Genomic DNA, 57671 nt, shown 5'->3' on the forward strand with positions numbered 1-57671 from the left:
GTTGTGTAAAGTAAATCCTACAAAAATCATGTTCATACATGACATAAGTCAATTGACAATATACTGACTCCTTTAATTTTGTTTACATAAAGACACTAGTTAAAATCCTTATATCCAACTAACTAACTTTCTCATGAAAACTACTAATCACATCAAACAAAAATGGATTATCTTATTGTTTGTAATTTCGACTAAATTACTTTTCTCATGTTCAGATCAACACAAAAATCAGCAAGAGATTACCGAATCCTCCGAAATAAAAGTAACAGGCAGGATGGATGCCGAACTCACTTCTCCTCCACTAGTGCCACCACCAGTTGGTGACAGAGATGCAAAATTATTGAAAGTAGAAATGGAAGTTCTGGAGCAGGAAGGTGAATTAGCTCAGGGTGTATCTTATATCTATTGGACTTTTGGTGGCAGTGTACCCGGCAGCTTTATTCGTACCAGAGTTGGTGATGAAGTTGAATTCGTATTAAAAAATCATCCTGACAATAAATTGCCACACAATATTGACTTGCATGCAGTAACCGGTCCTGGAGGAGGAGCATCTTCATCATTTGTTGCTCCGGGCCATGAAACCCAATTTACATTTAAAACATTAAACCCAGGGCTATATGTGTACCACTGCGCTACCGCTCCCGTAGGCATGCACATAGCCAATGGAATGTATGGACTCATCTTAGTAGAACCTGCCGGAGGCTTGCCTGCTGTGGACAAAGAATATTACATCATGCAAGGTGACTTTTATACAAAAGGAGAATATGGAAAACCCGGACTCCAACCTTTTGATATGAATAAAGCTATAGATGAAGATGCTGATTACGTTCTCTTTAATGGAAAAGTTGGTGCTTTGACAGGGGACAATGCCATTACCGCTAATTTAGGAGAAACTGTCCGGTTGTTTGTAGGAAACGGAGGCCCTAATTTGGTCTCTTCATTCCATGTAATTGGTGAAATATTTGACAAAGTGAATGTAGAAGGGGGATCAGTTATCAACGAAAATGTGCAAACAACACTGATCCCTGCAGGTGGCGCAGCAATTGTAGAATTTAAAGTAGAAGTACCAGGTACTTTTATTCTTGTAGATCATTCCATATTCAGAGCATTTAATAAAGGTGCATTAGGAATGCTTAAAGTAACGGGACCAGACAAAATAAGAATTTATTCTGGAACAGAAAAGGAAGGTATATACAACCCTGAAGGTGGCACGGTACAGCAAATGCCCGGAGAGCAAGATAAACCAACTGAAGCTGTAGCACAATCCTTAGACGAACGCATCAAGCTTGGCAAGCAAATCTATTCTACTACGTGCTTTGCTTGTCATCAGGCAGAAGGACAAGGTATCTTGGGTGTATTTCCTCCATTGGCCAAATCAGACTATTTAAACGCTGATGTTGATAGAGCTATTGATATAGTATTGCATGGCAAAACAGGAGAAATAACGGTAAACGGAGAAAAATATAACTCCGTCATGACAGCTCAAACACTCACCGACGAAGAAGTAGCCAATGTACTCACCTATATTTATAGTAACTGGGGAAACAACAAAAAAGAAGTAACACCTACAATGGTTAAAAAAGTTAAAACCAGTAGCCATTAGACCATATCAAAACATGTTGGTTAAATCATTCAAATTGACTTTGTACTTTACATTATTTACTCTATGTAAAGTACAAAGTCAACCTCAAGACATGATGAAAATTGAAAAGGGATTCTTTGTACCACTTTACGGAAATGATTCCTCTGTTGTACATATAGAAAGCTTTTTCATGGATATCTATCCAGTCACCAACAGAGAATTCAAAGAATTTGTTATACAAAATGATCTGTGGGAAAAATCAAAAGTAAAACAATTATTCGCTGATGGAAACTATCTCAACCATTGGGCAGATAATGACGATTACGGTTCCTCAGTCTCTGGTGATGCTCCTGTAACGAATATCTCGTGGTTTGCAGCAAAAAGTTACTGCAACAGTAAAGGTAAAAGATTGCCGACTATTGATGAATGGGAATATGTGGCCATGGCCGACGAAACCAAACCTGATGCTCGAAAAGATGAGGCGTACAATCAAAAAATACTTGACTGGTATGAGTCTTCCAGAACGTTCGGAAAAGAAGTTGGCAGTACTTTTAAAAATTATTGGGGGATTTACGACTTACATGGACTTGTCTGGGAATGGACACAAGATTTCAATTCCGTATTAATATCAGGAGAGTCCAGAAAAGACGTGAATAGTGATAAAAATCTCTTTTGCGGTAGTGCTACTGTGGGTGCCAATGACTTAATGAACTACGCTGCATTTATGCGATTTGCTTTTCGTGGAAGTATAAAAGCTAACTATGCTATTAAAAATTTGGGATTCAGGTGCGCACAGTCTATTCCAAAGGTGGAAAATTAGAATTCTAAAAAACAACAAATCAGATGCAAACACTAACTGTCGCTCATCTTCTGGCATTATTCCTATTCTTCTCATGCTCACCAAAGAAAGAGAATGTCCAGTCTTCTTCTCAATCCTCAGAAGAATTAGACGAAATGTCAATATACCATTTGCCTTCCAAATGGAATACACAAAATGGTGAGCAAATAGAACTTAAAGACTTGCAGGGAAATGTATTGGTAATGGTCATGATATACACTTCTTGTCAAATGGCCTGCCCGAGACTTGTAGCAGACATGAGAAATATAGATACCCAAATCGAAGAAAAATTAAAGAAAAATGTAAAAATGATCCTGGTAAGTATTGATCCTGAAACCGATACACCAGACAGGCTGAAAAAATTTTCCATTGAAAATCAAATGGAAGGCAACCAGTGGTTATTCCTGCAAGGAACACCTGAAAGTGTCAGAGAGTTTGCTAATGTTCTGGCTGTAAAATACAAGAAAATCACACCTATAGACTTCTCTCACTCCAATATCATTAGCGTATTTGATCAACAAGGAGTACTTATACATCAACAAGAAGGATTGGGGGTTGATAACAAATCAACTATCGACGCAATAATCAAACTGAGCAAAAATTAGATCCTTACAAAAAAAAGGTTGTCTCAAAAGTCAAATAATCCCCAGATTCCTGACTGTCGTCAGACAGGTATTCTGGGATCTGTCCTGAAAACAGCTATTGCTGTGTTTCCAAAGGGATGCCGGATAAGTCCGGCAACTGTTTAACCCTTTTGAGACAGCCTCTTTAATTTCTTTAACATCTATCTATTTTTCTTATTTAAAGGGCAATACCGATAAAGGACTTGAAAGCAATTCCCATCAAACCGGTTAACAGCATAGTAATACCAAGCCCCCTTAAACCTCCGGGTACATTAGAGTATTTTAATTTCTCTCTGATTGCAGCCAGTGCTACGATAGCTAAAAACCAACCCACACCTGAACCAAGTCCATAAGATGTAGCCTCTATTATAGTGTAATCCCTTTGTATCATGAAAAGTGATGCTCCCAAGATGGCACAGTTTACAGCTATCAACGGCAAGAAAATCCCCAATGAACCATAAAGAGCAGGAGAAACTTTCTCGATGATCATCTCTACCAATTGCACCATTGAGGCAATTACTGCAATGAACATAATGAATGTCAAAAAGCTTAAATCTATAGTCTCAAAACTTGACCCAAGCCACGCCAATGCTCCTTCTTTCAATACATACTCCTGGAGCAACCAGTTGATCGGAACGGTGATTCCTAATACAAATATTACCGCACCACCCAAGCCAAAAGCTGTAGAAACTTTTTTGGAAACTGCCAAAAACGAACACATACCTAAGAAATAGGCAAAAATCATGTTGTCTATAAAGGCACTTTTTATGAAAATATTAAATGCTTCCATTTTTTATCTTTTTATATCTTTTTATATCTTTTAGTCTAAGACTATTAATGTTCTACGTAACCAGTTTTAGTTCTTTGAACCCATATTAATATACCGAGCACCATAAATGCTCCGATAGAGTCAACCATCAATCCGTTGGTCTGGTAACTTGCCCAGCCTATGGCTTCAAATACCTTGAAATCAAAAATTGAACCTGATCCAAATAACTCTCTAAAGAAAGCAACGGTAAGTATGATCCAGGCATAGCCAAACCCACTTCCAAGGCCATCCAACACAGAATCATACGGTTTATTGGCCATGGCAAAAGCTTCAAGCCTTCCCATCACTATACAGTTGGTAATAATAAGTCCCACAAATGCACCCAATACTTTATACATGTCAAACATGTAAGCTTTTAGTACTTCACTTACCAATGTAACAAGAGTAGCTACAATTGCCAATTGTACAATAATCCTAACCCTGCCTGGGATCAAATCTCTAATCAGGGAAATAATAAGGTTAGAAAACACAATTACAAATACTACAGCAATGGACATTACCAAAGTTGGTTCCATTTTAATAGTAATTGCCAGTGCAGAGCAAATCCCCAATACCTGAACTGTAACAGGGTTGTCTTCATTCAAAGGATCGGTAATAAATTTCTTTCTTCTTTTTGATAATAATGGCTCTGCTGGTTCCTTTACTATCGGTTGCTCAAGAGTTTCAGTACTCATGTTGTATAAATTTTATTTTTTCAATAAAGCCTTTTAAGGCACATTGTTAATTTCAAATTAATTGGCCTGCACCATTGATACCCCACCTTTTTTGGTCTTCTCTATAAAGGTTTTGTAACATTCCAGATAATTCAGCATCATCGAGTTTACGCCTTTACCAGTCAGGGTAGCACCTGACATTCCATCGATATGATGATCATCCAGAGGCAATCCCTTTTCTCCCTTTACCATAGAGACAGAAACTAAACTTCCAGAATCATCAAATATCTTTTTGCCTTTATACCTGTCCTTGATCTGATCAGACGTAATTCTTGCTCCCAATCCCGGAGTTTCAGTTTTATGGTCAAAAGCTACTCCTTTGATGGTGTTCAAGTCACTCTCAATAGCAACAAAACCTGAAATCCAATCCCAAAGCCCTGCTCCCCACATTGGAAAGATGTAAGCTTCAATCTTTGACGGGTCAGATTCGCTTACAAATTGGTAAACCGGATATAACCGCTCGTCTTTAGCTACTTTATAGTTCTTCTGGATGTTTACCTTTTCAGCAATCACAGGATTACCTTTTTTATCCTTTTCTACTATTTTACCATTGATATCTATAACAATAGACGAAAATCTTTTTTCATATAAAGCCAGAATCTCATTAGGATCATTGATAGAAGAAATGTCCATTACGGCACCCAGAATTTTTTTCTTATTATCCAAATCTACCTGCTTGTCTTGCAGAGGTTTCAAAACCACTGAAGTACCAGACAACAGCAATCCCAATATGATTGTTAGGACAGCTGAGAAAACGATGATGTATGTGTTAGACCGTTGCACGTTTTAACCTCCTTTTCTTGTTAGCGCTCACTACGAAATAATCGATAAGTGGAGCAAATACATTCATTAATAATATTGCAAGCATGATTCCTTCCGGATATGCCGGGTTAAATACCCTGATAATAATCGTTAATACACCAATTAGGAATCCATAAACCCATTTCCCCGTTTCGGTTTGAGCAGCAGTTACCGGATCGCTAGCCATGAATACTGCACCAAATGCCAATCCTCCAATCACCAGATGATAATGTGCGGGTAATTCCATATATGGATTTCCACCCAGCATACTTACAAATGATCCCATCACAAATGCTCCGGCAAACACACTTACGATTACCTTCCAGCTTCCCACTCCCGTGAATATTAAAACAGCAGCCCCAATTAAGCACATCAAAGTAGATGTTTCTCCTATACTTCCGGGCATTATACCCATAAACATGTTTCCAAAACTATACATTCCATCTGCCCATCCTGATCCAAAACTACTAAGGGAAGTTACCAGATTGTTTCCGGTGGCTAACGATTCAGCTCCAAGTGCCAAAGGAGTAGCTCCGCTAAATCCGTCAACTGGTGTTTTATCTCCTATAAAAGACCAAACATCACCAGATATTTGAGAAGGATATCCGAAATACAAGAATGCCCTGGCAGTTAATGCCACATTTAGTATATTCATTCCAGTACCTCCGAAAACTTCTTTTCCTATAATAACTGCAAAAGCTGTTGCCAGAGCTACCTGCCACAATGGAATAGTAGCAGGCAATACTAATGGAATAAGCATTCCGGTAACCAAAAAGCCTTCATTTACATCGTGTCTCCTGATGGTAGCAAATGTAAATTCTATCCCCAGACCAACAGTATATGAAACTATGATAATAGGCACAACCAAAGTCGCTCCAATCAACAATTCTCCTACTAAATCAGAAGCTTGCCCTGTAGCCAGATAATGCTGATGTCCGGCATTCCATATTCCAAACAGTAAACATGGCAACATGGCAATGATCACTGTCATCATCATCCGCTTCATATCTACAGCATCTCTAACCTGAACCCCCTTGGGTTTAGTCGTAGTATTCGGTGCAAAAAGCAGGGTTTCATGAGCCTCATATATATAGTAGAATTTCTCCCACTTGCCCCCTTTTTCAAAATGTGGCTTTACTTTGTCTAAAGCGTCTCTTACAAACTTCATTACTAAAAATTAGCTATTCTTAATTAAGGTCAATCCTTCTCTCAATATTGCCTGAACATCGTGCTTTGACACATCCACGAATTCGCAAAGCGCCAGGTCTTCCTCTATTACTTCGTAAATACCAAGTCCTTCCATATCATCATAGTCCTCAGCCATAATAGCCTTTAACAAATAAGTAGGAAGAATGTCCATTGGAGTTACTTTTTCAAATGTGCCGGTTTGCACAAATGCCCTCTCCTGTCCACGGGTATTGGTATCGAGTTTATATTCTTTGTTTGGATTTAAAAATGAAAGCAATCCAAAAGCCCTGTGAAAACTCAGCTTCTTGGTTGTTGGTAGTATCCAGCCAAACATTTCGTAGTAGTCTCCTTCAGGGATCACTGTCAATTGATTGTGATAAAAACCAAGGTAACCATTAGAGTTGATATGTTCTCCAGTCAACACATTACCTGAAATAAACCTCAGATTACCATCATTCACAGTACCGTCCACCAATTTATTGATGGCCGCTCCGGTAAAGGTTTTGTAGTATTGAGGAGTTTTTACTTCTGATCCGGCCAGAGCCACAAGTTTAGAAGCATCATATTTTCCTTCGAGAAATACTTTCCCAATTTGTGCTACACCATAAGGATGAACAGTCCATGCCACTTCGCCTTTGTTCATTGGGCTTAAATGATGGATTTGAACTCCTACATTACCAGCAGGGTGAGGACCGGAAAAATTATTTACAGTAGCATTCTTTGCATTTTTAAACATGTCTGCATTATCTCCACTGCCATCTATGTTTACATGCACGGATGCAAATTTTGAAAGAATATCAATACCTGTCTGAAAATACTTCTCCTGACCACTAAGGATAAATCCCATATCAGGTGCAAGAGGATGTGTATCAAAAGCTGAAACAAAAATAGCTTTTGGAGTATCGGCAGGGTTTGCAACCGTACCATAAGGCCTTTGCAAAATATTTGGCCACACTCCTGATTTACTCATTTGAGAGACAGCATCTTCCTTGCTTATTCCTGCAATGTCAGATTCTGAATACTGAGTAAATTTCTCATAGCTGACCTCTTTGTCAGCAAGAATTCTGATTTCTAATATTTTTCTTTTTGCTCCTCTCACTACCTCTGCCACTTCGCCACTTACCGGAGAAGTATATAATATGTCTTCAAACGCCTTGTCATGCATCAACGGCGAACCTGCTTTCACAGTATCTCCCTCTTTTACATTGAGTTTGGTTTGGACAATACCAACAAAATCTGTAGGCTTTATTGCAAAGGTTTCAGGAAGTGGGAGATCAGCTATTTTCTTTTCAGCTTTTCCCGCGAGATTTATATCAAATCCCTTTTTTAGCTTTATCGTTTCAGACATTTTAAAAGCAACAAGTAATAATTTTTAAAGCATGGCAAAAGTAATAAAAATTTATTCTTTTCACCTTTTCTGAGTAATTATCGCAATAAATCGTGTCGGATATTAAAACTAATTTTTATGTACGGCCTTTTTGTTGAAAAAAATGGCTTTGAAGGGTGAATTTTTTCTATTCAAACAAATCAGAACTCAAATACCGATCCCCACGATCACAAACAATAGTGACTATGACACCACGGTCTAATTCATCAGCAAGTTCCAATGCAGCATGAAGTGCTCCACCGCTGCTCATACCTGCCAGTATTCCTTCTTCCTTACCCATACGACGGGTCATTGCGGTAGCCTCCTCGGCACTTACATCAATAATGCGATCTACACGGCTGGGCTCATATATCTTTGGCAAGAATTCCGGAGACCATCTTCTGATTCCCGGAATACTTGAACCGTCCTTGGGTTGAGTGCCCACTATTTCCACATTGGGATTTTGCTCTTTCAAATATCTGGAAACTCCCATAATGGTACCTGTAGTGCCCATTGCAGAGACAAAATGCGTAACTTTTCCTTCAGTATCATTCCAAATCTCAGGGCCGGTAGTTTGATAATGCATCCCGTAGTTATCAGGATTGGCAAACTGATTGAGCATGTGGTATTTGCCGCTAGCTGCCATTTCCTCCGAGAGCTCTCTCGAATACTCAATGGTTTTTGCAGCTGGAGTCAAAATCACTTCTGCTCCATAGGCTTTCATAGTTACCACCCTTTCCCTTGTAGAGTTATCAGGCATGATAAGGGTCATATGAATTCCCATCGACTGAGCCACCATTGCCAACGCTATCCCGGTATTTCCACTGGTCGCTTCCACCAGTCTATCTCCTTTTTTTATTTCTCCACGATCCAATGCCCCTTTGATCATGCCATAAGCTGCACGGTCTTTCACACTCCCTCCAGGGTTTTGCCCTTCCAGTTTGCAATAAATCTGTACTCCTTTGTTAGTATTCAGATTTTGTATTTTGATCAGGGGAGTGTTTCCAATTAATTCGGCAATGGTCATTTTACTATTGTCTTTAGTCTGATGGTATCGGAGCTTATAGTATCTCCTATTTGTCTTTTATTTTGATAATTGACTTGAGTTAGAGGAGGAACGCTTTTCGTAATCCATACGTTTCCACCTATAATACTGTCATGCCCAACAACCGTTTCGCCACCTAATATAGTAGCATTGGCATAGATAACAACATTATCCTCTATTGTAGGATGGCGCTTGATCTTTGCATCTTCCTTGTTTACACTCAATGCTCCGAGGGTAACACCCTGATAGATTTTAACATAATCTCCTATCACGGTAGTTTCTCCTATTACTATTCCTGTTCCATGGTCAATGCAAAAGCTTTTTCCAATCTTAGCTCCGGGATGAATGTCTATTCCCGTTCTGCTGTGTGCCTGTTCGGTAATCATTCGTGGGATGATCTGTACTCCCCGGTTATACAAAAAATGCGCAAACCTGTAAGATGCAATGGCATAAAATCCGGGATAAGTACGAATCACTTCACTTTCGCTTTTAGCTGCCGGATCTCCGGCATATAGAGCCCTCACATCCTCATTGAGCATTTCAAAGATTTCAGGTATTGCTTCGAAAAACAAAGTTGAATTTTCATTGGCATGTACTCCATCATAGTTTTGTTTGATGTGGAGCATCTCATTCAATTTTGTTTTGAGTGTCTGAAGATGTGCTTCTAATTCTTCCCGGGTATTGTAACTTCTTCTTGAATATACAGGAAACAGTGTGCCTATTAACTCTTGAAAAAACACTCCCACTTCCTCTTCATTAGGGCATTGCGGACATTCCTGATGTGCTTCGAATATTTTGTCTATGAAAGATTCCTCCATTCCTCTTTAGCGATTCTACGCAATAATTGTTTTCTGTACTACGCAAAGTACGAGTCTTAGTCCAAAAGATTCAAATTAATTTTGACATTCTTTTTTCCATCTATCAGAAGGTTTAAATTATTTCTTTTGAAAAAGATTTATAGTTTCTAGCAGGATTTCACTTTACTTACCTATATTTAATCTTTTCAGAATTGAGGTACTACATGCTTACCCTATTTTAGTTATTGATAATATAAATCTATAATTGACGATTTATTTTTAACAAAAATAGCCTTTAAGTAAAAATCCCACACGCAAAAGCTCAATTCTATTTAAAATCTTTAAAGCAGGATTTTTATGAAATTTCAGCCCTATGTGACTGAACATATCTACGATGAAATGTTTGAGTCAAATGAAAAGTGTCGTTCTCACTATGCAATGTTTAAAGAAAAGATTGAAGACCTTTCTACAAGGAAGTTAATGCAACTTCAGCATTCTACCGACAAGGCACAACGTGCTATTGGCATGACCTTCAATGTTTACCATGACAAAAAAGGGAAAGAAAAAATCCTCCCTCTGGACATAATACCCCGGGTAATCAATGGTAAGGATTGGGAAGTGATCGAAAAAGGATTAGCCCAGCGTATTGAAGCACTCAATTTATTCTTACAGGACATATATAATGGCGGCAAAATACTTAAGGACAAAATTGTACCTGAAGAATTGGTATTGTCAAGCCAGGATTATTTAGACCCATGCTCAGGGATCACTCCTCCAAAAGGCAGGTGGTGTCATATAATCGGCACTGATCTGGTAAGGGATGGCAAAGGGCATTTCTATGTACTGGAGGATAATTTAAGATGCCCTTCCGGAGTGTCATATATGCTGGAAAACAGAGAAATTCTAAAACGAGCTTTTCCCCAATTGTTGAGCTCTATGGGTGTAAGGCCAGTCTCTGATTATCCGATCAAATTACTCAATATGCTACAGTACATGTCAGACAAGGCAAAGCCAACAGTAGTGGTACTTACACCCGGAGTTTTTAATTCCGCCTATTTTGAGCATTCCTATTTGGCCAATGAAATGGGTGTCACACTTGTTACAGGACAGGATTTAATCGTAGAAAATGATTTCGTTTTCATGCAAACAACCAAAGGGCTCAAGCAAGTAGATGTTATCTATAGAAGAATCGACGATAAATTTATGGATCCTATGACTTTCAGAAAAGACTCGTTATTGGGCACACCTGGTCTTTTTAGGGCATTTAAAAAAGGAAATGTAGCATTGGCCAATGCTCCCGGAACCGGAGTGGCTGACGACAAAGCAGTTTATGCCTATGTTCCCAGAATCATTAAATACTATCTGGGAGAAGATCCGATTATAGAGAATGTACCTACTTATCTCTGTCGGGAAGAAAAAGACAAAAAATATGTATTGGAAAATATCGGAAATCTGGTGGTAAAAGAAACCAATGCAGCTGGTGGCTATGGAATGCTTATTGGTCCAAAAACCACAAAATCAGAACATGAAAAATTTAAAAAGCTAATAAGCAGCAACCCTAGCAACTACATAGCACAGCCAACCTTGTCCCTTTCTACAGTACCTACTATATCAAAATCCAAAATAGATGGCCGGCATGTGGATTTAAGACCTTATGTTTTGTATGGGGAGAAAGTAGAGGTAATTCCCGGAGCACTCACCAGGGTAGCTTTGAAAAAAGGGTCACTGGTGGTAAATTCCTCGCAGGGAGGTGGAAGCAAAGACACTTGGGTTTTATACAATTAAAATTTACTTATGTTAAGCACAGTAGCAGATTCATTATATTGGTTAGGGAGGTACCTGGAAAGAGTAGAAAATTATGCCCGCTTTATTGATGTAAATTTCAATTTATCGCTGGACCTACCTCCGGACGTGCAAGAGCAATGGATGCCATTGATAGCAACCACTGGTGATATTGAGTCATATCATAAAAAAAATAATAATTTTGATCGTCAAAATGCCATGTATTTTCTGGCCTTTGATGAGGAAAATTCAAATTCCATAATAAGTTGTATCAAAGCATCTCGTGAAATAGCCAGAACGGTAAGAGGCTCACTAAACAAAGAGATTTGGGAGAAGCTAAATGAGACATATTATTTTGTGTTGAAAGGAAAAAAACAAAAAATATGGACACGTGAAGATCCAAGAGAATTTTTTAAACAGGTAAAACTTGATATTCAGCTACTATATGGTATCTCAGAAGACTCTATCAGTCGCGGACAGGGGTGGTATTTTTCAAAACTGGGGCAATACATAGAAAGGGCGGATAAAACCTCCAGGATTTTGGATGTAAAATACCACTTGCTACTGCCATCATTAGATGATGTTGGCTCTCCAATAGACTACCTTCAATGGACAGCTTTGCTTAAGTCTGTCACCGGATTTGAGTTGTACTGTAGGGAATATGGCACTATAGAAATATCCGGAGTAGTAGAGTTTTTGACTTTAAACAAACAATTCCCGAGAAGTATTCTTTTTTCTCTAAAAGAAGCACAAAAATGCCTGTCCGTAGTATCGGGAACAACTGACGGGGGATATTCCAACAAGGCTGAAAAGGAGTTGGGGTCTCTGGTGTCAGATTTACAATATGCCGATGTTTCAGAAATCATCAAATCGGGCTTACATGAATACATTGACGGAATACAAATAAAATTAGTTCAAATTTCAGATGAAGTATATGACCACTTCTTTAAAATAAAACCTAATTTTATCGAACAAAAAACACAAGAACAATGACATACTGTTTGGGATTGAAAACCAGAGAAGGGATTATTGGTTTCGCCGATACGAGAATTACGACAGGTAACGATACTACTTCAGCAAAAAAAATTTTCTCTGTAAACAGAGACAGGCATTCTTTATTTATAATGACCTCCGGGCTCAGGTCAGTAAGGGATAAGGCCATTACCTATTTCAATGAAGTAATAGAAGAAAATGACGATAGTTTCGATAAATTATACAAAGCTGTCAATGCTTTTGCCGAACAGGTAAAACGTGTCGCTGGAGAGGACAAGGCATCTCTGGAGGAAGCAGGATTCTCTTTCAATTTGTACGCTATCGTTGGTGGACAATTGGAGCATGATCATGAACCTAAAATATACCTGCTCTATCCACAGGGCAATTGGATAGAAATAGTAGAAAGCACTCCGTATGTAATTATCGGTAATACCGGATATGGCAATCCTATTTTGAAGCGCTCCTTTACCATAGACAGTTCTCTGGATTTTGGAATGAAGTGTGCGTTCTTGTCTTTTGATGCAACGAGACTTTCAGCAAATGATGTGGACTATCCGATAGATACCATTACACTGAAAAATAATTCTTATCAGATGATAGAACACCGATATACCGAGAAAGATTTGGGGCATTTATCCGACTATTGGAATTCAAGAATTAAAGATGCTATAGAAAACATTCCTGCCCAGATATTGGGCAAGTCTTTCATAGAGGAAACTCAGCTTGTCAAATGATATTAAAAATTAACCATTCGACTAAATATACCTTTGAGCAGGATGTTTTTTTAGAACCTCATTACCTTACTTTCACCCCTGCTCACAGGCCATATTATGATTTGGTTAATTTTGATTTAAAGGTTCACCCCAAGCCATCAGGGTTGGTAGAGAGGCCCGGCTTAGAAAGCAACATATACCATCAAGCGTGGTTTAATGACATGACAAATTCTCTGAATATCGAAGTAAAACTTGAACTCAGATTGAAAAAATATAACCCGTTCGATTTTTTCGTAGATAGCCCGGTGGGTGATTCTAATAACAAAATCTACAGAGAATTTGAAAAGGAAGCACTCTCGTTTTACCTTCAAACATTGCCCTTATCAAAAGGACTGTCAGCATGGTCGAATGAAATAAGAGAGAGTGCCGGAGAAAACCTGATTACATACCTGTCTTTTCTGAACCAATCCATTCATTCCGACAACAAACACATTATCAGAATGGAATCGAATTTAATGGGTCCTGATGAGGTTTTTGATAAGAAAATGGGCTCTTGCCGTGACCTCTCCTGGATGATGATTCATATTTTACGTCATCGGGGTATTGCTGCCAGGTTCGTAAGTGGGTATTCTTACAACCCCGAACTGGAAGAGGGGCATGAACTGCATGCCTGGGTAGAAGCCTACCTGCCCGGAGGAGGCTGGATCGGATTGGATCCAAGTGCTGGTATTTTCACTACAGAAACCTACATTCCTGTTTCTGCAAGTTTTGACCCTGATATGACCAAGCCCGTAATTGGTGGCTTTAGAGGAAAAGCAAAAAGCTCCATGGAAACTGCCGTAGATATAGAATTGTTGGATAAATAACAGAAAACAGAATCAAATTAAGTAAGAACTTTAGCTATTCTCAATACCCCAAAATCAGGTTGACCAAAAACCTTCTTTCTTACATCATGGAATTATTGTTCCGATTTCTTTCACATTTTCAATACCAACTGAAATGTGACGGATAACACCCATTCTACCTGCGTAGGATGAGCAATATCTTGCTGTGTTTGAACACTTTTTGCTTCTGATACCCAAGAAATAGTGACAATAGAACCCCATTCAAGGGTTAAAGCAATGTCAAAGCAAAGACTCCTGAATATTCCATCAGAGTGCTCTAAAAGGGTGAATTAAGACTTTATAGATGATCTTTGTGCTTGCTTGTTGAAGCTATAAATTTAGGCAAATAAGAGAAAAACTTTTATATTTAGTAGTATTTAGTTAGGCAACAACTATGAAGAAAGTCGATTATTGGATTGCTTGGTCAATATTAGTAGCAGGTCTTTTAGTGACATTTACAGTAACAATTTATGTTAACTCTGAAATCCATCAAATAAATAAATCTAAATTCAAATTTGAATGTAAAGAAATTGTAAGCAAAATAGATTTACGACTACAAGTCAATGCCCAGCTACTTCGCAGTGGGGCAGCTTTCTTCGGTTCGTCTGATACAATTACACGTGAAGAGTGGAGAGATTTCACCGAGCAATCGCAGATAAGGCTGAACTTTCCTGGGGTTTTGGAAACAGGATTTTCCTTAAGAATTCCAAAAAATAATTTAAACGAGCATATCCGAAATATCAGGAGCGAGGGCTATCCAGATTACGTAGTTTGGCCAGAAAATAAACGAGAAACATATACGTCTATAATTTTCATTGAGCCATTCTCTAAGCAAAACATGGGGGTCTTTGGTTATGATATGATAACCGATTCGGTACATAGGGAAGCCATGGAGCGAGCTCGTGACCTGAATTTGGCAGCACTTTCAGGAAAAGTACTATTGACTCAGGACACTGAGGCAGATGTTCAAGCTGGCAATTTAATGTATGTTCCGGTTTACCAAAAAGGAGCAGAAATAAAAACCTTACAACAACGTCGTGCTGCATTGAAAGGCTGGGTCTATAGTCGCTATAGCATGAATGACATGTTCTCTGAGATTCTGTCCACATGGGAACTAGAGGACAATCCAAATACGTACTATTTAGATATTTATGATGGATTTAGTTATTCTCCTGAGTCAATATTATTTACATCTCATAAATCCGCAAAGCAAAAAGAATCGAAAATACATTTCTCTTTAAATATACCTATTGATTTTAATGGACATCAATGGATTCTTGCGTTTACTCAAAAAAAAGGAAATATTTTAATTGATCATGCAGGCTCATGGTTTGTACTTACAGGAGGGTGTATTATCAGTATATTGCTATTCTTTCTTACCCGATCATTTTCAGGCACAAAGTATCAGGCTTACCAAATAGCAGAACGTTTAACTGCTAAACTCCAGGAAAGTGAACGACTACTTAGAGAATCACAGAAAATTACCAAGTTAGGTAACTATTCCCTTGATATAAAAACTGGAACATGGGAAAGTTCAGAGGTTCTTGATGTCATATTAGGAGTAGATAAAAATTACCCTCATTCTATTGAAGGATGGAGTGCACTCGTTCACCCCGATTTCAAAGAAAAATTAATGAATGCTTTAAATGATGCAATATTAGAAAAACAGTTTTTAGATAATGAATATAAAATAATACGAAATAATGACAAAGAGGAGAGATGGATTCATGGTCTTGGAAAACTTGAATATGACAACAACAATAATCCAACAAGACTAATAGGAACAGTAAGTGATATTACAGAGCAAAAACTCAATGAGGAACGTCTGCACTTAAGTCATGAACAATACCGTAGTTTATTTGAAAACTCTCCTCTTGGAATATATCAAACGACCCCTGATGGAAAAATCATCAATGCGAATTCAACCTTATTGGAAATGCTTGAATTTAATTCTTTAAGTGAGCTTCAGGAAAGAAACTTGGAAAAGGAAGGCTATAGTGAGGATTCTGATATCATGCGAAGTGAATTTGTGGAAATGATTCATAAGGATGGATATGTAAAAGGATTGGAAGAAAGCTGGATCACACGAACCGGAAAAAGAATTCCTGTACGTGAAAATGCCAGGATTGTCAAAGGAATTGATGGTGAAGTATTGTTTTATGAAGGTACTGTAGAAGACATTACCGACAGAAAAATGGCTGAGAGGGAAATTCAAAATATAACCAGTCGATTACAACTTGCCACCAGTACGGCTAATATTGGAATATGGGAAATGAATCCAATCACTAACAAAGTTATTTTGGATGAGGTAACGTGTAAACTATATGGAATTTCACCTAGAAAATTTGCAGGTACTTATGAGGCATGGGAAGGTTTACTTCATCCTGATGATTTGCCTAGGGTAAATGAAGAATTCCAAATGACCATACAACAACTACAGCAGGAGTTTCAAACTGAATATCGCATAATCTGGCCAGACAAATCCATTCACTATATTAAAGCCACAGGTTTTGTTGAACTTGATAATTCGGGAAAAGCCATTCGTGTGATAGGAACAAATATGGATATAACCGAACGCAAATTAGGAGAGCAGTCACTGAAAGAAAGTGAAAATCGTATGCGCACAATCTTTGAAACATCTCCAGTTCCTATGGTTATGACCAAAGTAAATAATGGGGTAGTTGTTATGGCTAACGATAGTCTTGGAAAACTATTTAATCTTACAGTATCTGAAGCCATAGGAAAAAAATCGCCAGATTTCTATCAAAATCAAGAGGATCGAAATGTTCTATTGAAAGCTGTTATGGAGAATGGTGCTGTCGATGATTTTGAAGTGGTATTGAAAAAGACCGATGGAAAACTATTCCACTGTTCAGTATCGCTCAAATTAATGGCTCTAGGTGATGAACAAATGCTAATCGCAGGGTTTCACGATATTACCGATCGGAAAAATGCTGAAAAAGAAATTTTATTCCATCAAAAAAACCTGGAAGAAATGGTTTCAAAGAGAACTCAGGAATTAACTCTTTCACAACAGAAACTACAGCAAAGCATTAAAGATATTTCGGATTACAAACTGGCTCTTGACGAATCAAGCATTGTTGCCGTAACGGATCTCAAAGGGACTATTACCCATGTGAATGATAATTTCTGCAAAATATCTCAATACAACAGAAAGGAACTTATCGGCAAACCTCATAAGATGGTTAATTCAGGGTTTCATCCAAAAGAATTTTTTGTGGATCTTTGGACAACAATTTCAGAAGGATTGGTTTGGAGAGGAGAAATCAACAATAAGGCCAAAGACGGTAACTCCTATTGGGTTGATTCTACGATTGTTCCATTTCTTGACCTAAATGGAAAGCCATACCAATATGTTTCAGTCACATTTGATGTTACCGCTAGAAAATCCATTGAAGCTGATCTGATCAAATCCAAAGAGGCAGCAGATGCTGCAAACCAAGCGAAGAGCGAGTTTCTAGCCAATATGAGTCATGAAATTCGTACTCCTATGAATGCTGTTATTGGGTTTTCAGAGCTTTTATCAACATCTATACAAGATGAAAAAAAACGCTCGCAAGTGGAATCAATACGTTCTAGTGGAAAAAATCTATTAAAGATTATCAACGATATTCTGGATCTTGCAAAAATTGAAGCCAATAAAATCGATATCACACCTGCACCAATCAACCTCATTCGATTGATGAGTGAAATGGAAAATATGTTTGCTCAAAAAGTAGAAGAAAAAGGAATTAACTTTTCAATAGTACACAAAGATGCAATCCCTAAAATACTGTTACTTGATGAAGTTCGCATTCGTCAGATATTATTTAACCTTATCGGCAATGCTGTTAAATTTACCGATCACGGGCAAATTACACTAAGCTTAAATGCCAAGAGAAAAAATAAAAAGAGTCAAAATGTCGATCTGACTATTCTGGTTACAGATACTGGAATAGGCATCCCCATTGATGAGCAAAAACTTGTTTTTGAACCTTTTAATCAACAGAAAGGACAAAGTGTCATGAAATATGGAGGAACTGGTCTTGGGTTGTCTATTACGAAAAAGCTACTACATCGTATGGGCGGAACTATCAGCCTACAAAGTAAAGTTGGTAAAGGCAGCACATTCAAAATATTCCTTCCCAACATTTCAGTGTCAGAGGATTACATCGATACTGAAGAAAAGGCATTCGATATAGATAAAATAAAATTTAAAGAAGCCAAAGTACTGATTGCCGACGATATAGATGAAAATCGTAAACTTATCGTTGATTTACTTGAAAAGTCACCTCTGACCATGTTAGAGGCTAAAAATGGAGAAGAAGCTTTTAACATGGCACAAGAATATTTACCTGATTTAATCCTCATGGACTTACGTATGCCGGTTATGGATGGTATGGAATCCGCAAAACAGTTAAAAACCAATTTACTTACAAAATCAATACCGATAATAATGCTTACCGCATCGATCGCAAAAACAATAACTAATGTTAATGACGTATTTGACGATTACTTATTTAAACCATTAGATATAACACTCTTATTTGATGTGTTGAAAAAACACCTTAAACATGAGGTATTAGAAAGTGATCACAGTACATCCAATATGGACAAGCCCCCATACATGCTTTCAGAAAAACAAAAGCAGAAACTTCCTGAATTTGTTAAATCCCTTGAATTAGAGTTTTTACCAAAGTATGAAAATGTCATTAAGAAACAAGTAATCAACGAAATTGAAGAGTTTGGCAAAGATTTACTCGCTATTTCATCAGAAATGGGTCTTCCAATACTAATTAGTTACAGCAATAAAATTGTAAGTTATGTGGATAGTTTTAATATAGAAAAACTTATACCAACTCTAAGGAAATTTCCTGAATTAGTGGAACAGCTAAAAGAGGAAATTAAAAGTATTGAATAAAGAAGAAGTTGTTTTTAAAATTGACAGAACTTGAATTAATCGACAATATGGAAATTAAAGAGAAAAAGAATTCTAAAATTCTAATTGTTGATGATCAACAAAAAAACATTCAAGTTCTGGGAAGTTTATTGCGGCAGAAAAATTACATCATTGGCGTTGCAATGAATGGTCAGCAAGCATTGAAAGCCCTTATAGAATCCGACGACTATGATCTTGTTTTATTAGATGTTAACATGCCGATTATGGATGGTTTTGAAACGTGCAAAGCAATCCGAGAACAAGACAACCTCAAGGAAATCCCAATTATTTTCTTAACTGCCCTGGTAGATACAGAAAATATAGTTAACGCTTTTAAAATTGGAGGTCAGGATTATCTGACTAAACCCTTTAATTCAAAGGAATTGCTTGCAAGAGTTAACACTCACCTTGAATTAAAACATAGTAGGGATAAGCTTAAGCAAGTGAATACATGGCTTGAAAATAAAGTAGCAGAAAGGACTCTCGAATTAAAAATTGCAAAGGACAAACTACTTCATCTGGATGCTGCAAAATCAGAATTCCTAAATATCATCAGTCACGAGATGAAAACACCTTTAAATGGGATCATTGGAATATTACCAACTTTAAATCGGTTTCAACTTCCTTCAGAAGTAAATGAAATGTTGGAAATTTTGAAGACCTCTGCAAAAAGGTTAGAGAATTTCTCATATAAAGCCTTAGATATTTCACTCTTCAATACCAAAGGAAAAAATACATTAAGCTTATGTTCAGTAAATCCCAATGAGCTAATTGTTTCTAATATAATTAAATATCAAGAGAATGCTGAACAGAAAAACATTACCATAACCCACGCAAGTGAACCCAATGTTACAATTTCATTACTTGATCCATCATTTATGAACAAATGTTTTTCTTACATTATTGATAATGCGTTGAAATTTGGAAATATAGACTCGCAGGTAACTATTCAAACAGCTATTCAAAATGAATCTTTTGTGGTCTCCATTGAGAATGAGGGCATACCATTTCCAGAAAATTTCAGTATTTCAAGCATTCAACCTTTTAATACTAAGACTCATGTAAATAAAAATCCGGGATTATCTCTTTTTTTATGTAAACAAATAATAGAGGCTCATAATGGACAAATTGAAATAATGAATACTCAAAAAGGAGCAATTGTAAAACTGATTCTTCCGAAAATAGACACGGTGTAATACTGTACTTTGATGAAAAAAATATTATTTTTTCACCTGTTGCCCAATAGCAATATCACAATGGTTTAATACTCCGAACCTTTGGGACGGAAACAACTTTGTTTACAAGGCTAACCCTATTGATTACATCGGGACTCTATCCCAAATAGCTTACTCTTCTGTAAATCATAGAATTGGTAAGGTAGAAATTTGGCCAAGAAGTCTTTGAAATACAAGTAGCGAATCAACTTGGCTTATGTCACCGATTTCTCTTTTTCAAGGTCAGTCATTCAACTAATCTTCGCTATGTTCCTTTTCTTTACCTCCTCCGACAAATCCCCGAAGAGCAGAAAACCTCCTTCAAACAACTCTGCATGAACTGCACCGTTAGAGTGGCTGGATCGGATTGGATCCAAGTGCTGGTATTTTCACTACAGAAACCTACATCCCTGTTTCTGCAAGTTTTGACCCTGATATGACCAAGCCCGTAATTGGTGGCTTCAGAGGAAAAGCAAAAAGCTCCATGGAAACTATAGTAGATATAGAATTGTGGGATAAATAACCAGAAAGAAAATTTAGATTAAACCATTCCATACCCTAAAAAATTCTATTGTGTAATTTGGGTTTAAATCCGTTTATCCTGATACTACTTTGAAGTTTGCCTCAGAAACTTCAGGTTTTCAGTTGGTTTTTTTGAATCACAAAACTAAGTCTGGTGTAGGTTTCCTTGAGGTCGTTTCCCACACTTAAGTTACTACTTATGCTCTTCACCAGCTCATCTACTATAGTTTTCTTGAAACCCAATTCAATTGCATAAGTTTTACAGATTTGCATTTCACGGTAATCAATATCATCGTCAACCATCATCATCCGTGTAAAATTATAAATGAATTCGAAGCGTTGCTCGTTTGTATCAGGCACTAAAAAAGGAATATTATCCTTTTCATCTTTAATTTTTTGAACCTCCTTTTTACTTATGTTGAAACCAGCAGCTATTTCATATAGCAAGTTCAATTCATCATCATGAATTTTTTCATCAGCCAATACAATTTCCCAAAGAGACTTAATGTGGCTTCTGGAAAGTTGCTTTCTTCTTTTTGCCTTTTTCGAAAATAAACTTAACATGTGAATATGAATTTAGTATCCAAATTTTATTGCATAACAACAAAAAAACCTGTGTTAAAGATATTAAATTTATACTGGTTTTATTTTATGGTTCAAAAAGCTTTTAATTCGGTCAACTGCTTTTATTATCATTTGCCATCTTGAGCTTTTTTATAATCGGGTATAATTTACGATACATTTCATTCAAATTGCTAACTGATCCAATATTTTTGGTTAGACTATCAATCAATTCATCAATAAAATTTCGTTGAAATCCCAGACGCAAGGCATAATCCTTACACATTTCTTTTTCCCGGTAATCAATGTCTCCGTCGATCATCATCATACATGTCAGGTCATAAATGAAATGAAATCGTTCTTCAACTGTTTCAGGTTTAATGAAAGGAATATCATCTTTATTGGCACTGATTTCATTTCTGTTTATGGTAATGGCATCTACTTCTTTTTTAGTCAGTTTATGATAGTTAGCCCTTTCGTACAGCATTTTTAGTTCATTTGCGTGCGTTCTGCCATCGGCCAGCAGTATCTCCCAAAGTGCATTTATATGGCTTCTGGCCATTTGTTTTTTCTTCTTGTCTTTATTAGAAAATAAGCTAAACATGAAATATTATTTTGTTTATTCTACTGTTGTTTAAAATTTTATTACCTCAAGAAAAAGGCAAAATAGAAACCTAAATGGCATCCACTAAATAAAGTTAGAGATTTTACACATTTAATACTAAAAACGTTAAATGATTTATTGAAAACTCCAACAACAGTACAGTAGTGGCTCAATAGTGATGGTTTTATTTTATTAGTATACAAAAATTTGCTTTGTGAAAATAAAACTTTAAATTTGCAACAGAAACGTATATAGATTTCGTGAATGAGGGGACAACAGTCCCCTATTTTTATGGTTAATTTTTAAGTTGGAAAAGGTAGTAGAAAATTTGAGGGCGCAGTTGGATGAAATTCTGGAAAGTGAAGAAACACTTTTTCTGGTAGATTTTATACATAAGGGTACCACTAGAGGAGGAAAACTTACCATTTTGCTTGATGGAGATGAGGGCATTTCGATAGACCAATGTGCAAGTATTAGTCGCAGGTTGTCTCGATACATGGATGAGAACATCGAACTCGATAATCCCTTGACCTTAGAAGTATCTTCAGCCGGATTGGATCATCCCATTTCTATGCTAAGGCAGTACCGAAAAAATGTGGGTAAAAACATTAAAACCACATTGAATGACGGAACTGAAATAGAAGGCAAATTATTGAATGCTACCAACGAAGAAATTGTAATTGAAGAACTCAAAGACAAAAAGAAAAAATTGACTGAAGAAAGAAGTATCAATTTCAAAAACATAAATAAAACCATTGTTCTAATTTCATTCAAATAATAAAAATGGAAAGTGCTGTATTAATTGAATCTTTAGCGGATTTTGCCAGAAGCAAAAATGTTGACAGGCCAACGATGATCAGAATACTCGAAGACGTATTCAGAACAATGATCCGAAGAAAATTTGAGACTGACGATAACTTTGATATTATCATCAATGCTGACAAAGGGGATTTGGAGATTTGGAGGTTTAGAGAAATAGTAGATGATAATTCTGAAGATATCTGGGATCACGATAAAATTGCTCTGAGTGAAGCAAGAAAAATTGAACCTGATTTTGAAATCGGAGAAGAAGTAGCAGAGGAAATTAAGCTCATGGACTTTGGTCGAAGGATGGTAATGACTGCTAGACAGACATTGATCCAAAAGATTAAAGATCTTGAAAAAGACATACTTTTTCAAAAATACAAAGATTTGGTGGGTGAGATTATCACTGGTGAAGTATATCAAATACTAAGCAGAGAAGTATTGCTTACAGATGCTGAAGGCAATGAATTGACGATTCCTAAGTCTGAGCAAATCAACAAAGATCGCTATAGAAAAGGGGATTCGGCTCGTGCCATTGTGGACAGGGTAGAAATAGTAAACGGAAATCCACGAATAATCCTTTCAAGAACATCCCCTGTTTTTCTTGAGCGATTGTTTGAAAGTGAAGTACCGGAAGTATATGACGGATTGATCACCATCAAAAAGGTAGTAAGGGAGCCGGGTGAAAGAGCTAAAGTAGCAGTGGAATCTTATGATGATAGAATTGACCCTGTAGGAGCATGTGTAGGAATGAAAGGCTCCCGGATTCATAGCATCGTACGAGAATTACAAAATGAAAACATCGACGTGATCAATTATACGGACAATATGGATTTGTACATTGCCCGTGCATTGAGCCCTGCCAAGATCAGTAGCGTAAAGATTGAGGAAGAAAGCAAACGTGTAGCTGTTTACCTAAAGCCTGATCAGGTTTCTCTGGCCATTGGTAAAGGTGGACAAAACATAAAGTTGGCAAGCAAATTGGTTGATTTAGAAATAGATGTATTCAGAGAGCTCGACGGACAGGAAGAGGAAGATGTAGCATTGACTGAGTTTTCTGATGAAATAGAAGATTGGGTAATTGATGAATTAAGGAAAATTGGTTTGGATACTGCAAAAAGTGTTCTCGCTCTTACAACCGAAGATCTTTTAAGAAGAACCGATCTGGAAGAGGAAACCATCGAAAGCCTGGTAAATGTATTGAAACAGGAATTTGAATAATTTTCCTATTAAAATAAAGGAATAGAAAAGGTAAGAATAATAAATTTAATATGGCAGAAGGTAAAATGATGCGTTTAGGGCAAGCCGCAAGAAAATTAAATGTGGGAAGTAGCACCATAATTGATTTTTTAGCAAATAAAGGCTATGCAATAGACAGCAATCCTAATACAAAAATTACTTCCGATCAATTTGATCTTTTGGCTCGGGAATATGCAGATTCAGCTCACGATAAAGAAGAAGCATCCAGCCTGACTATTGGCAATTCATCAACAGATAATGTTGTACTTACTTCTTCTGCCAACCAGGAAGAAAAAAAACCTGCAAAAGAAGAAAACATCTTTATTAAGGATAATACTGCCGATCTAAGTACTGCTGATGATAAACCAGCTACATCATCCGAAGAAAGAAAAATCGAAAGTCCTAAGCTACAAGGAATTAAGGTTGTTGGTAAAATTGATTTAGATAAAAAACCAAAAAGTGCTGTTGAAGAACCGGCTAAACCGGAAAAAACTGAACCCGATACAGAAGCGGTAGAAGACAAACCTGCTCAGAAAGAGAAAGCTGAAGAAACTGAAGTTAAGGAATCAACAAAAGAAAAGGTACAGGAAACTACTGAAGAGATAATATCGGAAACTACAACCACTGAAGAAGTAGTTGAAACTGAACTTGAAGAAGCTCCGGAAGAAAAACCCGAACCAAAAAGAGAAGATAAACCTGCATCTGCTCCAGTTAAAAACAAAGTGATAGAGGCTAAAGCCGATTCATTGAAGGGCCTTACTGTACTTGGAAAAATTGAATTGCCTACAAAATCCCCTAAACCGGATAAACCTGTAGCATCTTCTGATAAAAATAAAAACGAAAGTCAATCACGTCAAAAAAGGCCAAGGAAAAGAATAAGCAGTGCAAGAAAAGATGCCTCTCCTCAAAACCCAAGGCCTAATGCCGGTAATGGAGATAACAAAGGAAAGTTTTCAAAAGACAGAAAGCCAAGAGTAGTTAAGGAAGAGCTTACTGATAAAGAAATCCAGGATAAAATAAAAGCAACACTGGCCAAATTGAGCGGAGGTACTTCTCAGGGCTCTGGTGTAAGCAGGTCTAAATACAGAAGAGAGAAAAGATCTCAGGTTGCCGAAGCTCATGAAGAAAAAATGCTTCAAGAACAGGAAAACCTTAAAAACCTCAGGGTTACAGAATTTATCTCTGCAAATGACCTGGCGAGTTTGATGGATGTATCTGTCAATGAGGTCATTTCAACCTGTATGTCACTTGGTATGTTTGTTTCTATCAACCAGAGACTGGACGCTGAATCTATTACTGTTATCGCTGATGAATTTGGATTCAGCGTAGAATTTACAACGGAAGATGATGACACAGATATTCAGGAGGCTGAAGATACAGAAGAGCAAATGGAAGACCGTGCCCCTATTGTTACCATTATGGGACACGTCGATCACGGTAAAACATCATTACTTGATTACATAAGGGACTCCAGAGTAACTTCAGGTGAAGCCGGAGGTATTACCCAGCACATTGGTGCCTATGACGTACTAACTAATGACGGCAAAAAAATAGCCTTTTTGGATACTCCCGGTCACGAAGCATTTACAGCAATGAGGGCTCGTGGTGCTAAAATAACAGATATTGTTATTATAGTAGTAGCAGCAGATGATGACGTAATGCCCCAAACCAAAGAAGCAATAAATCATGCCCAGGTCGCTGGTGTGCCTATAGTGATTGCTATCAATAAAGTTGATAAACCGAATGCAAACCCGGATAAGGTTCGTGAGTCATTGTCAGCCATAAATATTTTGGTGGAAGAATGGGGAGGAAAATATCAGTGTCAGGAGATTTCTGCAAAAACCGGTCAGGGAATAGATGAACTTTTGGAAAAAGTATTGCTCGAAGCAGAATTGCTCGAACTTAAAGCCAACCCTAATAAAAAAGCAGTTGGATCTGTAGTAGAAGCCACTTTGGACAAAGGCCGGGGATATGTAACCACACTTATGGTTCAAGCCGGAACAATAAAAGTGGGAGATATCGTACTGGCAGGCTCTTTCTTTGGAAAAGTCAAGGCAATGTTTGACCACTTAGGTCATAACCTGAAATCTGTAGGGCCATCTACACCTGTACAGATGCTTGGTCTTGACGGAGCTCCTCAGGCGGGAGACAAATTCAACGTGATGGAATCTGACAAGGAAGCCAGAGAAGTTGCCAACAAGAGAGAACAAATCCAAAGAGAGCAAAGCATCCGAACCAAAAAACATATTACCCTGGATGAAATCGGCAGACGTCTTGCCATTGGCTCATTTAAAGAACTTAACATCATAGTAAAAGGTGATGTGGATGGTTCCGTTGAAGCACTTTCAGATTCATTGTTAAAATTATCTACAAGTGAAGTTCAGGTAAACATCATCCATAAAGGAGTAGGACAGATATCAGAATCCGATGTGTTATTGGCTTCTGCATCCGATGCGATCATTGTGGGATTTCAGGTAAGGCCATCAGGCAGTGCTAAAAAAATAGCAGAGAAAGACGAAATTGAAATCAGACTTTACTCAATCATCTACGATGCAATCAATGAAGTGAAAGATGCAATGGAAGGCCTTCTTGCTCCTACAGTAGAAGAAGTAATTACCGGAAACATAGAAATACGCGAGATATTCAAAATATCGAAAGTGGGTACCGTAGCAGGATGTTTTGTGATAGATGGCTATGTGAAGCGTGTAAACAACATCAGGTTGATACGTGATGGTATTGTAACTTATGAAGGCCAGATTGGTCAGTTGAAACGATTCAAAGAAGATGTGCAGGAAGTGAAGCATGGTTATGAATGCGGTATCAGCATTAAAGGATTTAACGACATCAAGGTAGGAGATGTCATTGAAGGGTTTGAACAAAGAGAAGTAAAACGTAAGCTCTAAAAAGCAATCTATGGAAGTGCTTCTATGGTTTACTTCCTTTCTGATTTATTTCTGTCTGTTCTGCCTCCTTTTGGGTCTGTACAAACCCTGGATGGCTTTGTGGTGGATGGAAAAACAAAATAGAATCAGGGTTTTAAAATACTATGGCATTCCACTGATTGGATGTTTTTTTCTAAGGTATTTTTTAACTTTTTATTTTTAAGAGAATTGCAAACATTTATCTTTGCAGCACTATAAAATGGCCTTGTAGCTCAACTGAATAGAGCACCTGATTACGGCTCAGGAGGTTTCAGGTTTGAATCCTGACAAGGTCACTAACTATCAGCCACTTACATAAGTTTTGTAAGTGGCTTTTTTTATTTAAAGTGAAAACCGTTAGTGAGTCAGAGGAGCTCTTACTATTCTCCCAATCACCGCAATTGTACTTTGTTGGGTTCAATGAACCTAAACAAATGTGAATATGTCTTACCAGATTTTGTATTTGGATGAGTCCTGAGTCGAATTTGACCAGCAGGGGCAATTCCACCTTCTTTTTGAAAGTACAATCCCCTTTTTGCTATTTCGTTTGAAATTTCTTCCAATGTTGCTTCTCTATTTTCTTTCGATAACAGAATTACAGCAATGGCTTCATGAAGTAAAAGGAGATTCTTCATAGATTCTTCATAATATCTTTCCATGGAGCCGAGCTTGGATCAAATATTTGTTCTGGGATTACAAACCATGTTGGATAACCTCTTGAAGTAGGATTTCCTTTACAAATGGTTTTTTCATCAACTTTACTTTGATTATCCCATTCTGCATGGGATACATTCCAACGTATGGCAAGAGTTTCTTTTCCTCCCCAAGTAATTCGAGCAAGTGAAAACCCTGTATCACCTGCATTATCGCCGTTACCTCCATCATAAATTATTTTAGGAGTTCCACTAATCTGTGATTTAGGGGATTTAACATCTTTTGGGTCAACATACTTCATATTATTAGTTTTTAAATTTTTTCCATTTCCCTGATTACCTTCATTGTTTCTACACTCACGGTGCAGACTCTTTTGAGCAAGTCGATGACATGCTCTTTGTAGTCGGCAAAGCGGTAGGTGTTGAACTTCTCGGCAATGGTTTTGTCTTTTGGTTTCTTTTCCTTGTACTGGTCAAGTATCCACTCTAATGCACTGCGATTGCCTAGCTTATATTCCCAGGCTTCTGAAGGGATGCCGTGCAGGCTGGTTAGCTCATCCAGATAGATAATACCCTCCTCTTTATCCGCTTTGAGTTTCACCTTGAGTTTACCCTTGACAGCAAACATAGGATCGACTGTACCGTCCTTAAATAACCGCTCCTGATCAGCTCCTTTGACTTTCAATTCCAGGTCTTTTCTGTCCACCTCAAAAGGCTCAACCTCCTCATAGCCGATGTGCAAATCCATCAATGCTTTGCCCCACTTTGCCCACTGATGAAAGTCTTCATAAAAAGGCAATCGTGGAAACTCACGCTTTAGGTTTTGTTCATACTTCTTGCGGTAGGCTGGATTGTGTAGGACTCCATAGGTGTAATAAAAAATGTCATCCTTGGTAATCTTTTTGTCTGAATAATGATTCTGAAACTGCTCCAATCCCCATTCTGAAATATTATTATGTTCATTATCAACTCTGTCAAGTATCTTTAATGGAATAGCCTGCACTCCTGCAGGTAAGGCATTCAAGTCAACGCAAAAACTGGACGAATAAGTATGAAAAGGTTTTGTTGATCCCAATCCAGGTATACAAATGTATTTGTTGTTACTTACTTTTCTTGTCCAATCAATCCAACTATAAGTATATGAATTCAGGTCATTGTCCAGATAAAGAAATGACCTGATATAAGGTCTAAGAATGCTATGAACAATTGGACTGGTTTTGAAATTTATTTCAACATTATGATCGAGTCTACGCTTTAGTTCCCTAGGAGTCTGTCGGACTTTCAATAATCAGGAGAGTAAAAAATTCAATTTTCAGAACCTAAAATTAGATTTTGATCGTCCCTTTTTCGAATACGGTTTTGGTTTTGGTTTTTTTTCCTGTTTTTGCGCTAAACCGGACTGAAGTCATCTCTTTTTAAGTGGCTTTCAGGTTAAACATTCGTTTCAAATTGTAAGAAAGACACACCAATCCCCATTCATTGTCTATGTTGTCTTTTCCTCTTAAGGAAAACCTCCTAAAGCCTAATACTTCTTTTATTATTCCAAAAACAGGTTCTACTGTATGTTTCCTCTTTCGATAGATCTCTTTTTGCTTATCATTTATTGGGTTTAGAAGTTGTTCAATATAGCTATTGTGTTTTTCCTTGGATTTGACAATTATTGGAGTGATGTTTTCAGGACAATTCTCGATGTTGTGTTCAGAATAATAGCCTGTATCGGCAACCGCAGAGGTGATTTGAGGTTTTAATTCGTCGGGAACAGATTCAATGGCAGGCAAGAATTCTTGCTTGTCGTTGTGATGGGCATTGGCATAATTGCCAACAATCAACATATCACCATTTACCGCTATTTGTGCATTGTAACATTGATCAAACCCCTTACTTGTCTTCATTATCCGAGATTCTGGATCAGTGAAATTATATTGATCCTTATCTTTTGGTGCTATGGAGGGCTCTTTTGGTGCTTTGCCCGGTGGCTTCTTACCCGTTTCTTTTTCATGTTTCTTACGGGCTTCTTGCTTTTTGTCAAATTCCGCTTTCTCTTCTTGATATGCTTGTTTGCGACGTTGTTCGATAACCTTTTTGGCTGTATTGATTTTAACGAGGCGGTCTTTTCTCCTTTTTATTTCATCAGGTATATCAATTGTGGTTTTATCATCCTTTTCATCTTGCTCTTGACCAAGGGTAATCAATTGTTCGATTTCACAGTCTAATTGCTTCTCCAATTGCTGCATCCTTTTATAACTCATCGCTTTATGTTTAGAAGCGTTTGCTTGTACTTTTGTGCCGTCAATGAAGATATTGCCCAACTTGATGAGCCCAAGCTCATTGCCTATCAAAAGGATGTCCTTAAACCATCCTTTGAGTTGGGGAAGAAATTTTTTACGGAAACTGGCAATTGTGTCATGATCGGGGTGATGATTTCCTGCAATGAAGCGAAAAGCAACAGAATCGTAGGTCGATGTTTCTATTTTCCGGGAACTAAAGACACCTGTCGAATAGCCATAAAAAATAAGAGAGAGTAGTAATTTAGGGTCGTAAGGGGTGCTTCCTTTGCCAGAATAGGTTGAATAAACTTGACGTAAATCCATTTTACTTACTATGTCAACTACAAATCTTGCCAAGTGATCTTCAGGTAGCCAATCGTTAAGGTCATGTGGCATAAAAGAAACTTGTTCTCTATCCGCTCCAATAAATGATATCATGCCCCAAGATATAAATAATTGGGTGGTTTATTAAGTCCGACAGACTCCTAGCATAATTTTTTCAACAGAGTAATGACAATGGTGTATTTACTGGTTTGTTGTGATGAGGTTTACTTTGGAAAATCACTTAGAAAAGATCCCAACTAATATGTTTGTTTGTTATAAATTATAACTATGCTCAACTGGTTTAAAAAGAAAAGAGTACAATTGCCGAACAGGACTCTTGATGAAATAAAAATAGTTTGTAATATTTTGTTTATCGATGACAGAAAGTTTCCTGTAGTAGATATTTTAAATGATGCAGGCTGGACTAACACTAGAAGTGTAAAGGATTTAGATTCATTAGATCAAAAAGAAATTAGAGAAGCACACATTATATTCTCAGATATTCAAGGAGTCGGTAAAAAACTAAAATTTAGTGAAGAAGGTTTAGGACTGGCTGAAGCTATAAAGCAAAAATACCCTACAAAAAAATTAATAGTTTATTCTGCAGAGGAGCAAGGTAAAATAGAGACTTTTCATCCAGCATTTGAACTTGCAGATAATAGGCTTAACAAAAATTCAGATCCTTATCAATTTCAAATCCTCGTTGAAAAATATGCAAAAGAATCCTTTTCATTTAATGAATGTATTGAGCGAATACAAAAACAAATTCAAAGGGAAACAGGATATTCAGTGGAGTTTGACGAAGTTGTAAAGAGCTTAGTGAAAATCCAAGGAAGCAAGAATTTTTCTAACACCAACGTTGCAAGAATTTTCAACCTCCAAAATGCAGCAGCAATAGCCAATATTGTTCAACTATTTATTACAGGTACTACCAAGCCATGAATTATTTGATTCGCACAAAAAAAGGCAAAGTACTTTCAACCGATTTGCCAAATGAATTAATAGATGATGCTGTAAACTGTGATAAAGAATTTGAAGCTGTTTTATGTACAGTACAAGGAATAAAAAAACGCCAAGGTATAATTGATAGTGATAATCTGATTCTGTATTTATGCTGTTTTGATCCAAACAAGACGAACAAAATATTTAAGCATCAAATCCAAGCATCAAAGGGTTTTCTAAAAGCATATCAAGACTCTTATAGAACAATGTCTGAGGAAGAGAGAAAGAAAACAAGAAGGCTTAAACACAATCTCTCAACTTATACAACCAAAATTCATCAGGAATTATTTAAGCTACTTCCACAGGAGAAAGTTTCAGGGGGACGTAGCAATCAACGAGAGGTGGTTAAATCAATATTAGAAAAGAACCCTGATCATGCAGTTACGACCCTCTTGAGAATTCTAAAAAATGCTAATCTCATCAAATCTGAATTTGACGTGTATGATATCATGCATACACCCAATCCATACATAGATTTACAAAAGCACTCAATTCATAAGGTAATTACTCTTTCACTATCTTCCTTTTGGCTTGATTTTATTGATAAAGGAATTTCAGTAAACATGGACAAATGTGTTGGCATGATGAACTTTGATTATAAATCAATGTCTTCCATTTTATGTCACATTTTTGATAATGCAACTAAATATGTTGCAGCAGATTCTGAATTTATAATCACGGTGATTGATGATTCGGATTATCAGGATATAATTTTTGACATGATTAGCTTAAGGGTTCAAAAGGATGAATTGAATAAGATTTTTGAAGACGGATTCTCAAGCGATTACTCTGAAAGGTTGGGCTATGCAGGAGCTGGTGTTGGAATGAACGTGATTAAAAAACTTTCAGAATTAAATGGTTTTAGACTGAAATTTGAAAACAATATAGATCCATCAAAATCAATTATGAAAATGAAAATACCATTCGATCACAACAAACTTACAATTGGAATACCCAAATAATTTAAATTTGCAAATGACATGAAGGCATGCTTAAACTACCAATTTAAAACCGTTCTTCCCTAGTCCATATTTCCCTCTCTATAGCCGTGATTTGAAGCCGTAACTCCACTAGTCTTAGGGTCTCCCTAAGACGAAACGAAAAGCATTTTGAAGTTGTAGATTGGTTAACGTTTTTAAGATCGAATTATGAATTCGAAAAAATAACAAAACGATTGTCATGAAAATACTAGTTGATTATAAAGAGATTGAATCAGGTTTTGAACAACTAAAAATTGATTCCGCAAAGTATTTGTCGGATTATGTGTTAAGGCTTCAATTTAATGATGGTACAGAAAGGCTGGTAGATTTCAAACCATTCTTGTCTAAATCTTTGCACCCATCAATCAAAAAATACCTTGATGAGAGTCAGTTTTCTAAGTTTAGTCTGACTGATGGGAATTTAAATTGGAATGATCACGAATTGATTTTTCCCATTTGTGAATTGCATAATGGGAAGATTGAAGTCTAATCCACAAATAGTGAGTTGATTGCCACTATCCTCCACAAGAGTCAAATTGAGACACTTCACTGCGCTCAGTGTGACAAGGCAACAGATTAAGAGATGATCTTGCTTCAGTTGTAAAAGCAGGTATTAAGCTCTAAACTTCTCCTTGTCATCCCGACTTTGGAGGCCATGTCTAACCGACAGGTAGAAATCTTTCTTGCTTATTGCAGTTCGAAAAGGAAGATTTCTCCTTCGTCGAAATGATAAAGGGGTTTAAATTGACTACAATGGTTCTCCCCAAAACCAAATGAAAACCACCACTGATTTCAATTTCCGTCCAATATTTAAATTCAAAAAGATCAAATTTAAAATTTCTTCTAAATTGAATCAGTAATTTGCAGCTATAAAAATTCTGATCATAGAAGATGAAAAAGAACTGACAAAGGATATTACTCAATCCTAAAAAATGAGAATTACCTCTGTGAGTTGGCGGCTGACAATCAGGAGGCCATGGAAAAGATCTATGACTATGAATATGACTGCATCCTGTTGGATTTGATACTTGCGGGAGGAGATCGCCTCAGTATTTTGACTGAACTAAAAAAGCAAAACAAGCAGGATGGTGTGATCATCATTTCTGCCAAAAACTCATTGAAAAACAAGGTGGCGGGGCTGAAGCCGGGAGCGGACGATTAACTCGCCAAGCCATTTCATCAGGCAGAACTTTCCGCTCGTATCCATTTCCTGATCCGGCGCAAGCAGTTTGTTAGCCACAACATTATCACACAAAATGAACTGACTATTGATATATTATTTCTATATTGGAAAACGACATGAAGTATCTATTACCTATTATATCGCTCTTAGCTTTCGCTCAAAATGGTTATGCTCAAAGCTTCACCATAGAATCTACTGCTTACGACTGGGAAAAGATCGATACGAAAAGCATGGCTTCCGGAGAAATCAAAACCCTGTTTGAAGGCAACTCCGATGGGTTTGAATACCTTCATATTTTTATAGCCGGTATTAATGGAGGAGATTCATTTGAGTTTCCTGATAATTCTGATACTCTGGAGAGGCTGGTAATCATGAAATCGGGAAATGTAACCCAGACATTAGCTCAACAAAACAAGCAATTGGGTAAAGGTAGTGTTACGCTTGTGATGCCCGGTGACTTACTCCAAATCCAAAATGCGGGAATTGAAGAGGCGACCTTTTATGTGGTAATGTGGCGGGCTAAAAATATTTCACAAACCAATGAAGGGGTCAATTCTTTTATGATTGAATGGAATGACCTTGCTTTTGAAGAGACAGAAAAAGGCGGTCGTAGAAAAGTAACCCGAAAACCAACGGTGATGCTGGATGAGTTTGAAATGCATGTCACTACGCTCAATGAAGGCATGAGGAGCCATCCTCCGCATACCCACCTAGATGAAGAAATTATCCTTGTGTGTTATGGTGAAGTAGAGGAATTGATAGATGGAAAGCCTTATGAAGTAGGAGAGGGTTCTTTGATTTTTCTCAGATCAATGGTGCCTCACGGCATTCGAAACATCGGTAAAGGGTCTTGTGAGTATTATGCTTTTCGGTGGATACCTAAAAAACCTTAAACTTTATTCACAGATTTTCTTTGTGAAGCACCAAAATACTAGGGCAAACACATTTAAAAACAAAAACCTCCTTACCGTACCAGTTACTGTATCCATTGAAATTACAGTTAATTCTAACAGACCCCAGAACAACTTGCCTGACGGCAGTCAGGAGTCTGGGGATAGTAAAAATTTATAAATGCGTTTGCCCTGACCAAAATACTTTCCTAAGCTGTAAAATACAGATTCTATTCAGATTGTGTCATAAGCTTGCGTCCAAATTAATAACCGGGACGGGCTGAGAGAAGAGGCCGTCAAATATATTTATGGACAACATTTCAATCATTCTTATTGGTATTTTCTTTGCCACTATTATTTCAATTGCATTCGAACATTCTTTAGGTGTAAATAAAAGTTGGATAGCCCTGCTGGCCGGTACGTTGATGTGGATGATAGTTTCCTTCGGTTCTGATCCTAAAATCATGCATCATGCACTTCAGGAAGGTTCGGCAGAGATATTTGAGTTGATTATTTTCCTGATGGGAGCTATGACCATTGTGGAGATGATGGGGCATTATCGGTTTTTTACCTGGATCGAAAGTAAATTGTTTGAGTTAAATATATCCAATACGATTCTTTTTTGGATTTTAGGAGCTATTACATTCTTTTGCTCAGCACTGCTGGATAACCTTACCACCACTTTGGTTATGCTACAAGTAGGTAGGCAGCTTTATCTGAAAAAGGAGAATTTCAATATCTATGCAATCAATGTGGTGATTGCTGCCAATGCAGGCGGAGCTATGTCTCCGGTAGGTGATGTGACTACTATTATGATGTGGTTGGCACATAAATTTACAGCCTGGCAAATTTTAGCTTATGGTTTCCTTCCTTCCCTAATAGCTTGGGCAATACCTCAGTTTATCCTGACAAGACAGATTATAAAAGAGGATCGTAAGGGGAGAATGTCGAAGGAAGTATTGCCCTTGCAGTGGAGTATAATATTACTGGGATTTATGACTTTTGGATTTGCTGTTTTGGTGAATCTGCTCGATTTACCTCCCTTTTTTGGAATCCTTTTTGGACTGGGAGTGGCTGCTATTGTAATTGACTTTCGCCTTAAACATGGTAAACTTAAAAAGAAGGAAAACAGAATAGTCAATGTGATCAAATCCATTGATATGGCAACTATTACTTTTTTTATAGGAATACTCTTAGCAGTAAATGCGCTCAATTTTTATGGTATTCTGGATCAGTTTGCCCACCTGCTTTTTGGAGAATCTCCCGGTAGCAAAGAGACTGTCATTGTCATGGGACACAGCATTCTGGGAGTAGTTTCTTCTGTGGTTGATAATGTGCCTCTTACTGCAGCGGTTATTGACATGTTACCCGATGGGGTTCATTTCCAATATTGGGTGTTGCTGGCGATTACAGCCGGAACGGGAGGTAGTATTCTGGTAATCGGATCGGCTGCAGGTGTAGCTGCTATGGGTCAGGTATCCGAGCTTTCTATTACGTACTATTTGAAAAAAGGCACATTGCCGGCCGCTCTTGGTTACCTTGCGGCAATAGGAATGTGGATGCTTCAAAAGTACCTTATGGGAGTATAATTAATAAGTCAATTGATTACTTCAAGCTTTGACCTTTCTTTCTATTTCATGCAAGTTTTCTAGTTTCTTATTTCGTAGAAATCCGTTGATGTCTTCGAAGTGTTCTTTTACCCTTTGGTTGCCAAATTCAAATACTTTGTTGGCCAATCCATCGAGGAAGTCCCTGTCGTGAGAAACGAGAATTAAAGTGCCTTCAAAAGCTTTTAATGCGTCTTTCAGGATGTCTTTCGTTTTGATGTCCAGATGGTTGGTAGGTTCATCAAGTATCAGGAGGTTCACAGGTTGCAGTAGCAATTTGATCATTGCCAGTCTGGTACGTTCTCCACCTGAAAGTACTTTTACTTTTTTGTCAATCGAATCGCCACTGAACATAAAGGCACCCAGCAGGTCTTTGATTCTACTTCGGATATCTCCTTTGGCTATTTCATCAATGGTCTCGAATACAGACAGTTTTTCATCCAATAAGGCTGCCTGGTTCTGTGCGAAGTAACCGATAGAGCTATTGTGTCCGATTTGCAAGCTGCCATCATGGTCAATCTCACCCATGATGGCTTTGACCATAGTGGATTTACCCTCTCCATTTTTCCCAACAAAAGCAACTTTTTCACCACGGGCAATGGTCAGTGATACATCTTTAAAAACAGTGTGGTCACCATACTTTTTTCCCAATCCTTCTGTAATAACAGGATAATTGCCGGAACGGGGTGCAGGAGGAAACTTTAGATTGAGTGCAGAAGTATCCACCTCGTCCACTTCTACGATTTCCATCTTCTCCAGCATTTTTACTCGGGATTGAACCTGAAGCGTCTTCGAGTAAGTACCCTTAAATCTATCTATAAACTGTTGAATATCTGCTATTTGTTTGGCTTGATCATCAAATTGCTTTTGTTGTTGTTCCCGTCTTTCCTTCCGTAATTCCAGGTAGTGTGAATAGTTGGTTTTGTAATCGTAAATTCTACCTCCGGTCAATTCTATGGTGCGGTTGGTCAGGTTGTCAACGAAAGCCTTGTCGTGACTGATCACCATTACAGCCTTAGCACTGGTTTTCAAAAAGTCCTCAAGCCATTGGACAGATTCTATATCCAAGTGATTGGTTGGTTCATCCAGTAGGATCAAATCCGGTTTTTGAAGCAGTATTTTGGCAAGCTCTATGCGCATGCGCCATCCGCCGCTGAATTCACTCGCTGGACGAGTGAAATCTGACCTTAAAAAACCCAGTCCCAACAATGTTAGTTCCACTTCAGCATCCACATTCACTTCCTCTATGCTGTAGTATTTTTCGCTTAGGTCTGATACTTGTTCGATTATTTTGCTGTATGCATCTGATTCATAGTCAGTACGTGTTTCCAATTGGAGCGAAAGTTCATCCAATTGCTTCTTCATTTCCAGTATTTTCGAAAATGCCTTGGAAGTTTCCTCAAAAACGGTACAATCGTCTTTTATCAACAGGTGTTGTGGTAAATAGGCAATAACAGCATCTTTTGGTGCTGAAATCTTACCAAAAGTAGGCTTGTCTTTTCCTGCGATTATTTTCAACAAGGTAGATTTTCCTGCACCATTTTTGCCCATTAGGGCTATACGGTCATCATTGTTGATGTTGAAATTTATATTGTTAAAAAGGGTAGTGCCACTGAATTCAACCCCAACTGCGTCAACTGAAATCATATTGTATCAAAATTTGACGCAAAATTATACATTCCAATTTCTAAAGGGTGTACGTTTTCCAAACTTCGTTCTATAAATTAATATCTTGATCTAAGTGTCTGAGCCCAAGGTTGGAGAAGGGATGCACAGAACTATAATTGTCACAACAACTTTACAATAAAAAAAATGTTATGAACTTTTCTAAGAATTTATGTTATTATTGATGGAAAATGTGTATTTTGATGTTTCCTTGTACGATTTATTTGAAGGGGGTACTAAATCAAATAATTTGAAAGGAAGTGAAAACTATCTTAACCCGATAAAAAATAATAAGACCATGAACAAACAGTCTTTAACTTCATTTTGCTGTTCTGTGGTCTTTTTTCTTTGTTTGATTGTTTTCATTGGCTGGCAATTTGATATACCGTTCCTTACCAACATACTTCCCGGTTCGCCGGCAACTACTCCACTAACTGCGTTTTTGTTGGTTCTGATTTCTGTTTCCCTTTTGTTATCTACTCCATCAATTTCCGCTTTATGGCTAAAAAGGTTAGGGATGGTAATCTGCGTAACCGTAGGTCTATTTTCTCTTTGGCTTCTAATTAAATACTTGTTGGGTTTTTCACCTGATATAGAGTCGGTTTTTTATGAAGATGCTATGAAATTACGTTATCCGGTATTTCAAGGGCGTCCGTCTCTGCGAACACTGATTTCTGCGTTGTTGATTTCATCTACTATTGGTTTGTCCTTTTTTTACAAAAAAAAGCAAAGGGTTGTTCATGTTTTGGCATTAGTAAGCTGGATCATTCCCTGGCTGACCCTTTTTGGTTATGCCAGTTTAAACAATCCATTTTACGAATTTCCCAATGCATCCCAGGTAGGGATGTCTCCAATAACTGCTATTTGTTTTTTGTTACTTACTATAGGTGTTTTTGGGCTAGATCCGAAGCATGGAATCATTAATTTTTTGAAATCCAGTCCATTAGGAAATCGCGTCGTGCGCATACTTTTACCTATTTCAGTATTTGCTCCTTTGGTATTTAGCTGGTTAGTCCTTTATGCCAATAACAGAGGGTTCTTTGAGAATATTTCAGTTATATCAGTAGATTGGGCATTTACCAGTTTAATTTTCATTGGTATGGTACTTTTGGCTGGCTACTTTATAACAGATCGTGATGCAAAATTGAAAGAGTCTGAAAATCAGTATCATAGATTAGTGGAAGACGTTCAGGACTATTCAATTATTATGTTAGATATCACAGGAAAGGTGGTGTCCTGGAACAAGGGAGCAGAGAGCATAAAAGGTTATAAAGAAAGCGAAATAATAGGTCAGCATTTCTCGGTTTTCTATACTGAAGAAGACAAACAAGCCAATCGGCCAGATAGTTTACTAAATGAAGCACTTAGAAATGTACGAGTGGAAGATGAAGGCTGGAGATTAAGAAAAAACGGTAATCCTTTCTGGGCCAATGTAGTTATTACGGCTATTTTTGACCAAAACAAAAAACATGTCGGTTTTTCGAAAGTGACTCGGGATCAGACTTTGAAAAAGAGTTTTCAAGAGAAAATAGAAGTATCTGAAAGGCATTTTAGGCAGTTTCTGGAATCAGCTCCGGATGCAATGATTATTGCCAATGCAGAAGGAAAAATTGTATATTCCAATCTGCAGGCTCATAAATTATTTGGTTATTCTAAAGAAGAATTTTTGGTCAATAATGTGGAAGAACTGATGCCGGGAAACTTCAGGAGTAACCATCAAAAACATAGAAGTGAATACATGATCTCACCAAAAGTACGTATGATGGGTACTGGCATGGAATTAAAAGGGTTGAAAAAAGATGGTACCGAGTTTCCTATTGAGATTGCGTTAAGTCCTATTATGACCGAGGAAGGGCTACTTGTATCTGCTGCAATTCGGGATATAACAGTAGCAAAAAGAGCCCATGAAGAAATAGAACTTCTCAATAGCACTCTTGAGAAGAGGGCAGAAGAAATACTGGCCAGCAATAAAGAGCTTGAGGCATTTAGCTATTCTGTTTCTCACGATCTGAGAGCTCCTTTGCGAGCTATTGCTGGTTTTAGCAACAAGTTGCTCAGAAAACATTCTGACAATCTGGATGATGAGGGAAAACGGGTAGTAGATGTTATACTTAAAAATACTTATAGAATGGGGCAATTAATTGATGACATATTGATGTTTTCAAGGTTGAATCGAACGAATATCTCTTTTACCCCACTTGATCTCCAATTATTGTTTAAGGAAGCTTATCAAAATCTTATTCAAGCAGAGAACAGCAAAAGAGATATTGAGTTTAATGTGAGTACATTGCCTCTCATAAAAGGAGACAGATCTACTATGATGCAGGCAATTACCAACCTGGTATCAAATGCCCTTAAATATACCAGGCCTAGACAAAAGACTGTTATTAATATAGGTTATTTGGAAAAGGAAGGTGAAATCACTATTTTTATAAAGGATAATGGAGTGGGGTTTGACGACCGGCACATAGACAAACTCTTTGGAGTTTTTCAGAGGCTTCATAATGATGATGAGTTTGAAGGCACAGGAGTTGGACTGGCAATAGTTCAGCGTGTGCTCCATAGGCATCTCGGTAAAATATGGGCAGAAGGCAAAATTGATCAGGGAGCAACATTCTATTTTCAAATACCAACAATTTAACTTGCTTATTTATGGAAGCCCAACAATACATTGAAGTATTACTTATTGAAGACAGGTTCGAAGATGCTGAACTGGCGATAGATTCCTTACGGGAAGGAGGATTAATTAACCAGATCAAATTACTAAAAGATGGACAAGAAGCATTAGATTATTTATTCGCAGAAGGGAGTTATGAAGATGTTTCTCCTGGACTACCTAAGCTTATCTTTTTGGACTTAAAATTACCCAAAGTAAGTGGGATGGAGGTTCTTAAGAGACTTAAAACGTCTGAGAAGCATAAGCACGTACCGGTTGTGGTATTGACTTCATCGAAAGAGGATATTGATATAGAAAAGGCTTATGACTTGGGTGCCAACAGCTATATTGTAAAGCCGGTTGATTTTGATAATTTTTCAAATGCCGTGCGGCAGGTTGGGTTATATTGGGTTGTATTGAATACGTCACCTAACAGTTGAATTGCTATGACTGATGAGGTTTTTGACCTATATAAAACCATTAAAGTTCTTATTCTTGAAGACCTTCCTGAAGATGCCGAACTTATGAAAAGCGAATTAGAAAACGAGGGTTTCATAGTAGATTCTAGAGTGGTTAGTGATGCCGTAGCATTCGAAAGTACCCTGGAACACTTTAAGCCTGAAGTTATCCTTGCAGATTATAAATTACCAAAGACTTCCGGTCTGGAAGCTTTGATGATTGCCCAAAGAAAGGCTCCTGATGTACCATTTGTTTTTGTGACGGGAACTATTGGAGAGGAAATAGCAGCTGAAACCATTTTAAACGGAGCTTCCGGCTTGCTGTTAAAAAAGAATATCAGCAAGTTACCCAAAATGATAAATGACTTGTTATCATCTAAATCAAAGATAAATCACCAACCTAATAGTGTTTTAGGAATAGACAGCCGAATACAGAAAAACCTTGAAGCACTTAATAGGATACAAGCATTTATAAAGAAAAGGAAAAAGGTCGGCGAAATCTCAGAAGATTTAAAACTGACGATTAGTCAATTAAAAAGTATTCAGGATGACTTGAAAGAGCAAAACAGACAATAATAGTGATAAAAAGAAGTCCTAATCAAGATCAGGTACTAAAAATTGACGAAAGTATTCCGGAAGCGAGCAAATATATTGTTGGTATAGGGAGTTCTGCCGGAGGATTGGAAGCTATCAATTCATTTTTTGAAAAAGTACCAAAGGACTCAGGTTTAAGTTTTGTTCTTATTCAACATCTCTCAAGGGATTACAAATCCAAGATGCCTGAATTACTCGCCAAACATACCGAGTTGAAAATCGATATGGTAATTAACCCCACTGTTGTTCAACCCAACTATATATATACTGTTCCTACTGATAAGAATATTACAATATCTAAAGGCATACTGTACCTGGAAGATCGAGATGATTCAAAAACATTAAATCTACCGATCAATATTTTTTTTAAATCATTGGCTGAAGACCAGAAAGCTCGTGCCATTGGGGTGATTTTATCCGGTACCGGAAGCGATGGTACACTAGGGATAAAATCCATTAAGGAAAATGGTGGCATGGTTATAGCACAGGATTTTCAAACAGCTGCGTTTGATAGTATGCCCAAAAATGCAATAGGTACAGGTTTGGTAGATTTTATTTTACACCCGGCACAAATGCCAGAAACTATTGTACAATATGTCAAACATCCCTTTGTCAAACACCATTTTGATGAAAATGATGTTAGCAAAGGGGATGAAATCAATCAAATTTTAGTAATACTTCATCAAAAAACGAACATGGATTTTCGGTTGTATAAAAAAACAACGGTTGTTCGTCGGATTGAGCGTAGGATGAGTGTTCGCAATATCTTAAGCTGCGAACTGTACTTAAAGTATTTGATGAACAATCCCGAAGAAATAGATTTATTGGGCAATGAAATACTCATAGGTGTTACTGGTTTTTTTAGGGATAGTAAAGCTTTTGATACTCTGGACAAGGAAATTTTAGCCAGGCTTGTTAGACAAAAACAAATCCGCATTTGGGTAGCTGGTTGTTCAACCGGACAAGAAGTCTATTCAATAGCGATATTGCTAAAGGAGCATTTTCACAGTCTAAAAAAAGAAATACCGACAAAAATATTTGCTACTGATATTGATCAAAGGGCTATAGATAAAGCTCGTAAAGGTGTTTACACAGAGACGGTTCAGGAAGAAGTTTCTGAACATTTGTTGAACAGGTATTTTACCAAATCGGATGATACCTATACAGTATTAAAAGAGCTAAGAGAAATGGTCATTTTTGCAAGGCACGATATATCAAAAGATCCTCCTTTCAATAATATTGATTTGGTATTATGCCGTAACCTTCTTATTTATATCGAACCATCTCTTCAGGAAAAAATATTGTCTTTTATACATATTTCATTAAACGAAAATGGATACCTGTTTTTAGGTACAAGTGAGTCGCTAGGTACCTTTGCCAGATTTTTTGATGAAACACATAAAAAGTATAAAATATATAAAAATAAGGCGATAAACCGCACTGTGGATATACATAATTTATATCCATTTGAACACAGGAAAAAAGAGGTTGCGAGTAAAGAACATCCGGGCGATCATCAGTTACGTACGCTTTCGGAATCAAAAATTATCAGCAACTTCAAAGACACAATGTTGGAAGACCTTGTCCCACCTACTGTTATTATCAATGAAAATCTGGATGTGGTTCATGTGGCAGGTGAGATTAATAAATTCGTACAACTGCCTAAAAAGCAATTGACTTTGAATCTGTTAAAAATGATAGATGAGCAGTTGTATGTTCCTGTCAGCAATATAATATCCAGAGTCAAAAGTCAAAAGAAAAGAATATTTTCTGCGCCTATTAATTTTGAGAATGGTACTGTAACGCTAATCAAAATAATTGCAAAGTTGTATACTGAGCCTGTTGGGAAACACAATTACATTATTCTTAGCTTCATAGAAGCTACAACGAAAGTTAAATCCTCTGGAAGAACAACAAAGGAAATTGATCTGACTAAGGAAAGAAACCTGCATATACGAAGGCTTGAAGATGAACTTAAGGAAACCAAGGAATACCTGCGATCCACTATAGAAGAGCTTGAAACTTCATATGAGGACCTGCAGGCTACCAACGAAGAGTTGATTGCAGCCAATGAGGAGTTGCAAAGTGGTAATGAGGAGTTGCAAAGCGTAAACGAAGAACTGTACACAGTGAATAGTGAATTTCAGGATAAACTTGAGGAAATGACAGAACTCAATGACGACCTGAACAACTTTCTCCAAAGCACCCATATTGCCACCTTGTTTCTTGATATTGACTTAAGTGTAAAAAGGTTTACAGATGCGGTTAAACCGCTCATTAATATTACCAAAAATGACATAGGACGATATATTGGAGACTTTAACCATACATTTTCCGACTTTGATCTTATTACTACTGCTCAAATGGTTTTGGATAATTTCAATCCCATTGAGAAAGAAGTATCTACCAAAGGCGGGCACATCTATCTCATGCGAATATTACCCTATATGACTTCAAAAAGAGAAGTATGGGGAGTAGTTTTCGTATTTGTGGATGTTAATGAGCTTAAAAAAATTGAGCAACAGCTTAAATCCAAAGCAGATGAATTGGAAATAAACAACAGTGATCTGAAGCAGTTCGCATTTTTAGCTGCCCACGACCTCAAATCACCCATTATAAATATTGAGTCACTTCTCATGTATCTGGATGAAGGTAACTATATCAAACAAAATGGTTTACCGATTTTTCGAAGGCTTAGGGATACAGTAGATCGAATGAATCGCACAATAGTTATATTGAATGAAGTTATCTCAATTAAAAAAAATCTTGACATTGATTCTGAAGAGATCAAATTTGATGCTGCACTTCAAAATGTATTTTCTATAATAAGTGAGCAAATATCTTCGTCTAATGCCATAATACATACTGATTTTAAGCGGGTTCCTAAAATGTTTTTTCCTCTCGTTCATTTGGAAAATATATTCCAAAATCTGATTGAAAATTCTATTAAATACAAATCCAATGATCGCAATCCTATTATTTATATTTCGACCAAGTCTGAAAATGGAGCTATTGTTTTGATAATATCAGACAATGGCCGGGGTATTGATCTCAACAGCTATGGAAAAAAGATTTTTAGGCTATTTCAGAGGTTTCATTTGGATGTAGAAGGAAAGGGAATTGGTTTGCATATAATAAAAACAATGATTGAAAGGTATCATGGTCGAATTGAAGTTGAGAGTTATCCTGAAGTTGGAACGACTTTTAAAATTTTCTTCGCTCCTGAATCCAACTCAGTATAATAACAAAGATTTTAGAAATAAAAAGATGGAAAAGATTAATACTATACTATTAGTAGATGATGATGATACAGGCAACTTTGTTACTAAGATGTTTTTTTTATCGAATAAATTGTCTGTCCAATTAGAAGTTCTTGAAAATGGAAAAGAAGCTGTGGATTATTTTGATTCACGGACAACAGACTTTCCTGATCTGGTATTGCTGGATATAAATATGCCACTTATGAATGGATTCGAATTTTTGGAATGGTATGAGGATAATGGATTTACAGGCAAAACTAAAATTGCAATGTTTTCTTCTTCCATCAGGGAGGATGATAAGCAAAAGGCACTTCCTTTCCAGGATGTAGTGGAATATATAGAAAAGCCATTAACCCTGAGTAAATTTAAAATGATTACTGACAAATTAACTAAATCTCAGGATGACTAATATTATGAATAAGTCATTACACTTAACTTCAATGTTATTTAAATGACCAATTAGGTTCTTGAGTCTAAGATATGCTGACTTGATTGGGGTGTTATTCACACGTTTGTCAAAAAAATAGGATTAGGCAGGAAAGCCCCCTTAGTTTTGCCATTTTGTAACAGATAAACCGGAGATGGTAAAAAACCAAAAAGAGATTCTTGATAAATTGAATATAGAAAAGCTCAACCCAATGCAGGAAGAAGCGGCGATGGCAATTGAGTCTGGGGCAAATGTGTTTTTACTTTCACCAACCGGAACAGGGAAAACACTTGCGTTTTTGTTACCAATTATTCAAAAACTTGATGAATCCAGCCAGGAAATTCAAGTGCTCATTATTGTACCAACCCGTGAATTGGCTTTACAAATTGAACTTGTAATCAGAGAGATAGGGATTGGACTTAAAGTCAATGCGGTGTATGGTGGCAGAGCCGGTTCGAAAGATAAAATGGATTTGAAACACCGTCCGGCTATTTTAGTTGGAACTCCTGGAAGGATCGCCGATCATTTTCGAAGAGAAAATTTTAAAACTTCTCATATCAGGACTCTGATACTGGACGAGTTTGACAAATCTTTAGAAATAGGGTTTGAACCCGAAATGAAAACTATAACTGAAGCATTGCTTAATGTGGAGCAAAAAATCTTTACTTCTGCCACCAAAGCTGTAAGAATTCCAGATTTTTTGATGACACAAAATGAAGTAACCATTGATTATTTGGAGAATGAACCTTCTCAGCTAAAGCTTAAGCGGATAGTTTCTCCAACTAAAGACAAGCTTCAAACACTCATTGAAACGCTTGGTCATATTGGTAATCAGCCGGGGATTATCTTCTGCAATTTCAAAGATACTATTCAGTTGGTAAGCGATCATTTGTATGATCATGGCATTGGGCATGGGTGTTTCTATGGAGATATGGACCAAAAAGACAGGGAAAGAGCCCTGATCAAATTTCGTAATGGTACACATCAGCTCTTGGTAGCTACAGACCTGGCTGCCAGAGGTATTGATGTTTCTAATCTGGCGTTTATTATTCACTATCAATTGCCACAAAGTGCTAAGGAATTTACTCATAGAAATGGCAGGACGGCCCGAATGAATACGGAAGGAACTGCATTTCTGCTTCAGTGGGAAAACGAATATCTTCCGGACTTTGCCAAGGAGGTAGAGTTGGAGTACATAGTACCAAGCCTACTTCCCAATCCTTCAATTTGGAAAACCTTGTTTGTTTCCGGAGGGCGAAAAGATAAAATATCCAAAGGAGATATTGCAGGTGTATTTTTCAAGCAGGCACAGCTGGACAAAACTGAATTGGGAGTGATAGAAATCAAGCAGGATTGCGCCTTTGTAGCCGTTCATTCGTCTAAAGTGAAAGTTGTGATTCAAAAGCTTGACAATACCAGGATCAAAAAGAAAAAGGTGAGAATTATGGTGATTTGATTTATAGCCTTTGTAAAAAATGGGTGAATATTTTATTGATAATCATTAGGTTCTCTATTTTTTCGTGTCGGTATTTTTAATCTGATTTACCATTCAAAATGGTTCATTATGGAAATATATGCCTCCGGTTTCATAAACTTTATAAACATAATTTAACTTCATATAGATGGCAAGTTCTATATTTACCACCCTAAACTTGAATATATGAATTGGGCAGAAATTGCAGGTCACTTAGGTGCTGTTTTAAGTAGTATAACTTTTATACCACAGGTATGGAAAGCCTGGCAAACGAAGAGTGTCAAAGATTTGAGTATTTATATGGTTATCATTGTTTTTTGCAGCACGATTATATGGCTCATTTACGGTTTTTCTTTTTCATTGTGGCCAGTGGTAATTGCAAACTCCGTTATTTTGATATTGAGTACAATGTTGTTGTTTTTTAAACTGACCTTCCCAAAATAATTTAATCAGGTTAAGGCCTAACATTTACTGTCTTTATCCACCAATGCTGGACATTGATTCGTTTATGGTTAGAATTTTTCTTGTTTTTTCAGCTTCAAACCCATCTCTGGCTCTTTTGCCTACCACAGTTCTAAGTTGGTTTTTAATAACCTGATCGGAATCTCCGTTTCTAAGGCTTTTTTTCAAATCTAAAACCCCATCGTCATACAGACAGGTTTTGATGGTACCCTGAGAAGTGATTCTGAGCCTGTTGCAGGTATTGCAAAAAGTACGGGAGTAAGCGGGTATAATACCAAAATTCCCCTTAAAACCATCTATATGGTACCTCAGCGATGTAGAGTTAGAATCGTGAGCGATGCTGTTGGTTTCAGGGTAAACATTTTGTATAGTTTGCAATATTCGTTTATGATTCCAGGTCAGGGCTACATGATGTAAAGCATCTCCATTAAAAGGCATTTCTTCTATAAACCTTACTTCAACCGGATGGTTTTTGCTCAGTTCCACCATAGGCACAATATCATCAATGTTTTGACCTTCCATCACTACCATATTTACTTTGGTAGGGATATTTCTTTCAAGCAATCCATACAAAGTTTTTTCTACATTGTGAAATTCGTCTCTTCTCGTGATTTGTTTGAATTTGACAGGGTCGAGTGTATCCATGCTTAGGTTAACCGACTTTATCCCAACACCCTGGAGGTCATTAAGGTACTTATGAGTAAAAACGCCATTGGTAGTGATATGGATGGAATCAATACCTGAAGTTTGATTGAGTTTGCTTAAAAAAGACATAACATCCCTGCGGATAAATGGTTCTCCACCTGTAAGTCTGATCTTATTTACTCCTAATTCAGCAACGATACGAGCCAGCCTTAGAAGTTCTTCATAGGAGAGCAATTCCTTTTTAGGAAGGTAATTGATACCTTCCTCGGGCATACAATAGAAGCACCGGAGGTTACACCGATCTGTTATGGCTATTCTAAGGTAGTTTATTTTGCGACCCCAGTTGTCGATTAATATGTCCTCAGTTTTTACCATTTACCAACAAATTTATGCAATTATCAGTTACTTCACTTCTGCAAGAGGGTTGGGGAAACTATTGGTATCATCTTCTCCCGGTCTTTTATGCAGACATTGAAAGTCTTTTTCGATGACAATTCGTAAAGAGCCTTGGTCTTTATTTTCAAAACCTACCAATTCAGTATTGATCCAGGTATCTCCCAGTGATTTTGAAATCATTACTTTCAAATGTCCGTTTTCAAATCCAGTACTAATATCTTCCTCACTGGAGTTGATTATTAGCGAATAGACGAAATCAGAGGTGTTAAATGATGTCTTTCCCGACACCCGTTTTTCTGATTTAAGTGTTTCTATTTCCAATTGTGACAGCCTTAATCTTATTGAATTGTTTAATATGCGCAGTTTCATGTTGTTTCTTTTTAAATTCTCTGACAAGTTTGTTTTAAGGGTTATTGTCTTGTCTCAATTACCATATCTATTAACACCCATCAATTTTATTGTTTCAGGTTTTGATGGAAAATATCCAATGGTAGTACTTGTATAGAAAAATTAATATTTAATCCTTGGGCAAAGTTCATCACTTTATTTGACAAACAATCTAATTTATGTGAGTGTTTCTACTCGGGGCTTATTTTGTATTGGTTATAAAAAAACTGTAATACACTACTGAAACGAAAAAAATATTGATCTGGAGTCTTTGGGTTGTTTTCTGACAAGTTTTTTTGTGACTTATAAAACATAACTCTAATTATTCCACAGGAGCACTGATCACTCCCATATAGCGGCCCATCCAGTAGGGTAGTAGCCAGGTGTCTCCGGCACTGATCAGAGCTTGTCCGTCACCATTTCTGTCCAGATCGTAGATATTGCCGTTGTGTCGGTATAGAGGTGTTTCACCAAGAGGTAATAGCTCTTTGGTTGTTTGTCCACGGAAATTGTCCGAAATCAACTCTATGTCTTTGCGGTGCGAGTTTTGCATTTTCCATGTCCTTAAGTCCATAGGGTAGTTTTTTAAAAACCATACAGACTCATCCAGATCAAACTCTGTTGCTCCGGTGGTCATACCGTAAATCAAATTCCACAGTGCATTCTTTTCCGGCCTTTCTGCCTGCCAGTGGTCTTTTATGCTTTCCTTATATTGAGCTTGTAATTCGGGAGTAAATGCAAAAGGGTGAAGTCCCCAATAGGCCAAAAAGTACATTTCATCATCAGAGTGATTCCATTCATGTGACAAGGTTTTGCTCCACTCATCAGCATCCGAAGGACTGATAGTACTAATTGGACGTGTCAGGTTTTCCAGATAACCATGCTCTTCCATCAGTTGGTAGGCACTGGTTTTGTATTTTTCTTTCCCTGTAAATTTATATGCTGCTTGCAAGAAGCTGATGATGTTGGATGAATTCAACCGCCTGTCCCCAACGTTGACAGGAAAACTGTTGACATAGTCAGGGTTCCACTTACCCCAAAGAGTGGGTTCTCCATCTACATCTATGATGTAGTAGTCGTTATCCACGATATAACCCATCAGATCATCCAGACACTTCAAAGCCCTGTTTCTCCAGTCTTTATCATCAACTAGTTCCAGCATAGATATGAGTGCAAACATTTGTCCCACAGTTTGATCACTACTGGCTGTGGAGCGCCATGTCCAGTTGGGATGGTCACTTCCGGGCATCCAGATTAATGCAGGGCTTCCGGAAAGCAATTCCTTCTTTTCCCAGCCTTCTTTTTTTGTGTTGATCACTTTGTAGTCACGTTCAAAACTTCTGGCAAACAATCCATCTATGGGGGTAATATCATGAAGTCTTTCCATGGCTTCAAATGCCTCATAGGCATTTAATTTTGCCTCTTCTGATCCGGTAGCTTTGTACCTGAACAGTTGACTGGAAAGGTACATGGATGTCCATAGGTTGTCACTTGCCTGAGCACCCATTTTTGCAGAGGCATAGCTTTGTGAAAGGGCACTTACACTACAGTTGAATCCATACCGGATGTTTTTTTCTCTTACCTGTTTTTCGTAGAACATCGCCTTGGCCTCCAGAGTCATTTTTTTAAAGTGAATTTGTCCCAACCCTTTTTTAGTAAGTACTAAAACGGTGTTTTCAGGGCCTTTTTCCAGTTCCACAACATGATTGTCTGGCAACCATCGTTCACCGGAGTAATAGCTGTATTTACCATCTTCATTCAGTTTGTATGCACCCCATGTAGAACCGAACCACAAAGCACCGTTGATTTCTTTTATACAAGTAATCTCAGGCCAGGGTACATTTGAAATCAGTTTGTTTTCAGATAAAAACACATACCCATTGGAAGTGCCAATAACTACTTCAGTTCCATTTTTACCAATAGCAGCGCAAGAGATATTTCCTTTGTACAATTCTTTTATGGGTTGACCAGGAATCAACTCGGAGACAGTTTGAGTAGTAACCAGTAAAAAACGGCCTTTACTTTCCTGATAAATGATTTGTTTGACGTTGCTTAATAAGCCTGTCCATATTTTCTCGCCTGTTTTGTTAAGATATGTTAGCTTTTCACCATCAGAAACCAAAAAATGAAAATCTTTTCCTGCGGCAAAATATTTGGCGTTAGGTAATCCATGTGTTATCTGAATTTTGCCAGCCCAGGCATTGCTGAATACGTGCTTGTCATCGAGGTAAACTGTGTGGTTTTTATAAGTTTCTAAATCAGTGATTTTTTTAGGAATTAAGGGAGAATAGGAAACATCAGGTATCAATCCTCCCGAATAAAACAGGCTGCCGTTTTCAGGAACTAATAGTCCTTGGTTAGAAAGGATTTGAATATTTCCATTACGATTAGCTGAGACATCTTTTAGATTTATATTCTCTTGATTGTCAATAAGATAGTATTTCACAACATAGTCCTGCATATAGGGTTTGTCCTGATAGACAGGTTGTCCAATAGCATTGGTAGTAAGTTCGGCAATTTGAGGAAGGTACTTTTTAGTTTCGCATCCTAATAAAGCAAATAGGATGAAGGCAATTAGATGATACTTGGTTGTCATTTTTTTAGAATTAGGTTCAAACAATTATGATACATAGTTGTACCAGTTGGTAATTAATGAAAGTAGAGATTTGTATTGTTTGACAAAAGTTGATACACTTAATATTTGACCCACCTGGCAATGATTATGCCGTATGTATGACTACCTATCAAGTAGGCTTATATCCTTGCCTGATAGGTATATAAATCATAATATCTCCCTTGTTTTGCTATGAGTTCATCGTGATTTCCCTGCTCATCAATTTTTCCTCCTTCAATTACTAAAATCTGATCTGCTTGCTTTATAGTACTTAATCTATGAGCAATCACAAATGTGGTCCTGCCTTTCATGAGCATTTTTAGACTTTCCTGAATAAATGATTCACTTTCCGTATCGAGGTTTGATGTTGCTTCATCCAGAATCAATATTCTTGGATTGGCAAGAATAGCCCGCGCTATTGCCAGCCTTTGCCTTTGCCCTCCGGATAATTTCACACCTCTTTCACCAATCACAGTGTCCAGTCCATCTTCGAACCGATCTGTGAATTCCTGTACATGGGCAGCTTTTACGGCATTTTGGAGTTCTTCTTCAGTAGCATCAGGCCGGGGAAACAATATGTTGTTTTTTATAGTGCCTTCAAATAAGAAATCATCCTGAAGTACCACTCCCAATTGGCTTCTGTAAGATTGCAGACTGACTTTGGACAGATCGTTTTCATCAATGGTAATTTTACCACTTATTGGGTTTAAAAATGAAGCGGCAAGTCCGGCTATGGTTGACTTACCCGATCCGGATGTTCCTACCAGTGCAGTAACAGAGCCCGCTGGTGCTGTAAAACTGATATTGTTGATGACTTCTTTGTTTTCTTCGTAAGCAAAGGATACATCTTGAAATTCTATATTTCCTTCAATGGTATCAAGCTTAATTGTTCTTTCGCTTTCGTCTTCTTCAAGGGGCATATTCATGATTTCCTCTGTCCTGTCCAGGCCTGCAAATGCTTCCGTGAGCTGACTTCCAATGTTACTCATCTGCACTATAGGAGCGATCATAAAACCAAGGTACAGTGTAAAAGACAGAAACTCACCAAAAGTAAGTTGCCCATCAATAATCATGTAGCCTCCTATACCCATAATACCGGTAGTAGCCATACCAAGCAGAAAGGTAGCAGAACTGGTCACAATACTTGTAGAAATCAAACTTTTTTTCACATTTTTAAAAAGACGGTCAACACCATCTTCAAAGGTTTTAACTTCCTGTTGCTCTGCATTGAAGCCTTTGATTACTCTAATCCCATTTAAGGTTTCAGTGAGCCGTCCGGTTACTTCAGCATTTATTTCACCTCTTTTTCTGAAAATTGGACGGATGTAACTGAAGGCCTTTAGAGAAATAACAGCGAAAATGGATACTGGCACGAGTACATATAGTGTCATCATTGGGCTTATTTTAATCAACAACACCAGAGATACAATAGCAGTAAGGACTCCACCGAAAAGTTGAACCAAACCTGTTCCTACCAGATTTCTTACACCTTCTACATCGCTCATTATTCTTGAAACCAGTGCACCTGACTTGTTGTTGTCAAAGAAGCTGACAGGTAGTTTGATAATTTGTTTTTGTACTTTGGCCCTCAATTGAGCAATCAGTAATTGTGCCTCAACACTTAATAGCTGAGTAAGAAGAAATGAAGTGATGGCTTGTACTACAATAGCTCCGGATACCGCTATGAGTAATGTTTTGAGCATCTCTAAATCTCCTTTTGCGATTACATCATCCATCAGGTATTTGCTTGCACCTGGCAAAACCAAACTGGCGAGCCTACTGATGATGATTAATAGTAATCCAACGAACAATAGTTTTTTCCTTGGCCACATTATGGTCTTAAACACATGACCTATAGTTACTTTACCTTTGCCCATTTTATTCTTATTATTTATAATTACTGAATTTCAAAATTAGTGTGTTTGATCAATATGGTTTATTCATTGGAATATTATTTTTTAAATTGGAAATCTTTCTATAATATTAACCAGCGTATTGAAATATATTTTTTTCAATTCTCCACTTTTTGATTTCTACCGGCTTATGGATAAAATAAAATGTGTGGCTATAGATGATGACCCTCTATTCCTTGAGATAATAAAGTTTTTCTCTAAAAAATTGGATTACATTGACTTGATGGCCACTTATGAAAACCCAATAGATGGAGCAATTGGGATTGTGAAATTAAAACCAGATTTGTTGTTTTTGGATATTGAAATGCCTTATTTGGATGGTTTTGAAACGGTTAGCACATTGGATGTTAAGCCTAAAATAATAGTTATTTCATCTCATGCAGAGTATGATTTGACCGATCTCAATTTTGAAGTGGCGAAATATGTAACTAAGCCTCTTAGTGGAATTGAACAATTTGATTCGATAGTGAAAGAAGTGATGAGTGTCTATAGTTAAATACCGTTATAACCAAATAAAATAGATTTTAACTTAATATTTTGTAATTAGTAAATAGAAAAAAATGGGATTAGAAGTTATATTTCTCAGCCTGGAAGAAGGCACAACAAATTTGATTTTCACAGACAGTGAAGGGCATCATGGAAAGGACATTACCACAGATGTACAACCTGGTGATACTGTTAAGTGGAAAATTTATAAGGGGTCAGGAATAAGTGAAATTACCAGTATTTATGCACTGCCTGAAAATAAAGATATTTTTAGTAAGAATCCTGCACCGGATAAGCATGGTACAAGCTGGAGTGGGGTCATCAGTGAGACTGCTACAGGAGAAGAATCTTATGGGATTAAATACATTGTTGATGGTCAGGAATATGATGTAGATCCTATAATTAGGGTATTACCTCGAAATTAAAATGAATGAAATTCACCTTATTAAAAGCCTATTTGTTTATAGGCTTTTCTATTTATACAGTTTCTGCTCAAAATCAAAGAAAAGCTGACAGCCTTAGGGTGGTTTTGCAGGAAAATGATTTTAAGGATTCACTTAAATATGAATTGTATATTGACCTGTCTATATATAGTGCCAACCCGGATGATATTATAGAGGCGGCCACCAAAGCCAGACAATTGGCAATTAAAAACAAAAAAGAAAAGTGGAAAGCTATTTCCGATTTGACCCTTGGAGATGGTTATCGATTTAAAGGAGATTTAGTAAAAGCGATTGAATATTATATGGAATGTGCTTCCTATACTCTGGATACTAAGGAAGATGGGATTAGGGCAAATGCTTATAATAATATAGGGAACCTATATATGATTCAGAACAATTTCAAACATGCAATTAGTTACTTAAAAAAGGCTCAAACTATTTATCAAGATCGTAGAGATACAACAAAATTGGCATCAGCTTTATTGAATATTGGCGAGGCTTTCAGGCTTTACCATCATCTTGATTCGGCATCTATATATTTTCAAAAAACTATGGAATTGGTTAATGCTTCGGATTCAGACCTATTATATGCCTACTGTCTGGGAAATATTGGATTAGTCAATGCTGAACTAGAAAAAAGTGATCTGGCAGAACAACAAATAAATGAAGCCATAGAGATTTTGGAAAAGCTTGGAGATTACTATCCTATCGCTGTTTATGAAATGGAATTGGCAGATATATTTAAAGCGAAAGGTGAGCTTTACAAAGCGCAGGAATTTTTAATGAGTAGCTATAGAGTATCTAAAAAACAGGGGCTTAAAGAACAAATACGAGATGCGGGATTGAAGCTGTCAAAATATTTTCAGGAGGCAAAAGACTATGAAAAAGCATACTTCTATCAAAATGAGTATATAGCCTATAGAGATAGTATCAACAGCGAAGAGACCATTATGAAAATAGCAGATTTGCGTACTGAGTTTGAGGTGTCAAAGAAGCAAATAGAAGTAAATCTCCTTAACAAAGAAGCGCAAAAACAACGTGTTTTTTTAATTAGCCTTGCAGTGATATTGCTTTTGGTGATGATTCTTACCTATGTCCTGTTCAAGATATACAAGATAAAATTGAAAGCGAATAGAATACTTGCCAAACAAAAAGAGGAGATAGAAATTCAGCGCAATCAGTTAGATGCATTGAATAGCACTAAGGATAAGTTTTTTTCTATTGTGTCTCATGATTTAAGAGGCCCGGTAAACAATTTTCAGGGGATTTCAGAAATCCTGAAGCAGATGGTACAGGAAAAGGAATTTGATACCGTTGAAGCTTTGACTGGTAAACTCGAAAAATCGGCAAGGCAACTTTCTATACTGTTGGACAATCTGCTTGGGTGGGCTCTCGGACAGCAGGGGCAATTTCCCTACAATCCTGAAAAACTGATAATATCCGATATATTTGATTCTACTTTGAAAATTCTGGAAAACATGGCTGTGGCCAAAAGACAGTCATTAACCTTTGTTATAAAGGAAAAGTGTTTTGCCTGGGCAGACAAAGACAGTGCATTGGCGATACTTAGGAATTTGATTGGAAATGCAATAAAATTCACTCCTGAAGGTGGTAACATTTCCTTTAGTGCTGAAAAGTCACGAGATATGGTGTTGATAAAAGTAATTGATAGTGGACTAGGTATGTCCGGAGAAAAAATAGCTGGTATTTTTAATTTTGAAAGCAATAAAAGCAGCTGGGGTACAGATGGCGAAAAAGGGATGGGATTGGGACTGACATTGGTTCATCAACTGGTAGAAATGAATCATGGAAAAATAGAAGTTGAAAGTAAAGAAGGAGAGGGGACTACTTTTTCTGTTTGGCTACCTCTATTTGTTGAGGATTCTCACTCTGTCTCTTTACAGTCAGAATAGCTCCTGTGATTACTAACAATCCCCCTGCTATTCCTACTAAGCTGATAACTTCAGGATTAATAAATTGCACCTCTAAATATGCCAGAATGGACATGGTGATAATGGTAATGATTGGATTTAAGGTCACAATAATTGCCACTTTGTTCGCCTCAATATATCGGAATGATTCTGCCAGACAGCCGTAAGCCACTACTGTATTCACTCCGAGAAAAATTACTATGAGCCAGGTTTGCCAGTTGAGTTGAACAAATACTTCAAAATCTATGAAGGGAAGCAGCATCAGGCAGGGTGCTGCAAAAATGATCACATTCAGGCTTTGAGGATTGTATTTGACAACCATTGATTTTTGGAGAATAGCATAGCATGCCCACGAAACGGCTGAAAGAACTACATATAGGCTCCCTAGTTTGTAATTTCCCTGGTTTTCAGTGAGTAAGTTGTTTAACTGTTCATTGAAAAAAAGTACAAACCCACAAATGGCAATAACAAATCCCAATATTTGAATTTTGGAAACTTTCTCCTTAAAAATCAGAATTCCGGCAAGTGCCAATAGGATTGGACCAGTTTGGATAAAAATTTGAGCGTTGCTGGCCGTGGTTTTGTCTATGCCAGTGATGAATCCGATATAATTAAAGCCCAATGCTATACCCGCTATTATTGCCAATTTTGGAGGTCTTTTTATCAGGTTTAGTTTTTTGCTGTCTTTGACGAATAATAGAATAACAAGAACTGTTAGCGCAATAACAAATCTGAACCATGATAATGTAATGGCATCTATATGATTGAGGGCGACTTTTAAGAATATGGCCAAAAAGCCCCAGGAAACTGCGGTGGCACTGGCATATAGCAGGCCTTTGGTCAAATTACTTTTTGGAGTCATTTTGATATCTATTAACTGCAATAGTCATCACTTGTCTTTTTCAAACCAAAATTATGTTGGAGTATATTTTTTGAAATCAAAAGCGGTTGGATAAGTAATAACCTGAGTTCGATTAATATTACTCCAAAAAACTCGTAACCGTCACACAGAGGAGCTTTTATTGGAGAGTGTGGCAGGAAGCGACATGGGAGTCCTCATATGTGAGAGATTCTTACGCCTGTGTCGGCCGATCAGGCAGAGCTTTCAACGCAAAACCCAATCCAAAAGCCTACCGATGACGTATTTTAGTATGATTTTAGAATCGAATTCAGGCTAATAAGTATTTAAAGGCCTAGCACTTCAGTACCTTGTTCGAAGACTACATCTACTGGAATACCCGCCTCTGAAAGCCTGTCAAGGTCTGCTTGAAGCTGATCACCGATAACTCCCTTTTCTTTCACAAGATTGGCAACACCATCATAATCACCATCTCCTTGCAGGGTGAGAATTAACTCGGACAAAGCACCCATGGCTTCCTGCATTTTCTCAAAATTGATGCTGTACCTGCCTGTTATGTCATCTCTTTCAAAAGCACCATGTTCTTTGAAGAAGTTGAATCGGATCATATTGGCTCTACCATGTGCACTGGCCGCCCCAAACCGAACTGATCTGAATATCCCAGCCAGAAAAGTGGTATAATACTCATTCAGGTTGCCCTCAATTTCGCCTTTTTCATGAAGTTGTGTGATCATATACAAGCCGAGAATGTCTGCTTTTCCTTCTTCCAGAGCCGAACCGTGTTCTTTGAGTGCTTCACGTACTGTACCCTTTCCGTTAATGGTGTTTTTTATACCAAGGCCATGAGCTACTTCATGAAACATGGTATTGGCAAAAAACGCATCAAACTTAATGTTGCTTATTTGATCTTCTTTGATTAATACATTTGCGATTGGCATCAATATCTTATCAAACTTGGCTTGCATGGCATTTTTCAATTGAAGCCTTCTCGATCCTTTGGCGAGTTGCACTTGCTCATCGTTGGGCAGGTTGATGGCGATCGTTTTTCCACCTGAGTTGCAATCACCAGCGTAATAAACCACATCATAGGCATTGAGGTCAGCGTCTGTGCCGGGCATTTCCTGCTTATAGGTATCC

49 protein-coding genes and 1 tRNA gene (1 of these 50 only partly in view) are annotated in these 57671 nt (G+C 37.3%); 30 read left to right on the forward strand and 20 right to left on the reverse strand.

Annotation, left to right across the window (positions count from 1 at the left end):
• Positions 1-133 precede the first annotated feature (133 nt).
• The 3 genes from nirK to AAOP42_RS21495 all read left to right on the forward strand — a co-directional run bounded on the left by nirK (position 134) and on the right by AAOP42_RS21495 (position 3025).
• A complete protein-coding gene (gene nirK / locus AAOP42_RS21485; protein WP_349530649.1) occupies positions 134-1603 on the forward strand; it encodes a copper-containing nitrite reductase in 1470 nt (489 codons plus the stop codon).
• Between the two features lie 91 nt (positions 1604-1694).
• Complete coding sequence (locus AAOP42_RS21490; RefSeq protein WP_349530650.1) at positions 1695-2402, forward strand: formylglycine-generating enzyme family protein; 708 nt, start codon at positions 1695-1697, stop codon at positions 2400-2402.
• 23 nt (positions 2403-2425) lie between these two features.
• A complete protein-coding gene (locus AAOP42_RS21495) occupies positions 2426-3025 on the forward strand; it encodes an SCO family protein (RefSeq protein WP_349530651.1) in 600 nt (199 codons plus the stop codon).
• A gap of 196 nt (positions 3026-3221) precedes the next feature.
• Here AAOP42_RS21495 and nqrE read toward each other — a convergent pair whose 3' ends face one another.
• The 7 genes from nqrE to epsC all read right to left on the reverse strand — a co-directional run bounded on the left by nqrE (position 3222) and on the right by epsC (position 9803).
• On the reverse strand, positions 3222-3833 hold the full coding sequence (nqrE, locus tag AAOP42_RS21500) for an NADH:ubiquinone reductase (Na(+)-transporting) subunit E (protein WP_349530652.1): 612 nt from the start codon (positions 3831-3833) through the stop codon (positions 3222-3224).
• A 44-nt stretch (positions 3834-3877) separates the two neighbouring features.
• Positions 3878-4546, reverse strand: coding sequence for an NADH:ubiquinone reductase (Na(+)-transporting) subunit D (locus AAOP42_RS21505; protein ID WP_349530653.1), 669 nt, complete (start codon positions 4544-4546; stop codon positions 3878-3880).
• Between the two features lie 57 nt (positions 4547-4603).
• Positions 4604-5368 (reverse strand): NADH:ubiquinone reductase (Na(+)-transporting) subunit C, encoded by a 765-nt coding sequence (gene nqrC, locus AAOP42_RS21510; protein WP_349530654.1) that lies wholly within the window; start codon positions 5366-5368, stop codon positions 4604-4606.
• Positions 5355-6554: an NADH:ubiquinone reductase (Na(+)-transporting) subunit B gene (locus tag AAOP42_RS21515; protein ID WP_349530655.1), complete on the reverse strand. Its 1200-nt coding sequence runs from the start codon at positions 6552-6554 to the stop codon at positions 5355-5357. Before AAOP42_RS21515 ends, nqrC begins: the two co-directional genes overlap by 14 nt.
• A gap of 9 nt (positions 6555-6563) precedes the next feature.
• A complete protein-coding gene (locus AAOP42_RS21520; RefSeq protein ID WP_349530656.1) occupies positions 6564-7922 on the reverse strand; it encodes a Na(+)-translocating NADH-quinone reductase subunit A in 1359 nt (452 codons plus the stop codon).
• Positions 7923-8088: 166 nt separating this feature from the next.
• The gene (gene cysM / locus AAOP42_RS21525) at positions 8089-8967 is read right to left on the reverse strand and encodes a cysteine synthase CysM (RefSeq protein ID WP_349530657.1); all 879 of its coding nucleotides are present in this window, start codon (positions 8965-8967) and stop codon (positions 8089-8091) included.
• Positions 8964-9803, reverse strand: a complete 840-nt coding sequence (epsC, locus tag AAOP42_RS21530; protein ID WP_349530658.1) for a serine O-acetyltransferase EpsC — start codon at positions 9801-9803, stop codon at positions 8964-8966. The genes cysM and epsC overlap by 4 nt, the downstream gene beginning before the upstream one ends.
• Before the next feature lie 336 nt (positions 9804-10139).
• On the opposite strand from epsC, the gene AAOP42_RS21535 reads away from it, so the two are divergent.
• The 7 genes from AAOP42_RS21535 to AAOP42_RS21565 all read left to right on the forward strand — a co-directional run bounded on the left by AAOP42_RS21535 (position 10140) and on the right by AAOP42_RS21565 (position 20830).
• Entirely contained in the window at positions 10140-11567 is a 1428-nt protein-coding gene (locus AAOP42_RS21535) for a circularly permuted type 2 ATP-grasp protein (protein ID WP_349530659.1), read from the forward strand.
• Positions 11568-11576: 9 nt separating this feature from the next.
• The gene (locus AAOP42_RS21540) at positions 11577-12557 is read left to right on the forward strand and encodes an alpha-E domain-containing protein (protein ID WP_349530660.1); all 981 of its coding nucleotides are present in this window, start codon (positions 11577-11579) and stop codon (positions 12555-12557) included.
• Entirely contained in the window at positions 12554-13291 is a 738-nt protein-coding gene (locus AAOP42_RS21545; protein ID WP_349530661.1) for a proteasome-type protease, read from the forward strand. Before AAOP42_RS21540 ends, AAOP42_RS21545 begins: the two co-directional genes overlap by 4 nt.
• On the forward strand, positions 13288-14136 hold the full coding sequence (locus AAOP42_RS21550) for a transglutaminase family protein (RefSeq protein ID WP_349530662.1): 849 nt from the start codon (positions 13288-13290) through the stop codon (positions 14134-14136). Before AAOP42_RS21545 ends, AAOP42_RS21550 begins: the two co-directional genes overlap by 4 nt.
• A 412-nt stretch (positions 14137-14548) precedes the next feature.
• Positions 14549-19075, forward strand: coding sequence for a PAS domain S-box protein (locus AAOP42_RS21555; RefSeq protein WP_349530663.1), 4527 nt, complete (start codon positions 14549-14551; stop codon positions 19073-19075).
• A 20-nt stretch (positions 19076-19095) separates the two neighbouring features.
• The gene (locus AAOP42_RS21560; protein ID WP_349530664.1) at positions 19096-20289 is read left to right on the forward strand and encodes a hybrid sensor histidine kinase/response regulator; all 1194 of its coding nucleotides are present in this window, start codon (positions 19096-19098) and stop codon (positions 20287-20289) included.
• A 385-nt stretch (positions 20290-20674) separates the two neighbouring features.
• Positions 20675-20830, forward strand: a complete 156-nt coding sequence (locus tag AAOP42_RS21565) for a hypothetical protein (protein ID WP_349530665.1) — start codon at positions 20675-20677, stop codon at positions 20828-20830.
• Positions 20831-20940: 110 nt separating this feature from the next.
• Here the strand turns inward: AAOP42_RS21565 and AAOP42_RS21570 are convergent, their stop codons facing one another.
• Together AAOP42_RS21570 and AAOP42_RS21575 are read right to left on the reverse strand one after the other, a co-directional pair.
• Positions 20941-21393, reverse strand: a complete 453-nt coding sequence (locus tag AAOP42_RS21570; protein WP_349530666.1) for a TerB family tellurite resistance protein — start codon at positions 21391-21393, stop codon at positions 20941-20943.
• 112 nt (positions 21394-21505) lie between these two features.
• Positions 21506-21994 carry a hypothetical protein gene (locus tag AAOP42_RS21575; protein WP_349530667.1) on the reverse strand — a complete coding sequence of 163 codons (489 nt, stop codon included), beginning with the start codon at positions 21992-21994 and terminating at the stop codon, positions 21506-21508.
• Between the two features lie 307 nt (positions 21995-22301).
• Between AAOP42_RS21575 and rimP the strand changes: the two genes are divergently transcribed.
• From rimP to AAOP42_RS21595, 4 genes are all read left to right on the forward strand, one after another.
• Positions 22302-22772 (forward strand): ribosome maturation factor RimP, encoded by a 471-nt coding sequence (rimP, locus tag AAOP42_RS21580; RefSeq protein WP_349530668.1) that lies wholly within the window; start codon positions 22302-22304, stop codon positions 22770-22772.
• Between the two features lie 5 nt (positions 22773-22777).
• Positions 22778-24019 (forward strand): transcription termination factor NusA, encoded by a 1242-nt coding sequence (gene nusA / locus AAOP42_RS21585; RefSeq protein ID WP_349530669.1) that lies wholly within the window; start codon positions 22778-22780, stop codon positions 24017-24019.
• A gap of 50 nt (positions 24020-24069) precedes the next feature.
• Positions 24070-26940, forward strand: coding sequence for a translation initiation factor IF-2 (gene infB / locus AAOP42_RS21590; protein ID WP_349530670.1), 2871 nt, complete (start codon positions 24070-24072; stop codon positions 26938-26940).
• A gap of 240 nt (positions 26941-27180) precedes the next feature.
• Positions 27181-27254: transfer RNA gene (locus AAOP42_RS21595), tRNA-Arg, on the forward strand.
• A 96-nt stretch (positions 27255-27350) separates the two neighbouring features.
• Here the strand turns inward: AAOP42_RS21595 and AAOP42_RS21600 are convergent.
• The 4 genes from AAOP42_RS21600 to AAOP42_RS21615 form a co-directional block, all read right to left on the reverse strand.
• Positions 27351-27593 carry a hypothetical protein gene (locus AAOP42_RS21600; protein WP_349530671.1) on the reverse strand — a complete coding sequence of 81 codons (243 nt, stop codon included), beginning with the start codon at positions 27591-27593 and terminating at the stop codon, positions 27351-27353.
• A complete protein-coding gene (locus AAOP42_RS21605) occupies positions 27590-27913 on the reverse strand; it encodes a hypothetical protein (RefSeq protein WP_349530672.1) in 324 nt (107 codons plus the stop codon). Before AAOP42_RS21605 ends, AAOP42_RS21600 begins: the two co-directional genes overlap by 4 nt.
• 11 nt (positions 27914-27924) lie before the next feature.
• Complete coding sequence (locus AAOP42_RS21610) at positions 27925-28896, reverse strand: type ISP restriction/modification enzyme (RefSeq protein WP_349530673.1); 972 nt, start codon at positions 28894-28896, stop codon at positions 27925-27927.
• A gap of 130 nt (positions 28897-29026) precedes the next feature.
• Positions 29027-30316, reverse strand: coding sequence for a transposase (locus AAOP42_RS21615; RefSeq protein ID WP_349530674.1), 1290 nt, complete (start codon positions 30314-30316; stop codon positions 29027-29029).
• A 174-nt stretch (positions 30317-30490) separates the two neighbouring features.
• Here AAOP42_RS21615 and AAOP42_RS21620 point away from each other — a divergent pair, with 174 nt between their 5' ends.
• The 6 genes from AAOP42_RS21620 to nhaD all read left to right on the forward strand — a co-directional run bounded on the left by AAOP42_RS21620 (position 30491) and on the right by nhaD (position 35846).
• A complete protein-coding gene (locus AAOP42_RS21620) occupies positions 30491-31144 on the forward strand; it encodes a hypothetical protein (protein WP_349530675.1) in 654 nt (217 codons plus the stop codon).
• Positions 31141-32166, forward strand: a complete 1026-nt coding sequence (locus AAOP42_RS21625; RefSeq protein WP_349530676.1) for a histidine kinase — start codon at positions 31141-31143, stop codon at positions 32164-32166. The genes AAOP42_RS21620 and AAOP42_RS21625 overlap by 4 nt, the downstream gene beginning before the upstream one ends.
• A 217-nt stretch (positions 32167-32383) precedes the next feature.
• Positions 32384-32674, forward strand: coding sequence for a DUF2442 domain-containing protein (locus tag AAOP42_RS21630; RefSeq protein WP_349530677.1), 291 nt, complete (start codon positions 32384-32386; stop codon positions 32672-32674).
• Between the two features lie 432 nt (positions 32675-33106).
• Positions 33107-33346 carry a response regulator transcription factor gene (locus AAOP42_RS21635; RefSeq protein WP_349530758.1) on the forward strand — a complete coding sequence of 80 codons (240 nt, stop codon included), beginning with the start codon at positions 33107-33109 and terminating at the stop codon, positions 33344-33346.
• Positions 33347-33483: 137 nt separating this feature from the next.
• The gene (locus AAOP42_RS21640; RefSeq protein WP_349530678.1) at positions 33484-34260 is read left to right on the forward strand and encodes a cupin domain-containing protein; all 777 of its coding nucleotides are present in this window, start codon (positions 33484-33486) and stop codon (positions 34258-34260) included.
• Positions 34261-34565: 305 nt separating this feature from the next.
• The gene (gene nhaD, locus AAOP42_RS21645) at positions 34566-35846 is read left to right on the forward strand and encodes a sodium:proton antiporter NhaD (RefSeq protein WP_349530679.1); all 1281 of its coding nucleotides are present in this window, start codon (positions 34566-34568) and stop codon (positions 35844-35846) included.
• A gap of 21 nt (positions 35847-35867) precedes the next feature.
• Here nhaD and AAOP42_RS21650 read toward each other — a convergent pair whose 3' ends face one another.
• Complete coding sequence (locus AAOP42_RS21650) at positions 35868-37511, reverse strand: ABC-F family ATP-binding cassette domain-containing protein (protein ID WP_349530680.1); 1644 nt, start codon at positions 37509-37511, stop codon at positions 35868-35870.
• A 202-nt stretch (positions 37512-37713) separates the two neighbouring features.
• Between AAOP42_RS21650 and AAOP42_RS21655 the strand changes: the two genes are divergently transcribed.
• The 7 genes from AAOP42_RS21655 (at position 37714) to AAOP42_RS23830 (ending at position 46842) form a co-directional block, all read left to right on the forward strand.
• A complete protein-coding gene (locus AAOP42_RS21655) occupies positions 37714-40170 on the forward strand; it encodes a PAS domain-containing sensor histidine kinase (protein ID WP_349530681.1) in 2457 nt (818 codons plus the stop codon).
• An 11-nt stretch (positions 40171-40181) separates the two neighbouring features.
• Positions 40182-40625 (forward strand): response regulator, encoded by a 444-nt coding sequence (locus tag AAOP42_RS21660; RefSeq protein ID WP_349530682.1) that lies wholly within the window; start codon positions 40182-40184, stop codon positions 40623-40625.
• A gap of 6 nt (positions 40626-40631) precedes the next feature.
• Complete coding sequence (locus tag AAOP42_RS21665) at positions 40632-41219, forward strand: response regulator (RefSeq protein WP_349530683.1); 588 nt, start codon at positions 40632-40634, stop codon at positions 41217-41219.
• A 2-nt stretch (positions 41220-41221) separates the two neighbouring features.
• Entirely contained in the window at positions 41222-44479 is a 3258-nt protein-coding gene (locus AAOP42_RS21670; protein ID WP_349530684.1) for a CheR family methyltransferase, read from the forward strand.
• Positions 44480-44504: 25 nt separating this feature from the next.
• Complete coding sequence (locus tag AAOP42_RS21675) at positions 44505-44906, forward strand: response regulator (protein ID WP_349530685.1); 402 nt, start codon at positions 44505-44507, stop codon at positions 44904-44906.
• Positions 44907-45078: 172 nt separating this feature from the next.
• Entirely contained in the window at positions 45079-46380 is a 1302-nt protein-coding gene (locus tag AAOP42_RS21680; protein WP_349530686.1) for a DEAD/DEAH box helicase, read from the forward strand.
• Between the two features lie 204 nt (positions 46381-46584).
• Positions 46585-46842, forward strand: coding sequence for a SemiSWEET family sugar transporter (locus tag AAOP42_RS23830; protein WP_502947684.1), 258 nt, complete (start codon positions 46585-46587; stop codon positions 46840-46842).
• Between the two features lie 33 nt (positions 46843-46875).
• Here AAOP42_RS23830 and moaA read toward each other — a convergent pair whose 3' ends face one another.
• The 4 genes from moaA to AAOP42_RS21700 all read right to left on the reverse strand — a co-directional run bounded on the left by moaA (position 46876) and on the right by AAOP42_RS21700 (position 52779).
• On the reverse strand, positions 46876-47880 hold the full coding sequence (gene moaA / locus AAOP42_RS21685) for a GTP 3',8-cyclase MoaA (protein WP_349530687.1): 1005 nt from the start codon (positions 47878-47880) through the stop codon (positions 46876-46878).
• A gap of 27 nt (positions 47881-47907) precedes the next feature.
• Positions 47908-48270 carry a DUF7009 family protein gene (locus AAOP42_RS21690; protein WP_349530688.1) on the reverse strand — a complete coding sequence of 121 codons (363 nt, stop codon included), beginning with the start codon at positions 48268-48270 and terminating at the stop codon, positions 47908-47910.
• A gap of 340 nt (positions 48271-48610) precedes the next feature.
• Positions 48611-50884, reverse strand: coding sequence for a ligand-binding sensor domain-containing protein (locus AAOP42_RS21695; RefSeq protein ID WP_349530689.1), 2274 nt, complete (start codon positions 50882-50884; stop codon positions 48611-48613).
• 158 nt (positions 50885-51042) lie between these two features.
• The gene (locus AAOP42_RS21700) at positions 51043-52779 is read right to left on the reverse strand and encodes an ABC transporter ATP-binding protein (protein WP_349530690.1); all 1737 of its coding nucleotides are present in this window, start codon (positions 52777-52779) and stop codon (positions 51043-51045) included.
• 166 nt (positions 52780-52945) lie between these two features.
• On the opposite strand from AAOP42_RS21700, the gene AAOP42_RS21705 reads away from it, so the two are divergent.
• The 3 genes from AAOP42_RS21705 (at position 52946) to AAOP42_RS21715 (ending at position 55657) form a co-directional block, all read left to right on the forward strand.
• Positions 52946-53311, forward strand: a complete 366-nt coding sequence (locus AAOP42_RS21705) for a LytR/AlgR family response regulator transcription factor (RefSeq protein WP_349530691.1) — start codon at positions 52946-52948, stop codon at positions 53309-53311.
• 64 nt (positions 53312-53375) lie between these two features.
• Positions 53376-53726: a DUF8788 domain-containing protein gene (locus tag AAOP42_RS21710; protein ID WP_349530692.1), complete on the forward strand. Its 351-nt coding sequence runs from the start codon at positions 53376-53378 to the stop codon at positions 53724-53726.
• A 5-nt stretch (positions 53727-53731) separates the two neighbouring features.
• Positions 53732-55657 carry a tetratricopeptide repeat-containing sensor histidine kinase gene (locus AAOP42_RS21715; RefSeq protein WP_349530693.1) on the forward strand — a complete coding sequence of 642 codons (1926 nt, stop codon included), beginning with the start codon at positions 53732-53734 and terminating at the stop codon, positions 55655-55657.
• Here AAOP42_RS21715 and AAOP42_RS21720 read toward each other — a convergent pair.
• Together AAOP42_RS21720 and AAOP42_RS21725 are read right to left on the reverse strand one after the other, a co-directional pair.
• Positions 55590-56537 (reverse strand): DMT family transporter, encoded by a 948-nt coding sequence (locus AAOP42_RS21720; RefSeq protein ID WP_349530694.1) that lies wholly within the window; start codon positions 56535-56537, stop codon positions 55590-55592. The genes AAOP42_RS21715 and AAOP42_RS21720 overlap by 68 nt on opposite strands.
• A gap of 323 nt (positions 56538-56860) precedes the next feature.
• Positions 56861-57671, reverse strand: partial view of a DUF8614 domain-containing protein gene (locus AAOP42_RS21725; protein ID WP_349530695.1) — the final stretch only. 830 nt of this gene lie beyond the right edge of the window; only the last 811 of its 1641 coding nucleotides appear in the window; the start codon falls outside the window, past its right edge — the gene reads right to left on this strand; it ends in the stop codon at positions 56861-56863.

This window comes from Reichenbachiella sp. MALMAid0571 (assembly GCF_040151475.1).
GTDB lineage: Bacteria > Bacteroidota > Bacteroidia > Cytophagales > Cyclobacteriaceae > CAXBNB01.

Excerpts from the sequence above, each read along its gene's own strand:
- nirK (WP_349530649.1), top strand. The coding sequence starts at position 134 with ATGAAAACTACTAATCACATCAAACAAAAATGGATTATCTTATTGTTT.
- AAOP42_RS21490 (WP_349530650.1), top strand. The coding sequence starts at position 1,695 with ATGATGAAAATTGAAAAGGGATTCTTTGTACCACTTTACGGAAATGAT.
- AAOP42_RS21495 (WP_349530651.1), top strand. The coding sequence starts at position 2,426 with ATGCAAACACTAACTGTCGCTCATCTTCTGGCATTATTCCTATTCTTC.
- nqrE (WP_349530652.1), bottom strand. The coding sequence starts at position 3,833 with ATGGAAGCATTTAATATTTTCATAAAAAGTGCCTTTATAGACAACATG.
- AAOP42_RS21505 (WP_349530653.1), bottom strand. The coding sequence starts at position 4,546 with ATGAGTACTGAAACTCTTGAGCAACCGATAGTAAAGGAACCAGCAGAG.
- AAOP42_RS21515 (WP_349530655.1), bottom strand. The coding sequence starts at position 6,554 with ATGAAGTTTGTAAGAGACGCTTTAGACAAAGTAAAGCCACATTTTGAA.
- AAOP42_RS21520 (WP_349530656.1), bottom strand. The coding sequence starts at position 7,922 with ATGTCTGAAACGATAAAGCTAAAAAAGGGATTTGATATAAATCTCGCG.
- cysM (WP_349530657.1), bottom strand. The coding sequence starts at position 8,967 with ATGACCATTGCCGAATTAATTGGAAACACTCCCCTGATCAAAATACAA.
- epsC (WP_349530658.1), bottom strand. The coding sequence starts at position 9,803 with ATGGAGGAATCTTTCATAGACAAAATATTCGAAGCACATCAGGAATGT.
- AAOP42_RS21535 (WP_349530659.1), top strand. The coding sequence starts at position 10,140 with ATGAAATTTCAGCCCTATGTGACTGAACATATCTACGATGAAATGTTT.
- AAOP42_RS21540 (WP_349530660.1), top strand. The coding sequence starts at position 11,577 with ATGTTAAGCACAGTAGCAGATTCATTATATTGGTTAGGGAGGTACCTG.
- AAOP42_RS21545 (WP_349530661.1), top strand. The coding sequence starts at position 12,554 with ATGACATACTGTTTGGGATTGAAAACCAGAGAAGGGATTATTGGTTTC.
- AAOP42_RS21550 (WP_349530662.1), top strand. The coding sequence starts at position 13,288 with ATGATATTAAAAATTAACCATTCGACTAAATATACCTTTGAGCAGGAT.
- AAOP42_RS21555 (WP_349530663.1), top strand. The coding sequence starts at position 14,549 with ATGAAGAAAGTCGATTATTGGATTGCTTGGTCAATATTAGTAGCAGGT.
- AAOP42_RS21570 (WP_349530666.1), bottom strand. The coding sequence starts at position 21,393 with ATGTTAAGTTTATTTTCGAAAAAGGCAAAAAGAAGAAAGCAACTTTCC.
- AAOP42_RS21575 (WP_349530667.1), bottom strand. The coding sequence starts at position 21,994 with ATGTTTAGCTTATTTTCTAATAAAGACAAGAAGAAAAAACAAATGGCC.
- nusA (WP_349530669.1), top strand. The coding sequence starts at position 22,778 with ATGGAAAGTGCTGTATTAATTGAATCTTTAGCGGATTTTGCCAGAAGC.
- infB (WP_349530670.1), top strand. The coding sequence starts at position 24,070 with ATGGCAGAAGGTAAAATGATGCGTTTAGGGCAAGCCGCAAGAAAATTA.
- AAOP42_RS21600 (WP_349530671.1), bottom strand. The coding sequence starts at position 27,593 with ATGAAGAATCTCCTTTTACTTCATGAAGCCATTGCTGTAATTCTGTTA.
- AAOP42_RS21605 (WP_349530672.1), bottom strand. The coding sequence starts at position 27,913 with ATGAAGTATGTTGACCCAAAAGATGTTAAATCCCCTAAATCACAGATT.
- AAOP42_RS21615 (WP_349530674.1), bottom strand. The coding sequence starts at position 30,316 with ATGATATCATTTATTGGAGCGGATAGAGAACAAGTTTCTTTTATGCCA.
- AAOP42_RS21620 (WP_349530675.1), top strand. The coding sequence starts at position 30,491 with ATGCTCAACTGGTTTAAAAAGAAAAGAGTACAATTGCCGAACAGGACT.
- AAOP42_RS21625 (WP_349530676.1), top strand. The coding sequence starts at position 31,141 with ATGAATTATTTGATTCGCACAAAAAAAGGCAAAGTACTTTCAACCGAT.
- AAOP42_RS21630 (WP_349530677.1), top strand. The coding sequence starts at position 32,384 with ATGAAAATACTAGTTGATTATAAAGAGATTGAATCAGGTTTTGAACAA.
- AAOP42_RS21640 (WP_349530678.1), top strand. The coding sequence starts at position 33,484 with ATGAAGTATCTATTACCTATTATATCGCTCTTAGCTTTCGCTCAAAAT.
- nhaD (WP_349530679.1), top strand. The coding sequence starts at position 34,566 with ATGGACAACATTTCAATCATTCTTATTGGTATTTTCTTTGCCACTATT.
- AAOP42_RS21650 (WP_349530680.1), bottom strand. The coding sequence starts at position 37,511 with ATGATTTCAGTTGACGCAGTTGGGGTTGAATTCAGTGGCACTACCCTT.
- AAOP42_RS21655 (WP_349530681.1), top strand. The coding sequence starts at position 37,714 with ATGGAAAATGTGTATTTTGATGTTTCCTTGTACGATTTATTTGAAGGG.
- AAOP42_RS21660 (WP_349530682.1), top strand. The coding sequence starts at position 40,182 with ATGGAAGCCCAACAATACATTGAAGTATTACTTATTGAAGACAGGTTC.
- AAOP42_RS21665 (WP_349530683.1), top strand. The coding sequence starts at position 40,632 with ATGACTGATGAGGTTTTTGACCTATATAAAACCATTAAAGTTCTTATT.
- AAOP42_RS21675 (WP_349530685.1), top strand. The coding sequence starts at position 44,505 with ATGGAAAAGATTAATACTATACTATTAGTAGATGATGATGATACAGGC.
- AAOP42_RS21680 (WP_349530686.1), top strand. The coding sequence starts at position 45,079 with ATGGTAAAAAACCAAAAAGAGATTCTTGATAAATTGAATATAGAAAAG.
- AAOP42_RS23830 (WP_502947684.1), top strand. The coding sequence starts at position 46,585 with ATGAATTGGGCAGAAATTGCAGGTCACTTAGGTGCTGTTTTAAGTAGT.
- moaA (WP_349530687.1), bottom strand. The coding sequence starts at position 47,880 with ATGGTAAAAACTGAGGACATATTAATCGACAACTGGGGTCGCAAAATA.
- AAOP42_RS21690 (WP_349530688.1), bottom strand. The coding sequence starts at position 48,270 with ATGAAACTGCGCATATTAAACAATTCAATAAGATTAAGGCTGTCACAA.
- AAOP42_RS21695 (WP_349530689.1), bottom strand. The coding sequence starts at position 50,884 with ATGACAACCAAGTATCATCTAATTGCCTTCATCCTATTTGCTTTATTA.
- AAOP42_RS21700 (WP_349530690.1), bottom strand. The coding sequence starts at position 52,779 with ATGGGCAAAGGTAAAGTAACTATAGGTCATGTGTTTAAGACCATAATG.
- AAOP42_RS21705 (WP_349530691.1), top strand. The coding sequence starts at position 52,946 with ATGGATAAAATAAAATGTGTGGCTATAGATGATGACCCTCTATTCCTT.
- AAOP42_RS21710 (WP_349530692.1), top strand. The coding sequence starts at position 53,376 with ATGGGATTAGAAGTTATATTTCTCAGCCTGGAAGAAGGCACAACAAAT.
- AAOP42_RS21715 (WP_349530693.1), top strand. The coding sequence starts at position 53,732 with ATGAAATTCACCTTATTAAAAGCCTATTTGTTTATAGGCTTTTCTATT.
- AAOP42_RS21720 (WP_349530694.1), bottom strand. The coding sequence starts at position 56,537 with ATGACTCCAAAAAGTAATTTGACCAAAGGCCTGCTATATGCCAGTGCC.